The sequence below is a fragment of the Verrucomicrobiia bacterium genome (assembly GCA_035765895.1).
Taxonomy (GTDB): domain Bacteria; phylum Verrucomicrobiota; class Verrucomicrobiia; order Limisphaerales; family DSYF01; genus DSYF01.
The window spans coordinates 1-57,671 of record DASTWL010000009.1; the positions used below are offsets into that span (position 1 = coordinate 1).

At 62.0% G+C, this 57,671-nt stretch carries 49 protein-coding genes and 1 pseudogene; 31 read left to right on the forward strand and 19 right to left on the reverse strand.

The features are described 5' to 3' along the window. The 9 genes and pseudogenes from VFV96_01665 to deoC (VFV96_01705) all read left to right on the forward strand — a co-directional run. Positions 1-1,173: YfhO family protein (locus VFV96_01665; protein HEU5069099.1), on the forward strand; the 1,173-nt coding region annotated here is incomplete at its 5' end. 199 nt (positions 1,174-1,372) lie between these two features. After that, positions 1,373-2,368: a malate dehydrogenase gene (locus VFV96_01670; protein HEU5069100.1), complete on the forward strand. Its 996-nt coding sequence runs from the start codon at positions 1,373-1,375 to the stop codon at positions 2,366-2,368. 293 nt (positions 2,369-2,661) lie between these two features. After that, positions 2,662-3,606, forward strand: a pseudogene (locus tag VFV96_01675) (serine/threonine-protein kinase). Positions 3,607-6,778: 3,172 nt separating this feature from the next. Continuing rightward, on the forward strand, positions 6,779-7,126 hold the full coding sequence (locus tag VFV96_01680) for a hypothetical protein (protein ID HEU5069101.1): 348 nt from the start codon (positions 6,779-6,781) through the stop codon (positions 7,124-7,126). 168 nt (positions 7,127-7,294) lie between these two features. Further along, a complete protein-coding gene (locus VFV96_01685; GenBank protein HEU5069102.1) occupies positions 7,295-7,984 on the forward strand; it encodes a sigma-70 family RNA polymerase sigma factor in 690 nt (229 codons plus the stop codon). A 189-nt stretch (positions 7,985-8,173) separates the two neighbouring features. Then, a complete protein-coding gene (locus VFV96_01690) occupies positions 8,174-11,056 on the forward strand; it encodes a protein kinase (protein ID HEU5069103.1) in 2,883 nt (960 codons plus the stop codon). A 113-nt stretch (positions 11,057-11,169) separates the two neighbouring features. Further along, on the forward strand, positions 11,170-11,913 hold the full coding sequence (locus tag VFV96_01695; GenBank protein ID HEU5069104.1) for a sigma-70 family RNA polymerase sigma factor: 744 nt from the start codon (positions 11,170-11,172) through the stop codon (positions 11,911-11,913). A gap of 67 nt (positions 11,914-11,980) precedes the next feature. Then, a complete protein-coding gene (locus tag VFV96_01700) occupies positions 11,981-12,628 on the forward strand; it encodes a DUF1559 domain-containing protein (GenBank protein ID HEU5069105.1) in 648 nt (215 codons plus the stop codon). A gap of 150 nt (positions 12,629-12,778) precedes the next feature. Further along, on the forward strand, positions 12,779-13,636 hold the full coding sequence (deoC, locus tag VFV96_01705; GenBank protein HEU5069106.1) for a deoxyribose-phosphate aldolase: 858 nt from the start codon (positions 12,779-12,781) through the stop codon (positions 13,634-13,636). 276 nt (positions 13,637-13,912) lie between these two features. Here the strand turns inward: deoC (VFV96_01705) and VFV96_01710 are convergent, their stop codons facing one another. Both VFV96_01710 and VFV96_01715 read right to left on the reverse strand, forming a co-directional pair. Then, positions 13,913-14,356: a hypothetical protein gene (locus VFV96_01710; GenBank protein ID HEU5069107.1), complete on the reverse strand. Its 444-nt coding sequence runs from the start codon at positions 14,354-14,356 to the stop codon at positions 13,913-13,915. Next, a complete protein-coding gene (locus VFV96_01715) occupies positions 14,353-16,209 on the reverse strand; it encodes a Z1 domain-containing protein (protein HEU5069108.1) in 1,857 nt (618 codons plus the stop codon). The genes VFV96_01710 and VFV96_01715 overlap by 4 nt, the downstream gene beginning before the upstream one ends. Positions 16,210-16,272: 63 nt before the next feature. On the opposite strand from VFV96_01715, the gene VFV96_01720 reads away from it, so the two are divergent. The 5 genes from VFV96_01720 (at position 16,273) to VFV96_01740 (ending at position 20,855) form a co-directional block, all read left to right on the forward strand. Then, on the forward strand, positions 16,273-17,529 hold the full coding sequence (locus VFV96_01720; protein HEU5069109.1) for a hypothetical protein: 1,257 nt from the start codon (positions 16,273-16,275) through the stop codon (positions 17,527-17,529). 828 nt (positions 17,530-18,357) lie between these two features. Continuing rightward, the gene (locus VFV96_01725) at positions 18,358-18,573 is read left to right on the forward strand and encodes a YdeI/OmpD-associated family protein (protein HEU5069110.1); all 216 of its coding nucleotides are present in this window, start codon (positions 18,358-18,360) and stop codon (positions 18,571-18,573) included. A gap of 10 nt (positions 18,574-18,583) precedes the next feature. Then, the gene (locus VFV96_01730; GenBank protein HEU5069111.1) at positions 18,584-20,137 is read left to right on the forward strand and encodes an aldehyde dehydrogenase family protein; all 1,554 of its coding nucleotides are present in this window, start codon (positions 18,584-18,586) and stop codon (positions 20,135-20,137) included. A gap of 15 nt (positions 20,138-20,152) precedes the next feature. After that, positions 20,153-20,353, forward strand: a complete 201-nt coding sequence (locus VFV96_01735) for a DUF3185 family protein (protein ID HEU5069112.1) — start codon at positions 20,153-20,155, stop codon at positions 20,351-20,353. 178 nt (positions 20,354-20,531) lie between these two features. Then, positions 20,532-20,855, forward strand: a complete 324-nt coding sequence (locus tag VFV96_01740; GenBank protein ID HEU5069113.1) for a hypothetical protein — start codon at positions 20,532-20,534, stop codon at positions 20,853-20,855. Here the strand turns inward: VFV96_01740 and VFV96_01745 are convergent. Both VFV96_01745 and VFV96_01750 read right to left on the reverse strand, forming a co-directional pair. Beyond that, positions 20,852-21,658, reverse strand: a complete 807-nt coding sequence (locus VFV96_01745) for a M12 family metallopeptidase (GenBank protein HEU5069114.1) — start codon at positions 21,656-21,658, stop codon at positions 20,852-20,854. The genes VFV96_01740 and VFV96_01745 overlap by 4 nt on opposite strands. Before the next feature lie 12 nt (positions 21,659-21,670). Further along, entirely contained in the window at positions 21,671-22,750 is a 1,080-nt protein-coding gene (locus VFV96_01750; protein HEU5069115.1) for a Gfo/Idh/MocA family oxidoreductase, read from the reverse strand. An 82-nt stretch (positions 22,751-22,832) separates the two neighbouring features. Between VFV96_01750 and VFV96_01755 the strand changes: the two genes are divergently transcribed. The 4 genes from VFV96_01755 to deoC (VFV96_01770) all read left to right on the forward strand — a co-directional run bounded on the left by VFV96_01755 (position 22,833) and on the right by deoC (VFV96_01770) (position 24,918). Beyond that, the gene (locus VFV96_01755) at positions 22,833-23,084 is read left to right on the forward strand and encodes a GlsB/YeaQ/YmgE family stress response membrane protein (protein ID HEU5069116.1); all 252 of its coding nucleotides are present in this window, start codon (positions 22,833-22,835) and stop codon (positions 23,082-23,084) included. Between the two features lie 12 nt (positions 23,085-23,096). Continuing rightward, positions 23,097-23,300, forward strand: coding sequence for a DUF3185 family protein (locus tag VFV96_01760; GenBank protein ID HEU5069117.1), 204 nt, complete (start codon positions 23,097-23,099; stop codon positions 23,298-23,300). After that, entirely contained in the window at positions 23,297-24,172 is an 876-nt protein-coding gene (locus VFV96_01765; protein ID HEU5069118.1) for an aldehyde dehydrogenase family protein, read from the forward strand. The genes VFV96_01760 and VFV96_01765 overlap by 4 nt, the downstream gene beginning before the upstream one ends. A gap of 68 nt (positions 24,173-24,240) precedes the next feature. Then, positions 24,241-24,918 carry a deoxyribose-phosphate aldolase gene (deoC, locus tag VFV96_01770; GenBank protein HEU5069119.1) on the forward strand — a complete coding sequence of 226 codons (678 nt, stop codon included), beginning with the start codon at positions 24,241-24,243 and terminating at the stop codon, positions 24,916-24,918. Here deoC (VFV96_01770) and VFV96_01775 read toward each other — a convergent pair. After that, the gene (locus VFV96_01775; protein HEU5069120.1) at positions 24,912-26,978 is read right to left on the reverse strand and encodes a cellulase family glycosylhydrolase; all 2,067 of its coding nucleotides are present in this window, start codon (positions 26,976-26,978) and stop codon (positions 24,912-24,914) included. The two genes, deoC (VFV96_01770) and VFV96_01775, sit on opposite strands and share 7 nt — an antisense overlap. 151 nt (positions 26,979-27,129) lie before the next feature. On the opposite strand from VFV96_01775, the gene VFV96_01780 reads away from it, so the two are divergent. The 3 genes from VFV96_01780 (at position 27,130) to VFV96_01790 (ending at position 29,762) form a co-directional block, all read left to right on the forward strand. Continuing rightward, positions 27,130-27,957, forward strand: coding sequence for a mechanosensitive ion channel family protein (locus VFV96_01780; GenBank protein ID HEU5069121.1), 828 nt, complete (start codon positions 27,130-27,132; stop codon positions 27,955-27,957). 17 nt (positions 27,958-27,974) lie between these two features. Continuing rightward, positions 27,975-28,619, forward strand: a complete 645-nt coding sequence (gene thiE, locus VFV96_01785; protein ID HEU5069122.1) for a thiamine phosphate synthase — start codon at positions 27,975-27,977, stop codon at positions 28,617-28,619. Positions 28,620-28,862: 243 nt separating this feature from the next. Then, positions 28,863-29,762 (forward strand): PfkB family carbohydrate kinase, encoded by a 900-nt coding sequence (locus tag VFV96_01790; GenBank protein HEU5069123.1) that lies wholly within the window; start codon positions 28,863-28,865, stop codon positions 29,760-29,762. Between the two features lie 12 nt (positions 29,763-29,774). On the opposite strand, the gene rnc is transcribed toward VFV96_01790, so the two are convergent. The 4 genes from rnc to VFV96_01810 all read right to left on the reverse strand — a co-directional run bounded on the left by rnc (position 29,775) and on the right by VFV96_01810 (position 32,646). Beyond that, a complete protein-coding gene (gene rnc, locus VFV96_01795; GenBank protein ID HEU5069124.1) occupies positions 29,775-30,488 on the reverse strand; it encodes a ribonuclease III in 714 nt (237 codons plus the stop codon). A 73-nt stretch (positions 30,489-30,561) separates the two neighbouring features. After that, entirely contained in the window at positions 30,562-31,188 is a 627-nt protein-coding gene (locus VFV96_01800; GenBank protein ID HEU5069125.1) for a hypothetical protein, read from the reverse strand. An 86-nt stretch (positions 31,189-31,274) separates the two neighbouring features. After that, positions 31,275-32,036 carry a type VI secretion system tube protein Hcp gene (locus VFV96_01805; GenBank protein ID HEU5069126.1) on the reverse strand — a complete coding sequence of 254 codons (762 nt, stop codon included), beginning with the start codon at positions 32,034-32,036 and terminating at the stop codon, positions 31,275-31,277. 43 nt (positions 32,037-32,079) lie between these two features. Beyond that, on the reverse strand, positions 32,080-32,646 hold the full coding sequence (locus VFV96_01810; protein ID HEU5069127.1) for a type VI secretion system tube protein Hcp: 567 nt from the start codon (positions 32,644-32,646) through the stop codon (positions 32,080-32,082). Between the two features lie 62 nt (positions 32,647-32,708). On the opposite strand from VFV96_01810, the gene dusB reads away from it, so the two are divergent. Beyond that, positions 32,709-33,848 (forward strand): tRNA dihydrouridine synthase DusB, encoded by a 1,140-nt coding sequence (gene dusB / locus VFV96_01815; protein ID HEU5069128.1) that lies wholly within the window; start codon positions 32,709-32,711, stop codon positions 33,846-33,848. A gap of 41 nt (positions 33,849-33,889) precedes the next feature. Here the strand turns inward: dusB and VFV96_01820 are convergent, their stop codons facing one another. The 4 genes from VFV96_01820 to VFV96_01835 form a co-directional block, all read right to left on the reverse strand. Further along, positions 33,890-34,870 carry an ATP-binding cassette domain-containing protein gene (locus VFV96_01820; GenBank protein ID HEU5069129.1) on the reverse strand — a complete coding sequence of 327 codons (981 nt, stop codon included), beginning with the start codon at positions 34,868-34,870 and terminating at the stop codon, positions 33,890-33,892. 48 nt (positions 34,871-34,918) lie between these two features. Beyond that, the gene (gene dnaA / locus VFV96_01825; GenBank protein HEU5069130.1) at positions 34,919-36,280 is read right to left on the reverse strand and encodes a chromosomal replication initiator protein DnaA; all 1,362 of its coding nucleotides are present in this window, start codon (positions 36,278-36,280) and stop codon (positions 34,919-34,921) included. A 427-nt stretch (positions 36,281-36,707) separates the two neighbouring features. Further along, entirely contained in the window at positions 36,708-38,120 is a 1,413-nt protein-coding gene (gene glnA / locus VFV96_01830; GenBank protein HEU5069131.1) for a type I glutamate--ammonia ligase, read from the reverse strand. Between the two features lie 630 nt (positions 38,121-38,750). Then, on the reverse strand, positions 38,751-39,755 hold the full coding sequence (locus VFV96_01835; protein HEU5069132.1) for an amidohydrolase family protein: 1,005 nt from the start codon (positions 39,753-39,755) through the stop codon (positions 38,751-38,753). A 124-nt stretch (positions 39,756-39,879) separates the two neighbouring features. Between VFV96_01835 and VFV96_01840 the strand changes: the two genes are divergently transcribed. Then, entirely contained in the window at positions 39,880-42,033 is a 2,154-nt protein-coding gene (locus tag VFV96_01840) for a prolyl oligopeptidase family serine peptidase (GenBank protein ID HEU5069133.1), read from the forward strand. A gap of 12 nt (positions 42,034-42,045) precedes the next feature. Here VFV96_01840 and VFV96_01845 read toward each other — a convergent pair whose 3' ends face one another. Next, a complete protein-coding gene (locus tag VFV96_01845) occupies positions 42,046-44,319 on the reverse strand; it encodes a Tex family protein (GenBank protein HEU5069134.1) in 2,274 nt (757 codons plus the stop codon). A gap of 127 nt (positions 44,320-44,446) precedes the next feature. Here VFV96_01845 and VFV96_01850 point away from each other — a divergent pair, with 127 nt between their 5' ends. From VFV96_01850 to VFV96_01880, 7 genes are all read left to right on the forward strand, one after another. After that, positions 44,447-45,109 carry an HAD-IA family hydrolase gene (locus VFV96_01850; protein ID HEU5069135.1) on the forward strand — a complete coding sequence of 221 codons (663 nt, stop codon included), beginning with the start codon at positions 44,447-44,449 and terminating at the stop codon, positions 45,107-45,109. A gap of 138 nt (positions 45,110-45,247) precedes the next feature. After that, a complete protein-coding gene (locus VFV96_01855) occupies positions 45,248-46,069 on the forward strand; it encodes a succinate dehydrogenase cytochrome b subunit (GenBank protein HEU5069136.1) in 822 nt (273 codons plus the stop codon). A gap of 1 nt (position 46,070) precedes the next feature. Continuing rightward, positions 46,071-48,032 carry a fumarate reductase/succinate dehydrogenase flavoprotein subunit gene (locus tag VFV96_01860; GenBank protein HEU5069137.1) on the forward strand — a complete coding sequence of 654 codons (1,962 nt, stop codon included), beginning with the start codon at positions 46,071-46,073 and terminating at the stop codon, positions 48,030-48,032. Between the two features lie 54 nt (positions 48,033-48,086). Next, positions 48,087-48,725 carry an ORF6N domain-containing protein gene (locus tag VFV96_01865; protein ID HEU5069138.1) on the forward strand — a complete coding sequence of 213 codons (639 nt, stop codon included), beginning with the start codon at positions 48,087-48,089 and terminating at the stop codon, positions 48,723-48,725. 28 nt (positions 48,726-48,753) lie between these two features. Continuing rightward, positions 48,754-49,530 (forward strand): succinate dehydrogenase/fumarate reductase iron-sulfur subunit, encoded by a 777-nt coding sequence (locus VFV96_01870; protein ID HEU5069139.1) that lies wholly within the window; start codon positions 48,754-48,756, stop codon positions 49,528-49,530. A 161-nt stretch (positions 49,531-49,691) separates the two neighbouring features. Continuing rightward, entirely contained in the window at positions 49,692-50,096 is a 405-nt protein-coding gene (locus VFV96_01875) for a BlaI/MecI/CopY family transcriptional regulator (GenBank protein HEU5069140.1), read from the forward strand. A gap of 83 nt (positions 50,097-50,179) precedes the next feature. Next, positions 50,180-52,633, forward strand: a complete 2,454-nt coding sequence (locus VFV96_01880; GenBank protein ID HEU5069141.1) for a M56 family metallopeptidase — start codon at positions 50,180-50,182, stop codon at positions 52,631-52,633. A gap of 24 nt (positions 52,634-52,657) precedes the next feature. Here the strand turns inward: VFV96_01880 and VFV96_01885 are convergent, their stop codons facing one another. The 5 genes from VFV96_01885 to proC are packed head-to-tail and all read right to left on the reverse strand — an operon-like array spanning position 52,658 to position 56,274. After that, positions 52,658-53,626 carry a bile acid:sodium symporter family protein gene (locus tag VFV96_01885; protein HEU5069142.1) on the reverse strand — a complete coding sequence of 323 codons (969 nt, stop codon included), beginning with the start codon at positions 53,624-53,626 and terminating at the stop codon, positions 52,658-52,660. A 9-nt stretch (positions 53,627-53,635) separates the two neighbouring features. Further along, positions 53,636-54,004, reverse strand: a complete 369-nt coding sequence (locus VFV96_01890) for a CoA-binding protein (GenBank protein ID HEU5069143.1) — start codon at positions 54,002-54,004, stop codon at positions 53,636-53,638. 6 nt (positions 54,005-54,010) lie between these two features. Next, on the reverse strand, positions 54,011-54,244 hold the full coding sequence (locus tag VFV96_01895) for a flagellar FlbD family protein (GenBank protein ID HEU5069144.1): 234 nt from the start codon (positions 54,242-54,244) through the stop codon (positions 54,011-54,013). 13 nt (positions 54,245-54,257) lie between these two features. Then, entirely contained in the window at positions 54,258-55,430 is a 1,173-nt protein-coding gene (locus VFV96_01900) for an AI-2E family transporter (GenBank protein ID HEU5069145.1), read from the reverse strand. 28 nt (positions 55,431-55,458) lie between these two features. Further along, entirely contained in the window at positions 55,459-56,274 is an 816-nt protein-coding gene (proC, locus tag VFV96_01905; GenBank protein ID HEU5069146.1) for a pyrroline-5-carboxylate reductase, read from the reverse strand. Positions 56,275-56,399: 125 nt separating this feature from the next. Here proC and VFV96_01910 point away from each other — a divergent pair, with 125 nt between their 5' ends. Then, entirely contained in the window at positions 56,400-57,191 is a 792-nt protein-coding gene (locus VFV96_01910) for a BtpA/SgcQ family protein (protein HEU5069147.1), read from the forward strand. Positions 57,192-57,671: the final 480 nt, after the last annotated feature.

A 57,671-nucleotide genomic window follows, 5' to 3' on the forward strand; every position in this document is an offset into this window, starting at 1 on the left:
GGCCAGGTCGGCTGGTTCTGGGTGCTGGTGTCGGTCGGGGTGGCCTTGATTTGGTTCGCGATGCGCGGCCGCTTGCTGGCCGCCGGTTTCAACTGGGGCGGCCTCCTGGTGTGCGGGCTGCTGGTGGTCGATCTGGGCCGGGCCAACCTGCCGTGGATCGTGTATTGGAACTATCCCGACAAGTATGCGGCCAACCCGGTCATCGATTTTCTACGAACCAAGCCATACGAGCATCGGGTGGCGGCGTTGCCGTTTCGGTCCCCGCCGCAACTATCCCTGCTTGACCAGATTTACCGCATCGAATGGATGCAGCAACATTTTCCCTACTACAACATTCAAAGCCTCGATATCGTGCAGATGCCGCGTGAACCGGTGGATTTGAAGGCTTTTGAATCCACCTTGCAGTTCCAGGGAACGGAGGAGTCGTTGCCCATGGTGACGCGGCGGTGGGAGTTGACCAATACCCGTTATCTTCTGGGGCCGGCAGGGTTTTTGGATGTTTTAAACAGCCAGCTCGATCCGGTGAAAAAACGGTTCCGCTATGCGTTGCGCTTCGACATTACGCCCAAGCCGGGGGTGTTGGAGCCGACCCAGGCTCAGGACTTCACCGCTGTGGCGAACACCAATGGTGTTTATGCCATTTTCGATTTTACCGGGGCGCTTCCGCGCGTGAAGCTTTATGCGGACTGGCAGGTGGTAACCAACGATCAAGCGGCCCTCGCGCGGCTGGCCAGCCCGAAGTTTGATCCGGAGCAAAGCGTTTTGGTTGACACCCCGCTCGACGCGGCGGGTTCCACCAATGGGACTGCTGGGCACGTCGATTTCGTGTCCTACGCCAACAAACACATTGTGCTGAAGGCCGATGCCAAAGGGCCGGCGGTCTTGCTTTTAAATGATCACTATGATCCGGGCTGGACCGTAAGAGTGGATGGCAGGCCCGTCACGATGTTGCGCTGCAATTATCTGATGCGTGGGGTGTATCTGTCCGGCGGTGAGCACACCGTTGATTTCTCGTTCCGTTTTCCCTCCATGACGCTTTACGTCACCGCGGCCGCCTTGGGACTGGGCATCATTCTGGTCGGCGTCTTAATCACGGCTGAACGACGCCGGAAGGTGGGACCCTCCGGTTCCCAATCCGCTTCGTCCGCCCCAAAAACTTCAAGTGCGGGCTGAAGCGGCACGCGCTCGCCCGGTCGCTGCCACTTGGTTCCGCCTTCGCCCTGCGTCAATCGGGCAATGCCGCATAACGTGCCCGCATTTCGTGTAGTATCCAAACTGTTGCTGCTCCGTTCCCCGTCCGAGGCTTGCACGGCTGGTGCGGCCGCCGCATAATCGCAGCTCCTTTGTCGGTTTCACCAACGCATTTGTAATTATGAGCAACGCACCCATTCGTGTCGCCATCACCGGCGCCGCCGGTCAGATTGGCTATTCCCTCCTGTTCCGCATCGCCTCCGGAGCGATGTTCGGTCCGAGTCAGCCGGTCATTCTGCACCTGATTGAAATCCCCGACGAGAAGGCCATGAGCGCGCTCCAGGGCGTTTGCATGGAGCTCGACGACTGCGCGTTCCCGCTGCTCAAGGGCATCGTGCCCACCTCCAGCCTCGACGAAGGCTTCAAGGGCGTGAACTGGGCGCTGTTGGTCGGCGCCGTGCCGCGCAAACAGGGCATTGAACTCAAGGACCTTCTCGGCATCAACGGCAAGATTTTTACCAGCCAGGGCCAGGCCATCGCGAAGAACGCCGCCAGCGACGTCCGCACGCTCGTGGTTGGCAATCCCTGCAATACCAACGCGCTCATTGCCAAGGCCAACGCCAAGGGCGTGCCGGAGAATCAGTTCTTCGCCATGACCATGCTCGACGAGAACCGCGCCAGGACCCAGCTTGCGAAGAAGGCGGGCGTCGATGTCACGGCCGTCAGCAACCTTGCCATCTGGGGCAATCACAGTGCGACGATGTATCCCGATTTCTTCAACGCCCGCATCGGCACGCGCCCGGTGCCGGATGTCATCGGCCACCGCGAATGGCTGGAGAAGGATTTCATCACCACCGTCCAGCAGCGCGGTGCGGCCATCATCAAGGCACGCGGTCTGAGCAGTGCGGCCAGCGCCGCCAACGCCGTCGTGGACACCGTCCGCAACCTCGTCACGCCGACCAAAACCGGCGACTGGTTCAGCGTGGCGGTCTGCTCCGACGGCAGCTATGGCATCGAGAAGGGGCTGATGTTCAGCTATCCCATCCGCAGCGACGGCAAAAACTGGAGCATCGTCCAGGACGTGCCGCTCAACGAATTCAGCAAGGCCAAAATCGCCGCCACCGAGGCCGAGTTGAAGGAGGAAAAGGGCATGGTGGCCGACCTGCTCGGCAAGTGAGCCCGCTGGTTTCAAGCGGAGGGCGGATGCGCTGAGCATCCGCCCTTTTTCTTTGCCCGGCCGGATGCTGGCGAACCGGGCACGGGACCGCGAAAACCCGGTAACGAATTCCCCGCTTTGCTTCTGGGAGAGGTATGGACACAGTGAAGCTCGATCCGAACATGGAGCAGCCGGGGAAATGTCCGCAGTGCGGCACACCGCTCGCGCCTGATGCGCTGGGCGGACTTTGCCCCGCGTGCCTGCTCAAGGCGGGTGTCGCTGACGAAACCATCACCGAAGGCAAACAACCGCCGTTTCGCCCGCCGTCGGCCGCCGAAATCGCCCCGCTGTTCCCGCAGCTGGAAATCCTCGAACTCATCGGCAAAGGCGGCATGGGCGCGGTTTACAAGGCGCGCCAGAAGCAGCTCGACCGCATCGTCGCGCTGAAGATTCTCCCGCCCGGCATCGGCGAGGACCCGGCGTTTGCCGAACGGTTCGCCCGCGAAGCCAAGGCCCTCGCGAAACTGAACCACCCCGGCATTGTGACGCTGTATGAGTTTGGCGCCGTGGGACAGGCTTCCAGCCTGTCCGGTGGGGCAACCGAAGCTGCCACCACGCCCGAATCCCCCGGGGCGGCCACGCCAAACCAGGCAGTCAAGATGCCTGTCCCACAATTCTTCTTCCTCATGGAATTTGTGGACGGCGTGAACCTGCGGCAGCTCATGCAACATGGACGCATTTCGCCGCACGAAGCGCTGGCCATTGTGCCGCAGATTTGCGACGCGCTGCAATACGCGCACGACCAGGGCATCGTCCACCGCGACATCAAGCCGGAGAACATCCTCATGGACCGCCGTGGCCGCGTGAAGGTGGCGGACTTCGGCCTGGCGAAAATTGTGGGTAACGAACCCCTCACCTGTCCTTCGGACACCCTCTCCCCATCGGATGGGGAGAGGGACGGGGTGAGGGGCTCCCCTGTTCTCACCGACGCCGGCAAGATCATGGGCACGCCGCAATACATGTCGCCCGAGCAGATTTACGCGCCGGGTGAAGTGGATCATCGGGCGGACATCTACGCGCTCGGCGTCGTGTTCTATCAGATGCTCACCGGCGAACTGCCGGGCAAGCGCATCGAACCGCCCTCAAAGAAAGTGCAGATTGACGTGCGCCTCGATGAAGTGGTGCTACGCGCGCTCGAGAGGAAGCCGGAGCGCCGCTACCAGCAGGCCAGCGTGCTCAAAACGCAGGTGGAGACGATTGCGGAAGGTAGCGCGGGCGTCCCGCCTGCCGAACCGGGCGTCGCGCCCGGTCCAATGTTCAACCAATTTGAATCCAGGCAGGCAACCCCACGCCCCAAGCCTCTGGTTGCCGCGCCCGCCATCGCCATGATGGTGGTGAGCGGCATCAATATCGCCGGTCTGCTCCTCGGTATCGGCGTGGCGGTGATTGTCGGCTTGTTGCCGGCAGTCTTTGGCATGGGCAACGTGCATTTCACCTTTCCGGGTTGGGGAAACAAATTGCCCTCGTTTTTGCCGGCCGGGATGGCCATTGGCGCCGCACTGCTCCTGGTGATCGCTTGGATGCTGGTTTGGCTGGCGGTGGGAGTTGTATCGTTCGTCGGCGCCCTGCGCATGTTCCAACTGCGCCGGCATGGCCTGGCCTTGACTGCTGCCATCATTTTCATCGTCGCGGGCGTGCTTGGGCTGGTGTTCAACGGGACCGCCTCGATATCGGGCCTTTGGTCGCTGCTTGAAATCGGTGTTGGCATCTGGGCACTGGTGGTCTTGCTGCGGTCTGAGGCAAAAGCGGACTTCGCGCGGCGCTCCGAGCAGTTCAACATTGGGCAAAGCGCGGCCCCGCCCACCGCCGAAGCAGCCCATCTGCAATCGGTCCGCAAACAGGTGGCGGCGCCGGCCATGGGACTGATGGTGACTTCCGGCATGAGCCTGCTGCTGTTGGGCGCGCTGTGGCTGATCCTGCTCTTCGGCGTGCATTGGCAATCTGCTGGCGGAACTGACTCCCTGAGCCTCGGCTTGCCGGGGATTCATTTCTCCAAATCCATGTCGCCCGGCACCGGCATGCGTCCCTGGGCGTTGATCATCGGCCAAGTGCTGCTGCCGCTGGCGATGTGTTCCGCGCTGATCACGTTTCTGGGCGGCTGGTGGATGCGGAAGCTGCGAGGTTACGGATTGGCGATGACGGGCGCGGTTCTCGGCATGCTCACGCCGCCAGGATTTGTTCTGGGTTTCATTTTTGGTGTGTGGGCGATCGTCGTGTTGGTGCGCCGTTCCGTGCGCGAGGCTTTCCACGCGGAGGATGTGCGGGCGCGGGCATCATTGCGGAAGGGTTCGGGTGTGGGCAAAGCACTTGGCATCGGCTGCGCCGGACTGTTCGGACTCGGGTTGTTCTTCTTGTGGTTGGCACCTGCCCATCGAGTCATGGCTGCGGGCCCCCAGCAGCCGGCGATGGTTGCGTTCCTTCCCCTGGCCTTGCTCGGCGGATTGCTCCTCCTGCTGGTGGCCGCGGTGGTCACGGGTTTGATTGTCTTTCTGCGGCGGAAGAATTCCTCCGGCACCGGCAAGGCGCTGGCGATTGGCTGTGGCGTCGTGGCGCTGGGCGGGACGCTCGTGCTCGCGCTGCTGGCCGGGTCGTTCTTCTTGCTTCGCGCCAAGCGCGTGGAGGTTGTCAGCCGGGAAATGGCGACCCGCCAGGAAGCCGAGCTGGCGGTGGCCAGGGCTCACGCTGAGCAACAAATGGCTGAAGCCAAAGCGCGGGCGGAAGCGCAACAGGCCGCAGCCAAGGCCAGCGCCGAGGCGCTTCAAGCACAGGCAAAGGCGCCCGCGAATTCTGGTTTCGGCCCCATCACGGAGCGCACCATCACGCTGGGCGAAGTGGGTGCGGCCGGTCTGACCTTCATCAACCTCGAACGCGCCGAGATCATGCCCGCCCCGTTTCCGGTCGCCGTCGCGGCGGGCGAGCCCGAACTTTTCAAGCACACCGCGCCGCTCGACGAATGGATTGCATCCTCCGGCGTCGATCTCGCCTTCCAATTGACGGACCGCAACTGGGGCTGCGTGCCGCTGGGGCTGCGCTTGATTTACCAGCCGCATGCCCCGGAGGACGCCACTTTTCTCGACAGCCTGACGTCCGCGGCGGCGCAGGCCATCCTCACGGACCCGCAGGTTCGCGGCGATGCGTATGCCTCGTTGGGCACGCAGGTGTCGGCCTATCCGGTCACGGCGAACTATGTTTTCAAGACACGCCGTGGCGTGGTGGGGCTCCTGCAAATCGCTGGTTTTACCAACGAGGTCAACGGCATCAAAATCCGCTTTCGGCTGATGTCAGCCGGCGATTCGTCACCGGCGCTCACCAACCGGGCGCCGGCGGCCGCCGATTTCATCCCGGCCAAGAGCATCTCGTTCATCAACTGCCCGGTGGCCCAGGTTTTGGCGGCTTACTCGGCCTTGACCGGGGCGACGCTCGATGTCGATCCCGCGGTGCAGCAGCTTTCCGCAACCATTTCCTATTTCAACGTCACTGATTTGTCGCGGGCCGAGGCGGTTCGTGAACTGGAACGGGCTCTGCACGACGAAGCCGGCATCGACGCCGTTCACCTGGGGCCGAAGCGGATCAAGTTGACGCTGGTGCCGCCTCCGCCTTCGGCGGCCGAAACCAGGGCGGCTGCGGCGGACCAATTTCAGTTTCGCTGGGTTGCCGCCGAGGGCGAAACCAATGTGCCGGCGGACCTGCTGCCGTCCCTGGATGGCCGGGCCGGCCAGCCGCCGTTGCGCGTGCGCCGCGAAGTTGTCCTGACCAGCGCGGACGTGGAGAGCGCCGGCCTGTCGCGGTTCCAATCCGACCAAAAGGAAATCGAGGTGTTTCTGAGCCCGCGCGGGCGCGAAAAGTTTGCCCGGGCCACGGCGCAAAACCTCGGGCGCCAGCTGGCCATCGTCTGGAACGGCCGCGTCATCAGCGCGCCCGTAGTGCGCTCCCAGATATCCGGCGGCTGGGTCACCATCACCGGCCGGTTCAGCAATGCCGAGGCCCAACAACTTCTGGACGTGCTCAATCACCGCGCGTCCCATGATGTCGCCTCGATCGCGGACGATTTGAAGGCCCGCTTGAGTGCGGCGGATCAAATCATGGCGTTCAGCGAACGGGACAAGGTGCTGGCCGTCATCGCCCACGACGCGGCGCGAATGGGGGAACCGGAGTTTGTGCGCCAGGCGCTGGGCAAAATCATGGCCTTCTCCACCCGCGACAACGCCGCCTTGGACGCGGCGCGCGAGCTGTTGAAAGCCGGCCGGCGGGCGGACGCCATTGCAATTGCCCAGACCATCACGGCCTTCTCCCTGCGGGACGATGCGCTGAAGGAAATGGCGCAGTGACCGCGCCGCGGTGACGGATTTCAGATCAACAACCATTGCGACTATGAACCAAACATTTTGTTACGGTCTCGCGCTTGGTCTGCTGGCGGCAGGTTGCTCGGGCTGCATCACCCACAAGTCCGTCGTCTATCACGACGTGGAACGCGTGAAGGTGGCGTTCGAGAGCGATGCCGCCGCCCGGCTCTTTTACGAGACGCTCAGCCAGAACCCGGGCGGCCGCCGTTACTCGGAGAGCACCACCACCGTTTCCATTCCCATCATCTTCGAAAACGAGCAGAAAACCGTGCCCGGCCCGAATGTGAAGTTCAACGATGCCGTGGCGGCCTGCGACACCAACAAGGACGGGGTCATCACCGAGACGGAAGCGCGCATTTTCGCAAACCAGCGTTGAAGGTTCGCTTCAAACTGGTGCGGTCGCAAAGAACGCAAAGAACGCAGGGATTGATTCTGACTGCGGACCTGTTTTCCTCTTTGTGATCTCAGCGGTCGAATGATGCCCCCCAAATCCCCTTCAAACAGTGTGCCGGGCGATATTTTCGCCACAACACATTGGTCCGTCGTGCTCGCCGCGGGCAGGGAGCGCACACAACAGGCTGATCGCGCGCTGGCGACGCTCTGTCAGTTGTATTGGCATCCGCTTTACACATACGTGCGGAAACGCGGTTATTCTCCTCACGACGCGGAAGACCTTACCCAGGAGTTCTTCGCCCGGATTCTGGCGCGCAACGACGTGGCTACGGTCAGCCGCGAGCGGGGGAAGTTTCGCTCGTATCTGCTGGCGGCGATCAATCATTTCCTGTCGGACGAATGGGACAAGGCCCGTGCCCAGAAGCGGGGCGGTGGGCGGGTCATCCATCTCGACAGTGCCGTGGCCGAGTCGCTCTATGCGCAGGAGCATGCGGACGGGCTGACGCCGGAACGGCTTTTCGATCAACGCTGGGCCATTACCGTGCTGGAGGAGGTCTATCGGCAGTTGCGTCAGGAATATCAGCGTGCCGGCAAAGCGGCTTTGTTTGAAACCCTGCGGTTTGCGCTTATGGGCGAACGTAGCGCCGTGCCGTATGCCCGCCTGGCTGTCCAAATGAATCTGACCGAGGCCGCAATAAAGGTAGCCGTTCATCGTCTGCGGAAACGCTATCGGCAGGTGCTGTCTGAATTGGTTGCGGGCACAGTGTCATCGCCGGATGAGGTCGATGAGGAAATGCGTTACCTGCTGCGCGCCTTGTCGGATGCGGCCAGCTGGTTGTAACCTTGGGTCAACTCTTCCTCTGTAACTATTGGAAGAAGAGTTATGGAAGCCACAAAACACTGTCCAAATTGCGGGAAGCCGCTGCCTGCCAGCGCGCTCGAAGGTCTCTGTCCGGCTTGCATGTTGCAGGTGGGGGTGGCCGCCGATTCCGTGCCGGAACCTGTTGTGGGCCCGGGCGGAACCGTGATTATGTCTTTGCCGGACGCTCCCCCGTTGCCGGCCCCTGAAATCGGCGGGCCATTCGGCCGTTACCAAATCATCCGTCGGCTGGGCCATGGTGGCATGGGGGTGGTGTATGAGGCGGAGGAGTCTGATTCCGGCCGGCGGGTCGCGCTCAAGGTGATTAATCAAAAACTCAGCTCACCTGCCGATCGCGCCCGTTTTCTCCGGGAAGGGCGATTGGCCGCCTCCATCAACCACCCGAATTGCGTTTACGTTTTCGGCACGGAGGAGATTAAAAACACTCCGGTCATCGCGATGGAATTCGTTTCCGGTGGCACGCTCCAGCAACGGCTTTCCCGGGAAGGTCCGTTCCCGGTGGGGCGCGCGGTGGACGCCATCCTGCAGGTGATTGAGGGGCTTGAGGCGGCGCAGGCGGTCGGGATTCTTCATCGGGACATCAAGCCCTCGAACTGTTTTGAGGATGCCAGTGGCAATGTGAAGATCGGCGATTTCGGCCTCTCCATTTCCACGTTGCCGCGGGAGGAAAGCAACCTTACTGACTCAGGTGCCGTCGTGGGCACGCCGGCGTTCGCTTCGCCGGAGCAGCTTCGTGGCGAGGATTTCAGTGCGCGTTCAGACATGTATGCGGTCGGGGTGACGCTATTCTATTTGCTCACCGGCAAGCTGCCCTTTGAGGGAAATACGATGCCGCAGCTCGTCGCCAACACTCTCGAGAAACGCCCGCCTTCACCCCGCGAATATCGCCCGGAAATTCCCATTGGGCTGGCGCGCGTGATTCTTCGTTGTCTCGATAAACACCCCACGGAACGATTCAAAAACTACGCGGAACTGCGTTTGGCGCTGGAACCCTTCTCCTCCGCGGCGCCCACTGCGGCGACGTTGGGCCTCCGATTTCTCGCGGGAGTTGCCGACTTGCTGTTGCTCAGCCTGCTCGGCATGACCGTGACCCTGCTGGGGTTTGGCGGGCCGTTTGAAATGATGAATCGATTTCTCAAATCGCCATCGAACATCTGGTGGTTCATGATCCCCTGGCTCATTTTCATGCTGCTTTACTATGCAATTTGCGAATCGCGCTGGGGCGCCACGGCCGGGAAGGCGCTATGCAGGTTGCGCGTGTTGCAGTCGGATCGTAATTATCCCGGGTTTGGCCGGGCGTTGTTGCGGGCGGTAATCTACACCTTGGTGCCGTTGCTGCCGTATTGGATCATTGCGGGTGCGGATCCGATGAAGTTCGCCACCCCTTCTGCCGGAACTTACCTGTTGAGCTTGTCCTATTACGTGCTCTTGGGGCTGCTGTTCTCCAGCGCCCGGCGGCGCAATGGTTTTGCCGCGGTGCAGGATCTCGTGACCGGGACGCGCGTCGTCTCGCGAACCGCACTGGAGCAGCGGCAATCCTTGGCGGTCAGTGACCTGCAGCCCGCAGGTCTGGAAACTTATCCTACCGTGGGGCCCTTCCATGTGCTCCAGTCGCTGGGCAGGGGCGGCGAGGTTGAATGGATCGAAGGATACGATCTGCGCTTGTTGCGCCGTGTGCTAATTCGGCGGGTTCCGGCGGGCACACCGCCTTTGCCGGCAGCGCTTCGTCACATTTCGCGCGTGGGGCGGTTGCGCTGGCTGGCCGGGCGTCGTGATGGCGAGGAGAATTGGGACGCCTTCGAGGGCGTTGGAGGGCAGGCGCTCTTGAATCTGGTCGATCAACCGCAACCATGGAGCCGGGTCAGATTCTGGTTGCATGATGTGGCCGAAGAATTGGGCGCGGCAGAGAAGGATGGCACCTTGCCGCCGGTGCTGGCCTTGGATCGGGTGTGGATCACCCGCGAAGGACGGGCGAAGTTGCTCGACTTCCCGGCTCCCGGAGCGTCACCGGCTGCGGAGAACGTGGGCCGGCCACGGCCGCCGATTGCCGAACCCGCCTCGGACACGCGGACATTCATCAATCAAATCGCGGCCATTGCGCTGGGCGGCTGGGCTGCAAAGGATCAGCCAGCTGCCATGGTATCGGCTCACATTCCACTGCATGTGCGGCGGTTCCTGGAAACCCTGCCCAGTCTGGCTGGCGCGGATGCCATTGCGGTGACGCTTGGACCGCTCCTGCGACGGGTGGCTGAAGTTACGCGATTGCGGCGGGCGCTGATCGTCGCCGGGTGTGTTGCATTCCCATTGCTTTCCAGCCTGGCCGGCATTTGGGGGATGTCGATGATGCAAAACTGGCAGCGGCAGAATCCCGATCTGATGGCCTTGATCCAGGTATTGAACACTTGGCGCGCAAAGAACATGCCCTTTGTGCCGAAGAACCAGCTCCCGAGTGACCAGCTCACCGGCATTTATATTGCCGCGCACTTTGGCGGAGTCATCACCAATGAACCCGTTTGGTCGGGCGCACTGGCCCGGATGCTCATCCAACCGGACGCCCGCGAGTTCGCCGAGAAGAGCCTGCAGCAATACGCCTCACCCCCGGCCGAGGAACTCCAGGAGGCGGAAAGACGCTTTGAACCGATCGTCAAGCAGGTCCAACCCGGCGGCATGCCATCGCCGGTCCTGATGTCGCCGTTCGTCCTCTGGATAACCCTGCTGATCTATGTTGCGGTTCCGGCGGTCATCGCGGCGCTGCTATTCCGTGGTGGCTTGGTGCTGCTGGCGTTGGGTGTGACGTATGTGCGTGTGGACGGGCGCAAGGCTTCACGCGGCCGCGTGTTCTGGCGCAGTGTCGTGGCGTGGAGCCCCGTGGTTGGGGCGGTGATGCTCGGCGGGGCGGCGATGACAATGAAATCCTTGCCGCTCACCTGGCTGGTCTTGGTGTTGATGATTGGTTTGACCGTCTGTTCACTGTTGTTGCCTGGTCGCGGTTTGCAGGATCGTCTGGCGGGAACGTGGCCGGTGCCGCGCTGACGCTGTTGGCCGGCCCTGCGGTCTGCCGTTCACGCTGGAACCAGATCGTAAATTTCTGGTAACGAACGGCCCGAATTGCTTCTGTGGCTTGTTGCGGCAGCACGCGACGAGGTTTGAGCACCGAAAACCGCACCAACTTGTCAGCGCCGGGCGACATCTTCGCCACGACGCGCTGGACGGTCGTGCTTGCGGCGGGGCGGGGGCGCACACCGCAGGCGGACCGCGCCCTGGAGGAGTTGTGCCGCGCCTACTGGTTTCCGTTGTATGCCTACGTGCGGCGCCGCGGTTATGCCAGGGAGGATGCGGAAGATTCCGTGCAGGCCTTTTTCGCGCGGTTCCTGGCCAGGAATTACCTCGAAGGCCTCAGTGCGGAGCGCGGACGATTTCGCGCGTTCCTGCTCGCGTCGCTGAAAAACTTTCTCGCCAACGAATGGAAAAAGTCCCGGCGCCTCAAGCGCGGCGGCGGCGAAACGGTGCTTTCGCTCGATTGGGAAACGGCGGACACCAAGTTCCAGGTGGCGGCCACCAATGAGCCGGGGCCGGACCAGGCGTTCGACCGCGAATGGGCGGTGGCGCTGCTGGCCCAGGTGATTGAGCGGCTGCGCGCCGAGTGTGTGGCGGAGGGCCGGGGAGGCCAGTTCGAGCAGCTCAAGGTGTTTCTCACCGCCGGCAAGGGCGCCGTGCCGCACGCCGCGGCCGCGAAGGCGCTCGGCCTGGAGGAAGGCGCGGTGCGCGTGGCGGTGCACCGCCTGCGCAAGCGCTACCGCGAACTGCTGCGCGACGAGATTGCCCACACGCTCGCGGATCCGGCCCAGGTTGATGAGGAAATGCGCGCCCTGTTCAGCGCCTTTGCGTGAGCGGTGGGCCTCCGGAAGGAGGGCGCTTTTTTGAATGTTGCCCCGGCTGTCAGCGTCAGTTTTGGACATGAATTTGCGGCGCGCGTTTACCCTGATCGAATTGCTGGTGGTGATTGCCATCATCGCGATTCTGGCGGCCATGCTCCTGCCGGCGCTGGCCTCGGCCAAGGAAAAGGCCCGCGCCACCCAGTGCAAATCCAACCTCCGGCAGATTGGCCTGGGCTACACCATGTATGCAGATGATGCCGACGGGCGTTATCCCATCTCCGGCGGCACCATCGCGTGGAACCAGGTGGACGCCACCACGCACGCGCCGGGCTGGATGCAGCAACTCGCCTCCGTGGTGCAGAACACGAACGTGTTTCACTGCCCCACGGATCACAAATGGCAGTTCAGCTACTTCAACGGGGCGCGTGCCGCCTTTGTCGTCGCGAACCAGCCCGCTGCGGTCAACAGCCGGTCGATTCAGTTCCCCACCGCTTACGTGCTCTCCGGCGACACGGCCTGGGACGTGCCCAGCACCGAGGACGCCGACAAGGATGACTACACGCAAAACTGCGTGGGCGGACCCGAGAATGGCATCAACTGGATCGAATGGCGGGTGCACAGCCGGGGCCAGAACCTGCTTTTTCCCGACGGCCATGTGAACTGGTATCGGCGTTACGTCACCAACGAGATGACGTTCCGTTACGATTCGCTGCACGGCTGGGAGTGAACGGGCGGTTCACGGGCGCCACTCGACAAGCTTTCCGCGCCTGCCTATGCTCCCGTCATGGCTGCGAATACGCTGTCCCGCCCCGCAAGTTCAGGTGCTCCATTTCGCGCTCCGCGTTCCGCCTTCCGCGTTCCGTCGGTTGACCAGGTCATGGCCGAGGAACGCGCGGCATCCTTTGCCAAGCGCAGCATCAAGACCGACGCCAAGCTGGCCGGCCTGAAGCTGGCCGTGGCGATGATGGACCTCACCACCCTCGAGGGCAAAGACACGCCGGGCAAGGTCGCCTACCTCTGCCGCAAGGCGCTCCAGCCGGCCGACGCGAAATATGGCGTGCCGTCCTGCGCCGCCGTTTGTGTGTATCCCAGCATGGTCAAATACGCGCGGAAATTTCTCGGCGCGGATTCGCCCGTGCACGTCGCGTCCGTGGCGACCGGCTTTCCCAGCGGCCAATACCCTTTGCGCACGCGGCTTGAAGAAGTCCGCCGCGCGGTGAACGACGGCGCCGACGAAATCGACATGGTCATTGACCGCGGCGCATTCCTCGCCGGGGAACACGCGCTGGTGTTTGACGAAATCGCCGCCGTGAAGGAAGCCTGCGGCGCGGCGCATTTGAAGGTCATTCTTGAAACCGGCGAACTCGTCACGCTCGACAACGTCCGCCTCGCGAGCCAGATCGCCATGGAGGCGGGCGGCGACTTCATCAAGACCAGCACGGGCAAGGTGAACCCCGCCGCCACGATGCCTGTCACGCTCGTGATGTTGGAGGCCATCCGCGATTACTTCTTCGCCACCGGCATCCGCATTGGCATGAAGCCCGCCGGCGGCATCCGCACCAGCAAACAGGCGCTCGCGTATCTCGTCATGGTGAAGGAAACGCTCGGCGACGACTGGCTGACGCCCGACCTGTTCCGTTTCGGCGCCAGCACGCTCGTCAACGACGTGTTGATGCAAATCGCGAAGCTGGCGGAGGGCAATTACCAGTCGGGGGATTATTTCTCGTTGCCGTGAAGTTTAACCACGGATGAACACCGATGCACACGGACCTCAGTTCCCCTCCAGGGAGGGGTCAGGGGTGGGTTGGCCGCGAAAGAACTCAAAGAACGCAAAGAGCCTCTGACGCTAATTTCGCCAATTGACGCGGAGCCGAATTGAAAGCCCTGAAGGGGCAACGGAAATTAGCCCGGGGTTGGTGCGCCGGTGGCCGTGTGCAAGCACCTACCCCGGGTCAGCGTCCCACAAATTAATACTCCCTCTCATCCTCGGCCGAGGCGAGGAGTCGAAGGATTAACCAGCAAACAATTTGCTTGGAAATTCGCTCTGACCAATTTTGAAATCCAGCTCTCCGTTTGAACCTTTGACAGAATACATCTCGCGCTTGTGACGCGCGGCGCTGATCCATTCGATTGGGTCGTGTAGGTTGTCGAGGATTTGTTTTAACTCGTCATAGCTCAAGCAAACGACGCCGTCGTCACTACAAACCAGGACGAGGAAAACTTTCTCGAATTGAGCTTTCAACAAATCAATCTCCTGCTGGTGCTCCGTCATGAACGTGAAGCGCCACGGGGTCATCCGCTTCGATGAATACTTGATGAAAATTCCAACCGTGTCGTTCACAACATAGGAGGAGTTGGAAGCGGATTGGAACGGGCGAATGGAAAGTGGGCGTTGGGTCGCGTGGAGAATCCGCGCAAACACAAGGCCGTGATAAAATTCAAAGTCCCGGATCATTTTTTCCCCGTTTTCAGGAAACGAATGCTCCCTTCGTATTTGTAGAACACGCGGGCTTTTCCAGTTTCGTTGTAAAACACGTTGATGTGATGAATCGCGTCAGGATACTTCGTGACCTCCATCTGATTCTTACCAATGAAGCCCTTTGTGCGCGTGATGGTCGCCTTGTCCGTTTCTCCATCTTTGTCGGTGTAGCCCGCGATTGAGATTGGCGGATGAACCGCAACCGATTTGTCGCCAGCAGGGCAGAAACTTTCGATGTAATTGATCAGATAGGCCGGCAAACAGCTTTTCCCGAGCAGTTCAGCGAGTGCTTTAACTTTCTGGATTGGTTTGGCGCTCTGATTGATTATTTCCGCAATGGTTTCCTTGTGTTTGTCAAAATCGAAAAGAGCAAAACTCATTTCACCTTTGTCCACCAAGACGTTCGCGTTGTCTATGCTCGCACTGGCGACGGCTGTGATGCGCTCGCCATCAAGCCAAACGGGAGATTGTTTGTTCAGTTTACGCGATTCGAGAGAGAGCCGGTGGAAGATGAAGCATTGTTGCCAGTCGAGATAAAGATGCTTCGGAATCGTGAGTTCAAAATAATTCAGGTAGTCGCCCCGCGAGCCAAACATCCGAGCACGTTGAATATATGTGTCTTGCTGGAGTTTGTGCTTCACATCCCGCGTGAAGAACATGGAGATCAAATTGTTGAACGTTACTCCACGCGACACGATGTTGCCGCCAATGACAACGGTGAATGGAGCGGTCGGGTCGGTGGCGGTTCGATTTTCAGCGGTGTTGACTTCCTTGTCGCTGTTCATCACCACGATGTTATTTCTGTCGCGATTGGAGATGACGTATTTGGTGAGGTCGTCCGCGTGGCTTGAATAACGCGCGTTGGCGATTTCCCAAATTCGCTTAAAATACCCGGCGTGATTCGTGTTCTTTTCGTCCTTTAGCGCCTCGAAGATTTTGACAATGTTTTTGTAGTCAACCGAATGGTCTGCCTTTTTCCCGCTCGTATGGATCAGGATCGAATAGTTTTTCTCGGCGTCGTTGATAATCTCATTCAGATATGCAGCGTTGACCATGAAGCTGAACAGCGCTTCCCGCAAATACTTTGGATCGTCGCCTGCATCTGGCAGGAACGTCAGCCGATAGGGCAGGTTCTCGGTCGAAACCGGAAAGAATAAATCCTGACCGGTGTAGTTCGAGTGGGGCGGAAAGTCTATCCAGTGTTCATTTTGGTTTTGGTGCGTCTTGTTCAGATCAAGACGGGCGGGCGTAGCGGTGACGCCGATATAAGTGCCTTGCTCGCCAATCAGTTCGCCAGTCAAAGCATTGATTTTGCTTTTCTCGTTCTGGTTCACCTTGGTATTCGGCGTGGCATAATCAGCCTCGTCATCAATGACGACACGGTTTGGGTGGGCTTCGATTTTCTCCAACAGTTTTTGCAGGTCGCTGGAATTCTTCTTGCAGAATATCACCCACTGGTGGTCTCCGATGGCAACTTCAGGCGGCAGTATTTCGCTAAACTTCTTCGGCAGCGGCGCCAGACCAGACCGCTGAAAGCGCTCCAAGTTCTGCCCGAGCAATTGAACGCTGTCATTGAGCAATACGATCACCAGTCGGAAGCCCACGTCCAGCAGCTTTGCCGTCAAAGCAATCATCATCTCAGTCTTGCCGCTTTGGGGCTCGCCGTAGATGACAAACGACCTTTGCCCGGCTTGGATGTTCGTCACGGCGTTCTCAACTACACCTTTGATGCGCTCCACTTCTTGGCCAGACGCAACCAGCTTTGCCAAGCGCCGCTCGTATCGATTGTCGTTCGTTGTTTCCTTCTTCAGTTCGTTGAGATTGAACATAGACAGTTACCTGTTGGACGGCCAAACGCTACTTGATTGGTGGAGAGGATTGGCAATTTCCGCGTGCATGTAAAATTGAAACTTGCTGCGGAAAAGCTCGACTGCCTTAATGCGCTGGAGATGATCGGACTTCGACCAATTCACCCTTTCCCAGCGCGAATGTCTCCGGAAATTGTGTGGGATGAATTACCAGCGCCTCCCAATCGCGTTCGGGTGCTCGATCCGATGATGGGTTCAGGGACGACACTCGTTGCAGCGCGGATGCGCGGCCACGAGGCGATTGGCTTCGACCGTGACCCGCTCGCTGTTCTTATTGCAGGCGCTTGGGCTTCAGACGTGGACGTGATTTTTGCGCAAAGGAAAGCCGAAGAAGTTTTGAATCGCGCAAAAGAACGCGCCCGCGGGATCAAGCAGCGCGACGCTTACCCGCGTGGGGCGTCGGACGAGACAAAGGAATTTGTCCGCTACTGGTTCGATACGACAAATCGAACGCAACTAGCGGCGTTGGCTGACAGCATTTCCGCCACTCACAATCCGCACATAAAACGACTGCTCTGGTGCGCGTTCTCGCGACTCATCATCACAAAACAGTCCGGCGTGTCGTTGGCAATGGATATTTCCCACAGTCGTCCGCACAAAACTCGCGATAAGGCACCCATCAATGCGTTTGACCATTTTGAGCGAGCGATGAGACAGATCACGAAAGCCGCTCCTTTTTCAGGCAGCGAACCCTCGCGCCCGCAGATTTCAGTAGAGAACGGAGATGCGAGACAGCTTCCGCTGGAGAACGAAAGTGTTGACGTGGTGGTCACGTCGCCGCCTTACCTAAACGCCATAGATTATCTTCGTGGGCACAAGTTCTCGCTGGTTTGGATGGGGCACGATGTGGCGGAAGTCCGCGAACTTCGCTCCACAAATGTCGGCGCTGAAGTTTCGGCTGAATCGTGCGACAACGACAAGGCGACCGAGACGATTATGCAACAGATGTGCGATGGCGAGCTTCGAGGCCGAAGTCACGGGATGCTTCGCCGGTATGTGCGAGATTTGCGTAAATGCATGAGCGAAAATTTCCGCGTGCTGCGTCCGGGTGGTAAAGCCGTTTATGTGGTCGGTAATTGCAACCTCCGTGATGCGTATGTTGAAAACTCAGCGTGTGTGAATGCTCTTGCCGAGGAAGTGGGGTTTGATGTCCGCTCAACTCGCAAGCGTCCGCTTCCAGAGAACCGTCGATACCTTCCTCCACCAGGCAAGCGAGGCGCGGGCGCTGCGTTGCACAAACGTATGCGTGAAGAGGTGATTCTAACTCTGGTCAAAAATTGATCGATTCCTCTCCCCGGCCCTATCCTCGTTTTCAATTTGTTTTCTCCCCGACGACCCTCATCCGGTCTGCGACGACCTTCTCCCGCTCCCGCGAGCGAAGGGCAGCGAGGAGAGGGGCAATTATTGGTGGGACGCATTCCCGGGGTAGGCGTTCCTCGCCCGTCCGGCTCGGACCGCCAACCCCGGGCTAATTGGACTCGCTTATTCCCATTCGCTCGGCCCTATGGGCCTTTGCTTTCAGCAAATTCCTTTCGCCGTTTCCCAAGCGACTCAAGTCCGTTGCTCCGTTGGGGCAAGTCAGTTGGGCCTTCGCGTGCATTCGCGAAATTCGCGTCAGAGGCTTTTTGGGTTCTTTGAGTTCTTTCGCGGCGACCCACCCCTGACCCCTCCCTGGAGGGGAACTGAGGTCCGTGTGCATCCGGGTTCATCCGTGGTTAAATCCTTTGACTTGTTTGCGGCCTTGTTACGCTGCCGCCACCGAATGAGCCAGCCCGCCCCCAACCCCTCCGAGTTGATCCTCTACCAGACTGAGGACGGGCGGACGCGTTTAGAGGTGCGGCTGGAGAACAAAACCGTTTGTCCCAAGGTCTGCCCTCACCCCGGCCCTCTCTTCCACGAGAGGAAGAATCGTCCGCCGCGTTGTGGCGAATCGAACGCGCCGGGTTTTCGTGCCGGTTCTCCTGCAAGCGGTCATGCGGTGGAGACAGCACGGGCGACGTCCGCATTGCACGAGACGGCCGCCAGCCATCCCCTCTCCCTGGGGGAGAGGGTCAGGGTGAGGGCGGGCGTCCAACCATTTCATCTGATTCACCGGCCCTGAGTCTGATCATGAAAACCCAATCCCGAACCCAGCCCATCCCGCCGGCCATGCAACGGGCCCTGGCGGCCAACGTAAAGGCCCGTGCGGCTTTTGCACGACTCCCGGCGTCCCATCAGCGCGAATACGTGCGTTGGATCACCGAGGCGAAGCGGCCGGAGACCGTCGCGCGCCGGCTGGAGAAGTTGATGCCCATGTTGCTTGCCAAAGCGGACGCGAACCGTTGAACTCTTGGCCATGAAGACCAAAGCCAGACCCGCCGCCCGCCGGGTTCCCGTCAAACGCGCCGGTGTGTCGGCCGTTGCGACCGCGCCCGCCGTCGTGCCGCTGAAAAGCCGCGCGCTCAATTTCGGCGGCAAGTGGGATTACGCGCCCGCGCCGGAGGATTTCAAATACATCCAGATTGCGCCGCGCCACGAACTGTTCATCAACGGCCAGTTCGTTGCGCCGCATTCAGGGAAGTATTTCGAGTCGATCAATCCGGCCACGGAACAGACGCTCACCGAGATCGCCGCTGCGGACGAGACGGATGTGAACCACGCGGTGTCGGCTGCGCGCCGCGCCTACGAAAATGTCTGGAGCAAGCTGCCCGCGCGGGAACGCGGCAAATACCTCTACCGCATCGCTCGCATCATCCAGGAGAAGTCCCGCGAACTCGCCGTGCTCGAAACGATGGACGGCGGCAAACCCATCAAGGAATCGCGCGACTTTGACCTGCCGATGGTTGCGGCGCATTTCTTCTATTACGCGGGCTGGGCCGACAAGCTTCAGTATGCGTTCCCCGGCAAGATGCCGCGGCCACTGGGCGTCGCGGGGCAGATCATCCCGTGGAATTTTCCGTTGTTGATGGCGGCGTGGAAGCTCGCACCGGCGCTCGCCTGCGGCAATACCGTCGTGCTCAAGCCCGCCGAGACGACTTCGCTCACGGCATTGCGGCTCGCGCAGATTTTGCTGGAAGCGGAACTCCCGCCGGGCGTGGTGAACATCGTCACTGGCGCGGGCGCGACGGGCGCGGCGCTGGTGAATCATCCCGACGTGGACAAGATTGCGTTCACCGGCAGCACGGAAGTTGGGAAGCGCATTGCGAAAGCCTGCGCGGGCACAAAAAAGAAACTTACCCTCGAACTCGGGGGCAAGGCGGCGAACATCCTGTTTGAGGACGCGCCGATTGATCAGGCCATCGAAGGCGTCATCAACGGCATCTACTTCAACCAGGGCCATGTTTGCTGCGCGGGCTCGCGCCTGTTCGTGCAGGAAGGAATTTATCCGACGGTCATCAAGAAGCTGCGCAATCGCATCCAGACGCTGCGCGTGGGCAATCCGCTCGACAAGAACACCGACATCGGCGCGATCAACTCACGCGCGCAGCTCGACAAGATTCGCGAGTTGGTGCAGAGCGGTGTCGAGGAGGGTTGCGAACTGGTTCAGTCAAGCTGTTCGCTGCCGGCGAAGGGCTATTGGTTTGCGCCGAGTTTTCTGACGAATGTGACGATGAGCCATCGGGTGGCGCAGGAGGAGATTTTTGGCCCCGTGCTGAGCGTGATGACGTTCCGCACGCCGGAGGAGGCCTTCGAGCGCGCGAACAACACGCCTTACGGCCTGAGCGCCGGCGTCTGGACCGACAAGGGCAGCAAGATATTCAAGCTCGTTAACAAGCTGCGCGCCGGCGTCGTGTGGGCGAATACCTACAACAAGTTCGACCCGACCAGCCCGTTCGGCGGTTACAAGGAAAGCGGCTTCGGCCGTGAAGGTGGATTGCACGGGCTGGCGGCATATTGCCGGTTGGATTGAGCCGGCGTCCCGACAATGAAAGTCATTTTCGGCGCGAGTTGCATGGTGGTGGGCGTGGTGCTGGTCATGTGGGGACGCAACATGGCCTATTCGTTGGGCGGGCATGTGCACTACGTGTTTACGGGCGCGCCCAGCAACAAGGCGTTGAATCTACTCGTGGGCGGCGGGCTGCTGATTGCGTTTGGCTTCTACCAGGCCTTTTGGAAGGCGCGGTGAAACGCGGGCGGTCCGGCCCGCCTTTTCCCTCCCGATAAAAAGTGCGACCCGCCGCAATTTGCGCGAGACGTGGTGTTGCGATTTTGGTTTAATGGGATGACTTTAACCGTGGATTCAGCCGGGGCGCCTGGAGTTGTGACGCGCGTCGCGGTTGAGCGCAAACAAGGGAAGCCAAGCTATGGAAGTTTATTTCGACAACATGACGGCGGAGAATGCCCGTTTGGACAAGCTCGCCCAGGAGATGGAAACGCTGGCCCAGAGCGCCGAGGAATTGGTGCAAAACGGCGGGGCCGCGCTGCCCGAAAAGGAGCGGCAGCGGCTGGCCGCCACGCTGGCCCAGTTGAAGTCCGCTGCCAGCCGCGTGAAAGAGCAGGCGATGAACGGCGTCCGCGCCACGGACCGGGTCATTCGGGCGCACCCTTACGAATCGGCGGGCATTGCGCTGGCGTTGGGGCTCCTCATCGGCGCCCTGGTCGGACGTTCCGGGCGCAGCAAGGACTAATGCTTCGGGCCGGCTGCGCGGCTGGACGTTCCGCGCGCGGACCCGGCAACGGTGTTCGTTCCATAAACCAGACGGACTCTGGTGGCGTCGAGCGCGCTGATTTGATTGTCTCCCCACTGACCGATGACGCGGTCGTAATTGGTTCCCACCGGATCCAGCACGGCGCACGGGCTGCTGCCGTCGCCGTCCTGGCAGGCGGATTCACATGTTGAAGCCCAGCAGGTGCGGTAGTGCATGATGGAGTAATAATCGTAGGGCGTGCTGCTCACGAGCCAGTTGGTTTGGGGCACCCAGTCGTAATCCCCCTCGCGGCCCGGCTTGATGTTCTCGTAATGCACGGTGACGTAACGGTCGCGATCCCAGCGTTGCTGCTCGTGGAAGAATCCAAGGACGTGGCCAAGTTCGTGGGCCGGCATCCATTCGCCCTGCCGCCACCAGAACGCCGTGATGTTGATGTCGGAACGCTGGCCGCGGGCGAAACCAACGTGGCTCGTGTTGTTGCCGGCATCCGTGCGGCCCGTGAAATAAACGTATTCGGCTTCCGTGGTGCGCGGGACAAAGCGAAGGCGGGCGCCGGTGTTGGCCCAGCGTTGCATCGCGCGCTGGACGGTCTCCCGCTGCGCCCCGGTGAGTTGCGAAACGTCATACGGAATGACGCCGCCGGGCCAGGGCTCCGGTTTGGTGGTGTGCTTTTGCTGGTGCGCCGGATCGGAATCGGCCCCGACGTGCAGCGCGAGCAACAGGCCCAGCAATCCGGGCAGCCGCTTCAGCCGGCGAGACTTTGAGTTGCGGTTGGCCTTCATGGCGGTTTCAGGTCAGGCCATGGCAACCCATTGGCCGCCCGCGCGGGCCGAGGCCAGGCAGGCATCCATGACCTGCTGGGTCTGGCGGGCCATGGCGGGCCAGTCGTTGTTGAGCGTGCCGCTGCGGACCTGCCGGGCGAAGTTGCGGAACATCAGCGCTTCCTGCGCCGCCGCGGTCGTGGCCGTGTCCAGATACAGGTCCACGTCGGACTTCAACGTGGGCTGATAATTCACCTCCCAGGCGACGGGATTCTCCGAGTTGGGCAGCACGAAGTCGGGCACGCGCAACGCGCCTTGCGCGCCGCTGACGTTGGCCCACTGCTGGCCGGCGGCGCGGAAGGAGCAGTGAAATCCGGCCGACACGTCATCGTCGAACCGCAATTCGCCGGAAAAATCCAACGGCACGCCGTCGGCGTTGGCGGCGAGGATACGGCCGGAAACCTGGCGCGGCCGCTGCCAGTGCACGACCCAGAGGCTGAAGCGCAGGCAATACCAGCCCAAATCGCCCAGACAACCCGCGGGCTCAAGGGCGGCTTGGGCGCGGATGTTGCGTTGCGCAAAATCTTCGGTGCCCAGAAAGCTGAACACGGACGTGATGCGCCGCACACGGCCGATGCGGGGGTCCGCATTCAGGAGGGGCCGCAACGCGTCGAGACGCGGGTTGTGCATGAACATCACGCCGTCCATGAACTGCACACCATTGCGCTGGCAGGCCGTGAGGATTTCCTCCAGCTCAGCCAGATTCACCGCGCCGGGTTTTTCGCTGATCACGTGTTTGCCCGCTTCTGCGGCGCGAATGGCCCATTCCTTGCGCAGGACGGTGGGGAGCGGCAGATACACGGCCTCGATGCGCGGGTCGGCGAGCAGGGCCGCGTAACTTTCGTGGGGTTCGGGCGACACGGTCATCGGGGCCGCCGCCTGACGTTCCGCGATGAACTCCCGTGTGCGGGCGGGCTGGCGCGTGGCCAGGGCGACCAACTGAACATTGCCGCTGAGCTGGATGGCCTGCCAGTTCTTCTTGCGCAGAATGCCCGCGGCGCCAAGGACTCCCAGTTGCAGTGGTTTGTGCGTCGTCATGAAGCGGTGCGCCATGATGGAGGCCCGCTCGGGCCCGAGTCAACGCGTCGGATTGGCGGATTGCCTTCCGGGCCGGGGATGGCGCACAATCGGGCTCATGGAAAACTGGCTCTGGTTCATTCTCATTGGTCTGGCCGCCGGCTTTCTCGCCGGTCTTGTCCTGAAGGGCCACGGCTTCGGACTGCTGGGCAATCTGGTGGTCGGCGTCATCGGAGCACTGCTCGGCGGGTTTCTGTTTGGGCTGGTGGGCTTGAGTTCCACGAACGCCCTCGGCAGACTCATCTCCGCCTTTGTGGGTTCGCTGGTTCTGCTGGTGGTCATCGGCTTCGTGAAACGCAGGGGCGCTTAACCCGGAGGAATCATGATGAAAAATGCGATTGCCGTGGGCCTGCTCGTGGGGGGCGTGCTGTTGATCGTTTGGGGCCACAACATGGCGCAGTCCATCGGCGGCCAGGTGCAGAACGTGTTCACCGGTTCGCCCGGCGACAAACCGATGTATCTCTACGTTGGCGGCGGCATCCTGTGCGCCATCGGCGTGGTGCAACTGCTGTGGAACCGGAAATGACCATGACCCGCCTCGACGTCAAAAAAACCTACAAGCTTTGCGTGGGCGGAAAATTCATCCGCAGCGAAAGCGGCAAGTCGCTGCCCGCCACCTCGGCGAACGGCGCGTTTCTCGACAATTACGCCTGGGCGTCGCGGAAGGATTTGCGCGATGCCGTGGGGGCCGCGCGCGCCGCGCACGAGGGCTGGGCCAAGTCGAGTGCGTATCTCAAGGGCCAGATTCTCTATCGCGCGGCCGAAATGATGCAGGGCCGCACGGCGGAGCTGGTTCACGAGCTGTCCCGCGCGCTGAATGTCCCGCACGAGGTTTCCGCCCGCGAGGTCACGGCCACGATTGACCGCCTGGTGCATTTCGCCGGCTGGACGGACAAATACCAGCAGGTCTTCGGCAGCGTGAATCCGGTGGCGACGTCGCATTTCAATTTCACCACGCCCGAGCCCACGGGCGTCGTGGCCGTGCTCGCGCCGGATGAACCCGCGCTGCTCGGGCTGGTTTCGGCGGTGGCGCCGGTGATTCTCAGCGGCAACACCGCCGTCGTGCTCGCGAGCGAAAAGCATCCGCTGCCCGCGCTGACGCTGGCGGAAATCATCGCCACGAGCGATTTGCCGGGCGGCGTAATCAACCTGCTGGCAGGCAAACGCGCCGAACTGGCGCCGCACGTTGCCAGTCACATGGATATCAACGCGGTGGTGGACGCCACGGGCGACGCCGCTTTGGGCGCCACACTGCAAGGCGGCACGGCGCTGAACCTCAAGCGCTACGCGGCCCGCGCACTCGCGCCTGAGGAATGGTTCACGGCCCGGGCCGAGGATCCGTATTGGATTCTCGACACGGTCGAAATGAAGACTGCGTGGCATCCCATCGGCATCTGATCCGTTGAACGCGACGTCTGGCGCGTGAGCCGAAACGACCGCGCGGCGCAGGCCAATTTTCCGTTCCCATGAATCCGAACCTGACTCCCGCTGAACTTGCCCGGCACATCGAACTCACGCCGTTGCGCGCGGATCTGACGGCCCGGCAGCTCGACCAGCTCTGCGCCGAAGCGCGCGAACATGCCTTTGCCGCGGTGTGCGTGAACACGTCGCGCCTCGAACTCGCCCGGCATCGGCTCGAAGAATCCACCGTTAAAGTCGCGGCGCTGGTGGCGTTTCCGCTCGGCGCGATGGACGCCGACGTCAAGCGTTACGAGACGGAAATGGCGGTGGATTTCGGCGCGCAGGAAATTGACGTGGCGCTGAACCTCGGCCGTTTCAAGGACGGTGATGACCCATACGTCCTGCGCGAACTTCGCGACATCGTCGAGGCGGCCGATGAACGCCCGGTCAAAGTCATCGTCGAGGCCGGCCTGCTGACGCCCGCGGAACGTGACCGGCTGTGCCCGCTCGTCCTCGACGCGGGCGTGGAATTCATCAAAACCACCAGCGGCTTTGGTGCAGGCGGCACAACGGTGGAGATCGTGAGCTTCTTTCGCGGTGCGCTCGGAGAAAAGTTCGGCATCGTGGCGAACTGTGCCGCCGGCGACTTTGCCACCGCGGCGGCCTTGCTTGCGGCCGGCGCGACGCGGATTGGCATCGCTTCGGGATTGAAGATCGTCCCGCCGACGCCCGCCGCTCAATAAATCACCACCGGCGCGGTCACGTAGATTTCACCGGCGGTTTTATGCCGGCTGATGTTGTCGAGGAGGAACACGGAATCCCACCGGACGGGAAAATGAATCCGGCCGTCGTTGGCGCCGCCCCAATGCGCCGCGGCGGGCGTGAGGGCCATCTCCACGTGACGCCAGCCTTGCCAGTGGATGGTGTCGCCGGTTGCCTGCCACGTCTGTCCAGCAACGTCCACGACGCGCAAACGCGGGCTTGCCCCGCCGCCGTCGCCGCAAATCCAGAACCCAAACGCGCGCGGTTCGCCGGGGATGACGCGCCCGGTTTCTCCGGTTGGGACAACGCGAAAAAACTTCCACCCGTCGTCACAGGCGTAGGTGATGCGCCACGTCGCGGGCGTGCGCCCGTCCAGCGGTTGTGGCGCGTTGGTGACGGCGAGCGTCGGCTGCGAAGCGACCTGGGCATCGCCGTCGGGGACGATGCGGCTGCCCGTCAAAAGGGTTTCCGGTGAAAAGCGAAAACGCCGGACGGGTTGTTCGAACAGCGTAACGCCGGCGTCTTCGAGACGGGCGCCCGCCGTGATTTCACCGGCGCTGTTCGCGTGGACGCGAAAGGCGAGATGCTTTTCCGCATCGTCCGCTTTGAAAACCACCGGCTGGCTGGCGCCTGCCGGGTCGCCCGCCGGTCCGACCAGTAATCTCACCAGCCCGGCGAAGGGGGCGTCATCCAGTTTTTCAATTTGCACGGCGAGCCAATCGGCGTCCACCGGAGCCAGGTATGCCCGCAGCGCCCGCGCCGCCGGGGCGGCGGCCAGTGCGGAGTTCGGGCCGTCGGCGATGAGATATTGCGGTGCATCCGCAATGGTGAATTGCAGGAAACCGTTGGTGGCGGTGAGCGCAGGTGCCTTGGCTCCGGTATGTTGAACCCGCGTGAAGGAGCCATTGGTCGCCGGCAGCGTGACGGGGTGCGATGTGGCCGATGTGGTCCAGACCGCCAGTCGCAGTGCGTCACCTTGGGCAAACAGCAGCGCGAAATCATCGGGATTGCCGAGCGCGAGCCGTCTCTTGAATTCATAGCCCCGCAACACCTGCGTCAGGGTTTGCGCCGCGAGATAAGCCGGTTTGGGTTCATACACCGGCGCGGGGTTCGCGCGGTAGGGAAAGCGGACGGTTCCGAAGTGATGTTCCGGATCGTGCGGGTTCGTGCCGTCGTCGTGCCAGTCATACCAGATCGAAAGCGGAATGTGCTGGGCGAGATTGTTGAGCCATTGGCGCGGGAGCATTTTGCCCTGCTGGTCGGCGCCAAAATGAGCCCAGGCGGCGGAGTAACCCCATTCGCCCGAGAGAATGGGAATCGCCTTGCCCGCCGGCGCGTAATGCTGGATGAGTTGGCGCAGGCGGTGGTAATCGGCCGTGGCGCTCTCTGGCGCCGACTGGCGGTAGGGATGCACCGACACGGCATCCCACCATTGGAGCAGTCCGGCGCGAAAGCACGCTTCGAGAAAGGGCAGGTCCACCCCGGACGTGGCGGGGCCGATAATGGCCTCCCTTGGTGCGGCGGTCCGGATGGCGTGCGACGTCGCCAGCGCCAGCGCGGTGTATTCTTCGACGTTCGCGTGCGGTTTCCAGAAGCCGCCGTTCGGTTCGTTCCAAATTTCCCAGAGGATGCCGTGCCCGGCGAAGTGTCTGGCGGCTGCGGCGGCCCAACGTGCGAAGGCGGTGCGGCCGGCCTCGGTGCGCACTTCGCCGCCGGTTTCGTAGAGCGGGTTGCCATAATCGAGGATGAACAGCGCACGCAGCTTGTGCTGGTCCAACGCGGTGAGCAGCCGGTCGTAGGCGGCAAAATCGTAGTGGTCGCGTTCGCGTTCCGTGGCAGCCCAGCTGAAATCCATCCGCACCCAGCGAAAGCCGGCATCGGCGAGCATTTCCATTTCGCCGGGCCGCGGATCGGTGAAGTGGATGTTGACGCCCAAACCTTCCGGCACCGTGGCCGCGGGCAGGGCAGGGTGCGGCTGGGCGGCGCCGGCGGCCGCGTTGAGCAGCAGCGGCACGATGAGCAGGGACAGGCGGCGGTTCATGACATCGTTATAGCGGCGCCGGGCAACGGAGGAAGCCATTTCGCGGTCATCGGCGGCGCCCGCGAATGCGGCTTGTGCGCGCGGGCCGGTTTCCTATGCTGCGCTGGCCGGCTGAATCGACCACCGGCACAACCTCAATCCGGATTGTGTTATGACCAATGAACTAGCCGTGCTGCAACAGGCCAAGGAGAAGATTGTTCAGATGAGCATCGAGTTTGGGCCGAAGGTCGTTACGGCCATCCTCATTCTCGTGGCGGGCTTTTTTGTGGCGCGCTGGGTGGTTGGCGTCGTGAGCCGGTGGTTGAGCAGACTCGAAATGGAACCACCGGTGCGCGACCTGCTCCTGCGGGTGCTGTGGGTGGTTGTGATGGGATTGTTCGCCGTCATGGCATTGCAGAATCTCGGCGTCCAACTGCTGCCGCTCATTGCCGGACTCGGCGTCGCCGGGGCGGGCATCGCGCTGGCCATGCAAGGCGTGCTCGGCAACCTGGCCGCCGGGCTGACCATCATTTTCACCAAGCCGTTCCGCGTCGGCGAATACGTTTCGATTGTGGGCGTCGAGGGACGCGTCGAGGCGATTCAACTTTTTTCGACCAAGCTCAGTCACACGGACCTGTCGCTGGTGGTGATTCCCAACCGCAAGATCGTGGGCGAGATCATGCACAACTACGGCAGGATCCGGCAGCTCAACGTGACCGTGGGCGTGGCTTACAACACCGACCTCAACGCGGCGCTCGCCGTCGTGGCCGATGTGCTGCAACAGAACCCGCGCGTGCTCAAGGAACCGGCGCCCGTGATCCGCGTCGTGACCCTTGCCGACTCATCGATCAACATCCAGGTTGGTCCGTGGGTGAATGTGCCGGATTACATTGCCGCCGGGGGCGAGGTGAACAAGGCCATCGTCGAGGCATTCCGGATGCGCAGCATCGCGATTCCCTTCCCGCAACGCGAAGTGCGGCTGTTGAATCCGGCCGCCTGAACCGTCCGCTTGCGCCCATGAAACCGCTTGCCGACTGCCGGCTTTACACGTTTGTGGACACGGCCTACCTGCACGGGCGCGATCCGGCAGGGGTGGCGCAGCAGCTGTGCGACGGCGGCTCGGACGTCATCCAGTTGCGCGCCAAGAATGCGCCGCCCGCAGATGTGCGCCGCATAGCCGGAGCCATTCATTCCATCACGCAACGGGCCGGCGTCTGGTTCGTCGTGAATGATCACCTCGACGTGGCGCGTGAAGTCGGGGCGGAGATTTGTCATCTGGGGCAGGAGGATTTTTTCGACACGGGGCACCGGCATGTGGATGAAATCCGGGGTCCGCAATCCACAACCCGGATTGGGCTTTCGACGCACGCCCCGGTGCAATGTGAACGCGCCGTGGCCGCGGGCGCGGATTACGTGGCCATCGGTCCGGTGTATCCGACGGGAACCAAACCCACCGCCAAACCGGTGACGCTCCATTACGTGCGCTGGGCGGCTCGGCATGTGAACATTCCGTGGTTCGCCATTGGCGGCATCAATCTCAGCACTCTGGATGCCGTGCTGGCGGCGGGGGCGCGGCGCGTTTGTGTGGTCTCGGCGATTCTCAACGCACCAGATATTGCGGCGGAGTGCCGGAAGTTTCGGGCGAGGATGGGCGACACATGATGCACATTCCGTGAAAAGGAATTTTCAAATCCTGATCTTTGTTATTTTGACGCTGGTTGTTACAGCAGTGCTGTTCTGGCTAGTTTGGGAGCCTACGAACGAGGACCCCGACACTACCGGCAAATACAAGCGCCAGACGATTAGTCCTTAGTTTTGACGCCCCGCACGCAACACCTTTCGCTTTCCAGTCGCCCCGTCTTTTTTTAGCTTCGCGCCTTTGCAACTCGATTTGGATTATTACTCATGAGCGTATTGATTGTTGGTTCGACGGCCCTGGATTCGATCAAAACCCCGAAGGCATCCAATCCACGGCTGCTGGGCGGCTCCGCCAGCCACGCGGCGGTGGCGGCGAGCTTTTTCAGCGACGTCAGTCTGGTGGGCGTGGTGGGCGAGGATTTTCCCCGCAAATACACGACGCTCTACAAGCGACACGGCCTGGACCTGGCGGGTTTGCAGGTGAAACCCGGCAAGACGTTTCACTGGGCGGGCGAATACGAGCTGAACATGAACCGGCGGCGGACGCTGGCCACGGAGCTGGGCGTTTTTGAAACCTTTTCGCCCGACCTGCCGGACGAATACCGCACCGCGCCGTTTGTGCTGCTCGCGAACATCGCGCCGGCCCTGCAACATCATGTGCTCAACCAAATGCGCCGTCCGCGATTCATCGCCGCGGACACGATGGATCTCTGGCTGAACATCGCGCTGTCGGACCTGCTGCGGCTGCTCAAGCGGGTGGACCTGTTCGTCCTGAACGACAGCGAGGCCCAGCAGCTGGTGAAGGAGGACAATGTCGTGGCGGCGTTGCCGAAATTGCACAAGCTCGGGCCGAAATACGTCATCATCAAAAAAGGCGAGCACGGCTCGATTCTCTCCGGGCCCGGCGGCCTCTTCATTGCCCCGGCCTATCCGCTGAAGAAAGTGGTGGATCCCACCGGGGCGGGGGACTCGTTTGTCGGGGGCTTGATGGGCTATCTGGCCGGCTCCAAGGGGCCGATCGAAACAAACCTGCGGCGCGCCATGGTTTATGGCAGCGTCACCGCCTCGTTCTGCTGCGAAGGGTTCGGGCTGACGCGGACCACGCGCACGACGCGGGCAGACATCGAGAAGCGGGTGAAGGAGCTGGTCCGCCTGGCGAGCGTCTGAGCCGTGCGCGGCTCAAGCGGCGGCGCCGCCTGATTTTTGCTGTGCGACCAGCAGGCGAAACGCTGTCAGGGCGGCGGCGCTCTCCGCTTCCTTCTTGCTCTTGCCCGTGCCACGGGCCAGTTCCCGGCCGCCGTGCAGCACGGTGCATTCAAAGACGCGGTCGTGATCGGGTCCGCTGGCGGAGACGAGCTGGTATTGCGGCGCCTCGGCGGACGTGGCTTGCAGGAGTTCTTGCAACTCGCCCTTCGGGTTGTCGATGACCGGCAGCGACGCGAGATCCGACACGTAGGCCGCAAACTCGGCCAGCACAAAGGCGCGGGCGGCTTCAATCCCGCCATCCAGAAACAGGGCGCCCACGACGGCCTCGAAGGCGTCGGCCATGGCCGAGGCCCGGTGGCGTCCGCCCGTTTGCTCCTCGCCGCGGCTCAACCGGATGTGCTCATGCAGGCCGAGGGCGCGGCCGTGTTGGGCCAGCTGGCGGCGGTTGACCAGGGTGGCGCGGGCCTTGGTAAGCGGGCCTTCGCCGTAATTCGGAAATTTCTCGTAGAGCGAGTGGGTCAGAATAAGCTGCAACACCGCGTCGCCCAAAAACTCCAGCCGTTGGTTGGTCTGAATATGCGAACCGGCTTCGTGCGCGACGCTGGGATGGGTGAGCGCCAGGGCGAGCAATTCCACGCTCCGAAACGTGTAGCCGAGCCGGGTCTGGAGTGCGCTCAGATCAGACATGCGTCGCTATTGGAAAACATTCAACCGCCTCCATGCAACCCCGAACATCCCGTCAGGGCGCGGCCGGCGGAGTTCACGCCGTTCTGGATTCATCAGCCGGTGTGGAGTTTTCCGCCACGACGGTTTCCGGGCCGACCTGTGGTAGCGTGCGCGGCTCCGGCTCAACCGTCTGGCTGCCGGTGTCGGTGGGGGGCGTGAAGCCATATTCCAGCAGGTGGGCCACATCCCGCTGCACCTGCTCGAGCTGGTTCAATTGCAGATCAGGGTCGGCAATGGTGAACACGTCACCGGTTTTCGGGTGTTCGTAAACAAAGATGCGCTGTCCCTCACGCTTGAACTGCTCTTTGATTTTCAACAGGCGCTTGCGTTCCAGCATCACGGCGAGGATGTAGGCGGCGGGTGCGTGGGCTGGATCGTTCTGCGCGATGAGCTTGCGCAGGAGGCTTTCGGCATTTTCCTTGGGCACCACTTCCGTGGGCGGGGGCGGCGCCTCGTAAGTGCCCTGCCAGTGCGAGATGAATCCCTTGCGTTCCCGGACGTCCGTGCCGAAGTCGCGCTGCCAGCAGGCCTCGCACAGATCGTGGCGGCGGAACTCGGCATGCTCCTCAAACAGCACGGTGTGATAATTCTGCTTGTCGGCAAACGGTTGGGCGCACGCCGTGCAGGCGTGGGCGCGGGACTGGATGTTCCACTCGTTCATGAATTCAGATCAGGCCACTGGACCGGCTTTGATTATCGCGAAGGGCGCAGGGGCGGCAACCCTCAATTCTGCGGGCCATGTCCGCGTCAAGGCAGTTGCTCCACCGTGAAGAACAACGCTGGATACGTGGCCGGCATCGTGTAGGCCAGCGGACCGGTGTTCGCGGCCGTCACGTCGGTGACGATGGCAAAGGGCGCCGTGAGGCTGGTGGCGGCGTAGAGCCTGTATTTCTCGCCGGCCACGGCGTTCCACGACAGTTCCACGCCAGTCGTTTTGCGAATGCCGGTCACCGCGAACACGGCCGGCAGATTCTGGCTGCCGCCGCTGTTGCTGGCGAAATTCCAGAAGCCGTTGAAATACTCCCGCGGCAAACCACTGCCCGGCCGGACCTGCACGTAGCGCCAGCTTGTGACCTCGGTGAGCAGCGACACCTGCTCAATCGGCCGGCGGTTCCCGCCTCCGGCGCCCTGTTCGCTGATTTGGGTGACGAGCAGGTTGGTCAGGTTCAAACGCAACAGGCTGGCGCCGGTGCCGTTGGTGTTCGCCAGATCGAGAACCCCATACTTGATCCGGGTGCCGGCGGCGCAATTCGTGGCCAGCGTGATCGAGGACGCATCCAGGAATTTTATGAGTTGCAGCGGCCACTGTTCGGCCCGGGCGGCTCCGCTCAACGGCGAATTCGTGGCGTGGAGGCCCGAGGAGGTGATCTGGATGCCGTCAATCCAGCCGGTATGATTTGTCTCCGACGCCTCGCCCGTCACGCGGTCCAGTTGCAGGAAGCCCGCCCAATCCGCACGGGCAGCGTGGGGCACGGTCGCTGTGGCCAGCCCCGACAGCAGCCCTGCCATACGGAGCCATTTGCGCCAGAAACGATTCACGCTTCGCATCCGTTTAATTGACCGTGCCTGTGGCCTGATCGAAGGAGCCAATCACGGGCGCACCGACGGCCTGTCCGTTGCTGACGCGCTGGTAAGTCCATTCGATCTTCTGGAAGGCGATCGAGATGCTTTCGGTGGGCCGGTTGTCGCCGCCGGCCGAACCACTGGTTTGCACGCTGGTGATGAGCGCCTCGGTGAGCTTGACCTTGTAGAATTCCACCTGTCCTCCCGATTGATCCCGCAAGGTCAACGTCACGGTGGAGAAATGGGTGCCTTGGGCACAGGCGAGTGCGAGCGGGACCGAGGCCGCGTCCACGGTCTTCATGATGTTCAGGTCGGAAAAGCTGACCTTGCCCGCGGAGATGCCGCCCGCGCCGCCGCTGCCGATGGTCGCCGGATTGGACATGCCAAACGAAAAACTCAACACAGGGATTTCATTGGTGTGTGCCGGGTCCGTGGATTCGCCCGTGATGCCCGAAATTTTCAGAAACGCGTCGTAGGCGGCCTGGGACCGGCTGACGGTCAGCAACAGTCCCGCCACGGCCACGAGCAGCGCATGCCGAAATGAAATGGTCTTCATGAGCTTTCGTTTAACAGCGGGCGTTGAATTGTAAAGCCTTTGTCCGACCGGACATTCCGTCCGTGCATCCGGGCGGAAACACGGTATGCTTCGCCGCCATGCAGTTCGGACCGCTCCAACTGACATCCAACCTGTTCCTCTCGCCGCTGGCGGGTTACACCAACCTGCCGTTCCGGCTCGTTGTGCGCGAGGTCGGCGGCGTGGGGTTGTGCACCACGGACCTCGTCAACGCCCGCTCGCTCCTGGAGAAACGGGCGAAGGCGTTCAAATTGATCGAGACCAACGCGGCGGATCATCCGCTGGCCGTGCAATTGTTCGGCTCCGTTCCCGAAGAAATGCGGGATGCCGCGCAGGTGCTCGAAGCCCGCGGCGTCAATGCCATCGACATCAACATGGGCTGCCCGGTGAAGAAGGTGGTCAAGGTGGGCGGCGGGTCGGCGATGATGACCGAGCTGGACAAGACCGCGGCCCTCGTCAAAGGCATGGTCAATGCGGTGAAAATTCCCGTGACGGCGAAAATGCGCCTGGGCTGGGACGATGACAACATCACCGCACCGGATCTGGCCCGCGCCTTGGAGGACGTGGGCGTGGCGGCGATTTTTATTCATGGTCGCACGCGGCAGCAAGGTTTCAGCGGCACCGTCAACCTCGCGGGCATCCGCGCCGTGGCGCAGGCGGTGAAGCGGATTCCCGTCATCGGCAACGGCGACGTGACGACGCCTGTGGCCGCAAAGCACATGCTCGAGGAAACCGGCTGCGCCGGGGTGAGCGTCGGCCGTGGCGCCTTTTACGATCCGTGGATTTTCAAGCGGACGAAGCACCTGCTCGCCACCGGCGAACTGCTGCCCGAACCGCCGTTTGCCGAGCGCGTGCGCGTGCTGCGGCGGCATTTCGACCTGATGGTGGACGTGTTTGGCGAGGAACTGGGCTGCCGGATGTTCCGCAAGATTGCGCCGTGGTATGCCAAACGTTTTGGTCCGGCCGCCGAATTCAACAAGCGCGTGGTGCTGATTTCCACCCGCACTGATTTTGAGGTGACGCTGGCCCATTACCTGAACTGGCGCGCGCAATTCGTGGACGAACAGGGCGAACTCCTCCCGCGCTTCCGCCAGGCACCGATGGTGGCGTCCTTCATGCAGGAGCCGGGCGAAGCGCCGCGCCAGGCCATACCGGTGCCCAAGGGACCGGTCGAGGTGTGGTGATGTAATGCGTGATGCGTGAAAGCCGGGGCACGCGTCACGTTTCACTGCCGCGCGAAGATGCGCCGGATGACGTCCTCAATCGGCACTTCCTCAATGTCGAGATCCTGCACGGGCAGTTCATCAAGCAGCGCCTTGCACACCGGCACGACGCGGTCGCGTTTCACCTTGAGCTTGATGCTGCTGGCGTTTTGTTCGACGACTTCGCCGAACCTGGCCAGCGATTCCGGCGCGCAATCGGCGGCGCCGGCGCAGTGAACGGTCAGCAGTTTGAAATCCGCAAAGCGGTCCACAATTTCCTCCAGCTTGCCATCGAAGAAAATCACGCCGTGATCAATGATGATCACGCGTTCGCAAAGCTCCTGGATGTCGGCCATGTAATGGCTGGTCAACAGGATGGTGGTGCGGTGCCGGGCGTTGTAGTCCCGCAGAAACTCGCGCACCGTTTTCTGGGAAACGACGTCGAGGCCGATGGTCGGCTCGTCGAGGAACAACACCTTGGGCTGGTGCAGCAGCGAGGCGATCAATTCCATCTTCATGCGCTCGCCCAGCGAGAGTTCGCGCACCTGGACGTTGAGCTTTTCCGCCACGCCGAGCAGTTCGGTCATTTCGCCGACGATGCGGTCGCGTTCGCGATCGGAGATGCCGTAGATTTTGGCGTTGAGATCGAGGGATTCGCGTGCGGGCAGATCCCACCAGAGCTGGTTTTTCTGGCCGAGCAACAGGGCGAACTGGCGGCGGTAATCATCGTGCCGCTGCCAGGGGACGTGCCCCAGAACGCTGGCGGTGCCGCTGGTGGGATAGAGCAGGCCGGCCAGCATTTTCAATGTGGTGGTCTTGCCCGCGCCGTTCGGGCCGAGAAAGCCGACGAGTTCGCCGGGTTCGATGCGGAAGCTGACGTCCTTGACGGCAAAAAGCTGTTCGTATTGGCGGCGGAACAACCCCTTCACCGCGCCGGCGAAGCCGGGCTGCTTCTTGTAGGTGCGGAAGGATTTGGTCAGGCCGTTGACTTCGATGACCGGCATGACGGCAGTGTCAAAATCAAACGGTCAATGTCGAGCGCGGAACCCGCTTCAGCGCATCAACTGCTTTTCGAGGTAATGGACAACCTGTCGGACGCCGGAGTCCACTTCCATGCGGTCCTTCACCAGCCGGCAGGCATGCAGCACGGTGCCGTGGTCGCGGCCGCCAAAGGCTTCACCGATGGCACTGAGGGAGTTTTCCGTCAGCTGGCGCGAAAGATACATCGCGATCTGCCGCGGAAAGGCGATGTTTTCCGGGCGGCGCTTGCTGGTCATGTCGGCCAGCCGGATGTCAAAGTGCTCGGCCACCTTCTTCTGAATGCTTTCGATGTTGATGGTGAAGCGGCCTTCCTCGTGCAGCACTTCGCGAAGCAATCCTTCCACGACTTCCGGATTGAGCTTCTGGCCCGTCAGCGAGGCAAACGAGGCGACGCGGATCAACGCGCCTTCGAGGCGGCGGATGTTGCTCCGGATGCGGTGCGCCAGAAAATCAAGGATGTCATCCTGCAGTTTGACGCCCAGCACGTCGGCCTTTTTCTTCAAGATGGCGAGGCGCATTTCGACGTCCGGCGGCTGCAGATCGGTGACCAGCCCCCATTCGAAGCGGGACACCAGCCGGTGTTCGAGCCCCTGGATTTCGCTGGCCGGCCGGTCGCACGTGAGGACGATTTGCTTGTGCGCCTCGTGCAGCGCGTTGAACGTGTGGAAGAATTCCTCCTGAATCCGCTCCTTGCCGGCCAGGAACTGGATGTCGTCGATGAGCAGCACGTCCGTCTGGCGGTATTTTTTGCGGAACTTCACCAGCTGGTTGTTTTGCAGCGCGTCAATGAATTCATTCGTGAATTTTTCCGAGGAGACGTAGGCGACTTTCGCGTTTTTCTTGGCGCCGACCACGTGCTGGCCAATGGCGTGCAGCAGGTGCGTTTTGCCGAGCCCGACGCCGCCATACAGGAACAGCGGGTTGTAGGCCTTGCCGGGGGACTGGGCGACGGCCAGCGCGGCGGCGTAGGCGAAGTTGTTGTTGTTGCCGACGACGAATGAATCAAAGGTGTTCTTGGGATTGAAGGCGAGATCCCCGTTGAGGCCGGACTTTTCCGCTGCGGTGTCGGTCCGGGCTTTGGCGGGCGCGGCAATGGCGTGAGCATGGGCGGGCGGCGGCGGGGTGTTGGACACCTTGAACTTCACGTCCAGCCGTTTGCCGCAGGCCACCGCCAGCACGTCCTGCAGCAGCCCCATGTAGTTGTCCTTGAGCCAGACCTCGCAGAAATCGTTGGCGACCTCGAGTTCAATGGCGTTGGCATCGACCGAGACGGCCCGCAACGGCGCGAACCAAAGATTGAAAATGTCGGCGCTCAACATGGCCTTCAACTGAGCCTGCGCCGCGCCCCATACCTTGTCTGCTGAAACCTGCATTTGCCTCCCTTAAGCCTTGTTTTCGACCGTTTTATTCACCTTGCCACTTTACACGGATGTAACACGTCATTCGGTTTGTCGTTTTACCATCAAATCGCACCCGGGCCAGAAAAAAGCTTTCGGCGGCATCGGGATTCTTGCGGTCGCTTTCACGGCTTGGTTGTAAGTCATTCAAAAACAATGTTTTAGATTCTTGAAAAAACAGGCGGCCGGCTGGTTGAAACGAGACGGCCGCGCGCTGGGAACTCAGTTCTGATCTCCAATGAGTATCTAGGAGAAGGACACGGGGGAGACGAGGACAACATATTTTTTGTTGTTCACGAGTTATTCACACCGTGCGTTCATCAATAAATCCGGCCCTGAAATGATATTTTGAAACGTCAAAGCGCCCCGTTGCCGGGGCGCCTGTCGTGGAAACATTGGGGGCTCACACGTCGTAATACATGGAGAACTCGTAGGGATGCGGCCGCAGGCGCAGCGCGTCGTGCTCCTTGCGCTTGCTGCTGATCCACATCTCCAAAAAGTCGCGCGTGAACACATCGCCCTTGAGCAAAAAGTCGTGATCGCGTTCCAGGTGATCCAGAGCCTCGCCGAGGCTGCCCGCGACGTTGGGCACCTGCTTCAGTTCTTCGGGAGGCAGCTCGTAGATGTTTTTGTCCAGCGGTTCGCCCGGTTCGATTTTATTGACGATGCCGTCCAGGCCCGCCATGAGCAGCGCCGCGAAGGCGAGGTAGGGATTCGCGGCCGGATCGGGCGGGCGATATTCGATGCGCTTCGCCTTCGGGCTGTCGCTATACATCGGGATGCGCACGGCGGCGGAGCGGTTGCGGGCGGAGTAGGCGAGGTTCACGGGTGCCTCGAAGCCGGGCACGAGGCGTTTGTAGCTGTTCGTCGTAGGGTTGCACAGTGCGCACAGGGCCTTGGCGTGTTTGAGCAGGCCGCCAATGTAATAGAGCGCCATCCGGCTGAGGCCGCCGTATTCATTGCCGGCGAAGAGCGGTTTGCCCTTTTTCCACAATGACTGGTGCGTGTGCATGCCGGAACCGTTGTCGCCGAAGAGGGGTTTGGGCATGAAGCACGCCGTCTTGCCATGCCGCTTGGCGACGTTTTTGACGACGTATTTGTAAACCATCATCGCGTCGGCGGCGCGCACGAGGGTGTCGAAGCGGTAGTCAATTTCCGCCTGACCGGCGGTGGCGACTTCGTGGTGCTGGCGCTCAATTTTGACGCCGAGTTCCTCCATGATCAGGCACATTTCGGTCCGGATGTCCTGCTGCGTGTCGGCGGGGGCGACGGGGAAATACCCTTCCTTGTGGCGGATTTTGTAACCAAGGTTCGGCATCTCGTCCCGTCCGGTATTCCACACCGCTTCGTCGCTCTCCACGGAGTAAAATGACCCGTTGCTGCGCGAGTCATATTGCACGTTGTCGAAAATGAAGAATTCCGCCTCGGGCCCCATGAATGACTGGTCGGCCAGACCAGTGGAGAGAAGGTATTTCTCGGCCTTCTGCGCTATGCCGCGTGGATCGCGTGAATAGGGTTCCTTGGTGCCCGTTTCCGCGATGGTGGAGGTCAGGCTCAGCGTCGGCACGGAGCAAAACGGATCGATGAATGCCGTGGCCGGGTCTGGCAGGGCCAGCATGTCGCTCGCTTCAATGCTCTTCCACCCGCGAATGGACGAGCCGTCAAAACCCAGTCCCTCCGCGAAGACCTCCTCGGTCAATTCCGCGATGGGACAGGAGAAGTGCTGCCAGGTGCCAAAGGTGTCCACGAACTTGATATCCACCATTTTTGCGCCGTGTTGCTTGGCCATTTCGATGACTGATTTGGGGGTGCTCATAATGTGGTTGCTCCATTTATTCGTGGTTGCGGCAAAAGCCGGAGGTTTGCCTGCGGGTTGTTTCGGGCCCGGACCGCCGTGTCCGTGGGGAAAATAAAGGCCATGCCTCAACGACTTTTCCTGTCCCGGCCGGCGTGATTTCGCCCAGCTTGCAAGGCTCGCGGAGGGCTGCGTTCATTTTCATCGGACGGTGGATGCGGTGATACTAGTCCGGCCGGGAAGCGAGTAAACAGGAATGTGCAGACCGCGAATGTGCCGGCGCATCCGGGCTTGTCCTTGCCGCGCTCCGGTGGCGGCCATTGCCCGGCAGACCAATTTAAGTGGGGGCCGGCTCATTCGGTGCGGCGACGGGTCCTTATAGCTTATCCATGTTAGATGTTTCGATAATACCTTTCTTGCGGACTTGACGGCAATAAGTGGCTATGATTTGTTACGTGCGTATTCAGCAGGGAAAATATGAGGCCAGCAAGAAGCTGGGTGTTCTTTGAAGATTTTTAAGATTTCGGCGCCGTATTAATAGTTCAGGTCGGCGTCGATGTTCTCCGAAATCCTGCTGTTGAACTAATCGAAAATTCCCCGGGCCTTTCAGCCACCCTCTGGCTGTCTGGCCCGGTTTTTGTTTTTACGGATTCAACTTTGCCGGGTCTGCCGCAGCAGCGACCAGCCGCGCGTGAACACCTCCGGCGGGAAACCCATGGCGACTTTGAGCTGGTAATCCCGCTCCAGGACGTTGGGCTGGCGCCGGGATTGCCGCCACGCCCGCCAGTCAACGAAGCCACGCAGCCACGCCCACAGCCCTTCCACGGGCACCGGGTAATCGCTGCCGTGCACCATCCGCCCGACCACTTCCGGCTTCAGACAGGTGCGCACGTGTCGTCCGCGCAAGGGCACGTTGAAGGCGCTGATGTCGCCGTAGAGCCGTGGGTGATGGTTGAACATTTCCAACAGGGTGAAAAAATACTCCGGATCGGTCAGGCCGCTTTTCGTGGCGCAATGCGCGGCAATGACCGTGACCCCGCATTCCAAGGGCAGGCGCAGCACGGCGGGATTCGCCAGGTCCGGCCGCACCACGGGCACTGTGTGTTCGCCGCCCGTGTGGGCCAGCAGTGGCAGGCCGGCGGCCGCCATGCGTTCCCAAAACTTGGTGAAGCGGCGGTCGTTGCAATCGATGTTGTGGCAATTGGGCAGGCATTTCATCGCCGCCGCACCTTGGGCGAGGCAGCGCTCCAGTTCGTCGAGCGCGTCGGGCCGGGCGGGGTGAATGGACACGGCGGGCAGAAATTCGGGGTGCTCGCGCGCCAGCTGCAGCACGTAGTCGTTGGGCACATAAAACGAACCCACGTCCGGCAGTTTGCGGCCGCGTTCGTCGTAAACCTCGTCATGCGCCAGAATGAGCGCTCCGCCCAAGGATGATTGGCGGATCTGGGCCAGCAGATGCTCGACGTAGAGCGCGTCGAAATTCCGGTCGAAGGCGTCGGCTGGCAGGCCGGCGTGCCGCAGCATCAGGGCCGCCAGAGGCCGATGCCAGCCGCGAACGCGCAGCCAGCAGCCGGTGCCGCTGGCGCCCGTGCCGACGATGTGGACGTGAAAATCCAGCGGCTTGATTGACGGGGGCGGCGCGGCGGGCGTTTGCATGGCGACAGGTTGCCGACGCCATGCAGGGCGGGACAACCGAATTTTCCTGGTCGCCGTGGTGGTCGCCGGGCATCCTCGGTGTTCCTCATTTGACCGCCGTCCGGCCAGCCGGCATCGTGGGCGCATGTTCACTTGGAAACGCAGTGTGATCGTCGCGGCCGCCACCGCTTTTGCCGCGGGTTGCGCCACCTACTCCCGGACTGTGAAGTTGCATTATCCTGTCACGCCCACCACCAACGTCGTGGACAATTACCACGGCACGCTCGTCGCGGATCCCTATCGCTGGCTGGAGGATGACAACTCGCCGCAAACCAAGGCGTGGGTCGAGGCCGAGAACAAGGTGACGTTCGCCTATCTGAACGCGATTCCGGGCCGCGCCGCCCTCAAGGCGCGGCTGACCAGTCTGTGGAATTACGAGCGCTACGGCGTGCCCTTCAAGGCCGGTGACCGGTATTTCTACTCGCGCAACGACGGCCTGCAAAATCAGAGCGTGCTCTACACCGTGGATTCCCTGAACGGCGAACCGCGGGTGCTGCTCGATCCGAACACGTTGTCCAAGGACGGCACGGTGGCGCTGGCCGGAATCGCCATCAGCGAGGACGGCAATCGGATGGCCTACGGCCTGGCCACGGCGGGTTCGGATTGGAATGAATGGAAAGTCCGTGACGTGCGCACCGGGCAGGATCTGCCCGACCATCTGCAATGGGTGAAGTTCAGCGGCGCGTCCTGGCTCAAGGACGGCAGCGGGTTTTTCTACAGCCGTTACGATGCGCCCAAGCCCGGCGCGGCGCTGACCGGCGTGAACAAATTTCAAAAGCTCTATCTTCACAAGCTCGGCACGGACCAGTCGGCGGATGAACTCGTTTACGAGCGCAAGGACCAACCCGACTGGGGTTTTGGCGGCGATGTCACGGAAGATGGGCGCTACCTCATCATCACCGTGAGCGAAGGCACCGATCCGAAGAACCGCGTGCTTTACCGGGACCTCACCCGGCCGGGCGCGCCGGTGGTCGAGCTGCTGATGGATTTCGACGCCAGCTACAACTTCGTCGGCAACGACGGTCCGGTGTTCTGGTTCAAGACCGATCTCAATGCGCCGCGCGGCCGGGTCATCGCCGTGGATGTGACGCAGCCGGCGCGCGCGAACTGGCGCGAAGTCATCCCACAAAGCGCGGAAACCCTGCAAGGCGTCAGCGTCCTGAACAATCAATTTGTGGCCGAATACCTCAAGGACGCGCATACGGCGGTGAAGGTATTCCGGCTCGACGGCACCTTCGCCCATGACGTGGCCCTGCCCGGACTGGGCACAGCGGGCGGTTTCGGAGGCAAACGGAATTATACCGAGACGTTTTACAGCTTCACCAGCTTTACCGCGCCGGGAACGATTTACCGCTACGACCTGACGACGGGCGAGAGCACCGTGTTCCGCCAGCCCAGGGTGGATTTCGACGCCGATGCCTACGAGACGAGGCAGGTCTTTTACACCAGCAAGGACGGCACCCGCGTGCCGATGTTCATTGTCAGCAAGCGCGGCCTCCGGCTCGACGGCCAGAATCCCACGCTCCTTTACGGCTACGGCGGGTTCGACATCAGCCTGACGCCCGGCTTCAGCGTCAGCCGCATTGCGTGGCTGGAAATGGGCGGCGTTTATGCACTGGCAAACTTGCGGGGCGGCGGCGAATACGGCGAAGAATGGCACCAGGCCGGGACGAAACTGCACAAGCAAAACGTCTTCGACGACTTCATCGGTGCCGCGGAATGGTTAATTGCCAACCACTACACGTCACCGAAGAAGCTCGCGATTCAGGGCGGCAGCAACGGCGGCCTGCTCATCGGCGCCTGCATGACGCAGCGGCCGGATCTCTTTGGCGTGGCGCTGCCGGCGGTCGGCGTGATGGACATGCTGCGCTTCCATAAATTCACCATCGGCTGGGCGTGGGCGTCGGATTACGGTTCCTCCGACGATCCGGGGCAGTTCAAGGCGCTTTACGCCTACTCGCCGTATCACAACTTGAAGCCCGGGGTGAAATACCCCGCGACATTGATCACCACGGCGGATCACGACGATCGCGTGGTGCCGGCGCACAGCTTCAAGTTCGCCGCGCGCTTGCAGGCCGATCAGGCAGGCCATCAGCCGGTGCTGATCCGCATCGAAACCAAGGCCGGGCACGGCGCAGGCAAACCCACCACCAAACTGATTGAAGAAACCACCGACATCCTGAGCTTCCTCGCGAAGAATCTCGGGATGGGCGAACCGTTCGCCGGACGCCAGCCGTAAGCAGCGCCCCGCTCAGTTGCGCCCGGTCTTGCCCCGGTTCAGCGCTTCGGTGAACCAATCCACCGGCTGCGGCTTGGCCGGCTTGGCGGGCGGGCGCGGGCCGCTGGAACCGCCGCCCGCGATGCGCCCGGCCGGCGCACCGATTTGCGGTGCGGCCTTCATGGAAAGCCCGATGCGTTTGCGCGGCAGGTCCACTTCCATCACGGTTACCATGACCTTTTGATGCACCTTCACGACTTCGGCCGGATCCTTCACAAACCGGTCCGCGAGCTGGCTCACGTGGACGAGGCCGTCCTGATGCACGCCGATATCCACAAACGCGCCGAACGCCGTCACGTTGGTTACGATGCCCGGCAGCTTCATGCCCGGCTTCAAATCCTCCATTTTCTCGATGCCGCTCTGGAACGAGAAGACTTCAAACTGCTGGCGCGGGTCGCGGCCCGGCTTGGCCAGCTCGGCGAGAATGTCATTCAACGTCGGCAGCCCGACGGTTTCCGAGACGTAGCGTTCCGGCTTGATTTTCTGCCGCAGCGCCGCGTCCCGCAGCAAGTCGCCGACCGAGCAGTTCAAGTCCTGCGCCATGCGATCCACGATGGCGTAGCTCTCCGGGTGGACGGCGCTGGCGTCGAGCGGATGTTCGCCGTCGCGAATGCGCAGAAAGCCCGCGGCCTGCTCGAACGCCTTGGGCCCGAGGCGCGGCACCTGCTTCAATTCGGCGCGTGACTTGAACGGGCCGTTTTCGTTGCGATGTGACACGATGTTCGCCGCCAGCACGGGGCCGAGCCCGGAAACATAGCCGAGCAACTGCTTGCTCGCCGTGTTCAACTCCACGCCAACGCCGTTCACGCAGCTCATCACCACGTCGTCGAGACTGCGCTTGAGCGCGGCCTGGTCCACGTCGTGTTGATACTGGCCGACGCCGATGGATTTGGGGTCGAGTTTCACCAGTTCCGCCAGCGGGTCCATGAGCCGCCGGCCAATGGAAACGGCGCCGCGCACCGTGACGTCGTGAGTCGGGAATTCCTCGCGGGCCACTTCGGACGCCGAGTAGATCGAGGCGCCGCTTTCGTTCACCATGACGATGGGAATGTTCGCGGGCAGCTTGAGCGCGCGAACGAATGTCTCCGTCTCGCGGCTGGCGGTGCCGTTGCCGATGGCCACCGCTTCGAGCTGATATTGCCGCACGAGGCGCAGCACGACTTCCGCGGCTTCGCGCACCTCGCCGGCGGAGGCGGCGGTTGGATAAATGACCTCGTGGTGCAGCAACTTTCCCTGCCGGTCGAGACAGACGACCTTGCAGCCCGTGCGAAATCCCGGATCGATGGCCAGCACGTTCCTGCGCCCGAGCGGTGGCGCGAGGAGCAGTTCACGCAGGTTTTCCGCGAAGACCCGGATGGCCTCGGCGTCGGCGCGTTTCTTGGATTCAAGGCGCATTTCGACCTCGATGGCCGGGCCGAGCAGGCGTTTGTAGCCGTCCTCGACGGCGAGGCGCACCTGTTCGGCGGCCGGGCTGCGGCCGCGGACGAACAGTGGTTCCAGCAGCGGCAACACGGCCTCTTCGGGCGGCGTGATGCGCATCATCAAAAATCCCTCCGTTTCGCCGCGCCGGATGGCGAGCAGGCGGTGGCTGGGAATCTTGGCGAGCGCCTCGCTCCAGTCGAAGTAATCCTTGAACTTCGCCGCCGCCTCCAGCTGGTCGGGCACGACCTTGGAGCGGACGACGGCCTGGTTCCAAAACAATTCACGCAGTTTGGCGCGTGCCTGGGCGTCGTCGCTGATGCGTTCGGCAAGAATGTCACGCGCGCCCGCGAGCGCCACCTCGGCCGTAGCGACGCCTTTTTCTGCATTCACATACGCCTGCGCTTCGTGCTCGGGGTCCAGCGCGGGCGCTTGTGCGAACAGCAAATCCGCCAGCGGTTCGAGGCCCTGTTCCTTGGCGATGGTCGCGCGCGTGCGACGCTTCGGGCGGTAGGGCTGGTAAATGTCCTCCAGGGCCGTCACGCTGTCCGCGCCCGCCACGGCGGCCTGCAATTCCGGCGTCAGCAGGTTGCGTTCCTCGAGCGATTTCAGAATTGTCGTGCGGCGTTGATCCAGTTCGGCCAGCGCGAGGAGACGTTCGCGGATGCTGGTGATGGCCACTTCGTCCAGTGAGCCGGTCGCTTCCTTGCGGTAGCGGGCGATGAACGGCACCGTGGCGCCTTCGGCAAACAGTCTGGCCGTGGCGGCCACCTGCCGTGGTTGAACTTGCAATTCGCCGGCGATTTTTTGGATGTGCGCTTCGTTCATGAACAACGGGCTGCTTCAAATAGCGAAGCCCGCGGCGCCTGTAAAACGAAATGGCAGCGGACCTCGGAAAACATCCGCGTGGCGTTGACGGCGACGCTTGTTCCCCGCCAACTTGGCTCCGCAACGCATGCCCATTCGCGCCATCACCTTTGACGTTGGCGGCACGCTCATCGAGCCGTGGCCGTCGGTGGGCCACGTGTATGCGGAGGTGGCGGAGCGGTTTGGCGTGAACGGCGTGGCGCCGGACCGGCTGACGGAGAATTTCATCCGCGCCTGGAAAGCGCGGTCAGGCTTTGACTATTCGCGCGAGAGCTGGTTCGCGCTCGTCCGTGAAACATTCGCTGAACAGGCCGCGCGTTTGCCCGCGGCATTTTTTCCGGCGGTTTTCGACCGTTTCGCCGACGCCGACACGTGGCGTCTTTACGATGATGTTTTGCCGGCGCTGGAGGCGTTGGCGCGGCGTGGCGTGAAACTGGGAGTGATTTCCAACTGGGACGATCGCCTGCGACCGCTGCTGGCGGCGCTCGATCTCACCCGCTTCTTCACGAGCATCGTCGTCTCGTGCGAACTCGGCTCGACCAAGCCCGACGCGCGCCTGTTTCGGCGGGCCGCCGCGGAATTGGGGGTGGCGCCCGGGGAACTGCTGCACGTGGGTGACAGCGCGATCATGGACGTGGCGGGTGCTCAGAGTGCGGGTGCCGTCGGTTGCCGGGTGCGACGCCGGGCGGCGGCCGCGGCGGCCCACGAGGTCGGTGCTCTGACGGATCTGATCGGCCGATTGGGGGATTAGGGCCGATAACGACGGCACCATATTGCCTTATACCGCGAACGCTGCGTTGACGCTGATTCGCCAGCGTGGCTAAATTTCGAGGTTGTCAGAAGGGGCGTTTGCTTTGCCAAGCCTTCCGAAGACGTAAATCCACCACGCATGAACATCGTAGCCAGATTATTTGGTTCGACGCTGGGCAAAAAATACATCATGGCCGTCACCGGGGCGGCGATGGTGCTTTTTGTCACGGCACACATGATCGGGAACCTGCAACTGTTCCTCGGCCCCGAGGCGCTCAACCGCTACGCGCACTTTTTGCAGAGCAACATCGAACTGCTCTGGCCCGCGCGTCTGGGCCTGCTGGCCATGGTCGCACTGCACGTCTGGGCCGCGTTGACCTTGAGCCTCGAAAACAAGGCCGCGCGGCCGGTTGAATACGGCCACGGCAAAAGCCCGTTCGGCTCCACCCTGGCCTCGCGCACGATGCTCGGCGGCGGCGCGGTCATCGCGTTGTTCATCGTGTTTCATCTGCTGCACTACACGGTCTGCGCCAAGGCGGTGAACTTTACCGGGATCGATTTCACGCAACTGCACGACGCCGAGGGACGCCACGACGTGTATGCAATGGTCGTTTACGGCTTCGGCGTCTGGTATGTGGCGGCGTTTTACATTTTCGCCGTCGGCTGTCTGGCCGTGCATCTGAGTCACGGCATCGGCGCGATGTTCCAGTCGCTCGGCTGGCGCAACCACGCCTGGTGGCCGGTGATCAGCCAGGCTGCCAAAATCTGGGCCGTGGTGCTGTTTCTCGGCTACGCGGTCGTGCCGGGCGCGGTGCTGGCGGGTTACGGCAAAAGCTACGTGAATGGACTGACGCCGCTGGCGTGCTGCCTGCCGGCGTCCGTAGCCGCCCCAGCCGGGCAACCGTCCGACACCCCGGCGGCCACCAACGCGCCGGCCGCTACTTCCGAGGAGGCGAAATAACATGGCCACGCTGAATTCCAACACCCCGTCCGGCCCGCTCGCGCAAAAGTGGGAAAAACACAAGTTCGCCACCAAGCTCATCAACCCGGCGAACAAGCGGAAATACAAGGTCATCGTCGTGGGTGCCGGCCTTGGTGGCGCATCCGCTGCCGCCACGCTGGCCGAACTCGGCTACGACGTGCACAACTTTGTGTTCCACGATTCGCCCCGGCGCGCCCACTCGGTCGCGGCGCAGGGCGGCATCAACGCGGCGAAGAATTACCAGAGCGACGGCGACTCGGTGTATCGCCTGTTTTACGACACCATCAAGGGCGGTGACTTCCGTTCGCGTGAAGCCAACGTGCACCGGCTCGCCGAAGTGTCGGTCAACATCATTGACCAGTGCGTCGCGCAGGGCGTGCCGTTTGCCCGCGAATACGGCGGCCTGCTCGACAACCGCTCCTTCGGCGGCGCGCAGGTTTCCCGCACGTTCTACGCGCGCGGCCAGACCGGCCAGCAATTGCTGCTCGGCGCGTATTCGGCGTTGAACAAGATGATCGCCGCTGGTGGCGTGAAGTCTTACACGCATTCCGAAATGCTCGACCTCGTCGTGGTGGACGGCCACGCGAAGGGCATCATCGTTCGCAACCTCCAAACCGGCGAAATCACGCGGCACAACGCCGACGCGGTCGTGCTGGCGACGGGCGGTTATGGCAACGTGTTCAACCTCGCCACCTACGCGCGCGGCTCGAACGCGACTGCGATCTGGCGCGCCTACAAGCGCGGCGCGTGCTTCGGCAACCCGTGCTACACGCAGATTCACCCGACGTGCATCCCCGTCAGCGGCGATTACCAGTCGAAGCTCACGCTGATGAGCGAGTCGCTCCGCAACGACGGCCGCATCTGGGTGCCCAAGCGCAAGGAAGACTGCCAGAAGAACCCGGCGGACATTCCCGAGACGGACCGCGATTACTATCTCGAACGCATGTATGCGGCGTTTGGCAACCTCGCGCCCCGCGACATCGCGAGCCGCGCGGCCAAGCTGGTGTGCGACGAAGGCCGCGGCGTCGGTCAGACCGGGCTGGGCGTGTATCTCGACTTCGCCGATTCGATCAAGCGTCTCGGCGAGGACAAGGTCCGCGAGCGTTATGGCAACCTGTTCGCGATGTATCACGAAATTACCAACGAGGACGCCTATAAAACGCCGATGCGCATCTATCCGGCGGTGCACTACACGATGGGCGGCCTGTGGGTGGATTACAACTTGATGAGCAATCTGCCCGGCCTGTTCGTGCTCGGTGAGGCGAACTTCTCCGACCACGGCGCCAACCGGCTCGGCGCCAGCGCGCTGATGCAGGGCTTGAGCGACGGTTATTTCGTCTTGCCCGCGACCATCTCCGGTTATCTTGCGACGCAAAGCCCGGGCAAGCGTCCGGCGACGGACGATGGTTTCTTCAAGGAAGCCGAGGAGAACGTCCGCAACATCACCAAACGCCTGCTGGGCAACAAAGGCCGGCGCACGCCCGACAGCTTCCACAAACAGCTCGGCAAACTCATGTGGGAATATTGCGGCATGGCCCGCAACAAGGCCGGACTCGAAAAGGGCATCAAGTTGATCGCCGAACTGCGTGCAGAGTATTGGCAGGACGTCAAGGTGGCCGGCGAAGAAGGCGAATGGAACCAGTCCCTCGAAAAGGCCGGGCGTGTGGCCGATTTCCTCGAACTGGGCGAACTTATGTGCCGCGACGCGTTGCACCGCGAGGAAAGCTGCGGCGGCCATTTCCGCGAGGAATATCAATACACCCAGGCCGATCCCGAAGTGAAGCAAGGTCTCGTCAACCCCGGCGACGTGAAGCGCCGCGACGATCAGTTCGCCTACGTGGCCGGCTGGGAATACGCCGGTTCACCCGACAAGGCGCCGATTCTGAACAAGGAACCGCTCGTGTATGAGGAGGTTCACATGAGCACGCGGAGCTATAAATGATGTAGAACTTGAGGTCACAATTTGTGACTTCAAGTTTGCTGATGTTAAACACCCATGAGCGAAGCCAACCTCATCCCCGCCGGGCGCATTGAGCGCCGGATTCTGCTCCTGCGCGGGCAGAAGGTGATGTTGGATTTCGAGTTGGCTGAACTTTATGGCGTCGAAACACGCACATTGAACCAGGCGGTCCAGCGCAATAAAGAGCGGTTCCCCGAGGATTTCATGTTTCAGCTCTCCGACCAGGAAGTTGCAACAGTTTTGAAATCACAGATTGTGATTTCAAACGCCGAAACCCCCGAAATTCCCAAACAAAAGCCACGGAACTTGAAATCACAATTTGTGATTTCAAGTTTGGGCCACGGCGGACGGCGCAAGCCATACTTTGCCTTCACCGAACAGGGCGTCGCCATGCTTTCGAGCGTCCTGCGCAGCCCGCGCGCGGTGCTGGTCAACATCGCCATCATGCGGACGTTCGTTCAGCTCCGGCAAATGCTGGCGTCGAGCGCGGAGATGTCCGGCAAGCTCGCGGCGTTGGAGGCGAAGTATGACAAGCAGTTCAAGGTGGTGTTCGACGCCATCCGCGAACTGATGAGTGACAAGGAAGCGTCGAAACCGAAGCGTGAAATCGGCTTTCACACCGCGATGCCCCGATCTGGCAAGGTCAATGGCCGGGTAAAGGCACGCAAATCGTAAATCAAAAATCGTAAATCACAAATTTCCTATGAAGGTTAAGTTGAAAGTCTGGCGGCAGAAGAACCGGAACACGCCCGGTCAGTTCAAAACCTACGAGACGCCCGAGCTGAACGAAAACATGTCGTTCCTGGAGATGCTCGATGTGGTTAATGAGGAACTAGCCAACAAGGGCGAGGAGCCGATTGCGTTCGACCACGACTGCCGTGAAGGCATCTGCGGCACCTGCTCGCTGGTCATTGACGGCAAACCACACGGACCGCACAAGGGCGTGGCGACCTGTCAGACTTACATGCGCAGCTTCAGGGACGGCGACGTCATCTGCGTCGAGCCGTTCCGCGCGAAGGCGTTTCCGCTCATCATGGATCTCGTCGTGGACCGCAAGGCCTTTGACCGCATCCAGCACGCGGGCGGCTTCATCAGCGTCCGCACCGGCGCTGCGCCGGACGCGAACTCGATTCCCGTGCCGAAGGAAAATGCCGACCTTGCCATGGATGCGGCGCAATGCATCGGCTGCGGCGCTTGTGTGGCCGCGTGCAAGAACGCCAGCGCGATGCTGTTCGTCGCCGCGAAGGTTTCCCACCTTGGTTTGATGCCCCAAGGCCAGCCCGAGCGTTACAAGCGCGTCAAGGCGATGGTCGAGCAGATGGACAGGGAAGGCTTTGGCGCCTGCACGGTGACCGGCAGTTGCGAAGCCGTGTGCCCGAAGGAAATCAGCCTCGACTTCATCGCCCGCATGAACCGCGATTACGGCGTTGCCCTGCTCAAGGGCGATCCCAAGGCAATCGCTGGCGGTGGCGCTGGCTGATTTCATTTTCCAATCAACTTTCACGGCCCGTCACCGGCGACTGACTGGTGCCGGGCTTTCCGTTTTTACGGCTGAGGTCAGGCATCTCTACATCTGTAAAGATTCTGCTTGTCATCTTTACAGTTGTAGAGATAGGCTCCCTGCATTGACGCAAAAATGCCATGCCCCAAGCACCCGTTGAACTCACCGAGGCTGAATGGGCGGTGATCAAAGCCGTCTGGGAAACTGAACCCTGCACCGCTCCTGCCATTCAGGAAAGGCTTCACCCACAGACGGCCTGGACCTATTCCACCGTGCGCACGCTCATGGACCGCATGGTTGGCAAGGGGCTGCTGACGGCGGTCAAGGAACGGCACGTCACACTTTACCGTTCCGCTGTGACGCGCGCCCAGGCGCAAAGGGGAGAACTGCTCTACGCCCTGAAGCACGCGTTCAACGGTGCGCTGGCTCCGATGGTTCAGTGCCTGCTCGAAACCGGGGATGTTTCACGGGACGAACTCGACAAGCTCAAACAACTCATTGCCGAGCACGAAAAGACGCGCGGCAAAACCGGAAAGAAATCATGAATACCCTGTTGCAATGGCTGACTGCACCCGGCTGGGTGCTGGTGGTGAAGGCCTTGTTGCACTCGTTGTGGGAGGGCGCACTGGTGGCGCTGGTGCTGGCGATTGTGTTGCGGCGGGTGGGCAACCCGGCGGTTCGTTATCGGTTGGCGCTGGCGGGAATGGTTGTCGTTGTCGGGGCGACCTTGGTGACATGGGGGATATTAAACTCGCCTCGATCGTCCCAACTCGGCGCCGCCCCAGCAGGGGCTGCCGACGCGCCCGTTATCGGGAGCGCGGGGCCGGTTAAAACCATTGTGGTGGTTGCGGTGCAGACTTCGCCGCCACCCTCACTCCAATGGACCACGTGGCTGGCGCTGGCTTGGGTGGTGGGCGCGAGCGTGATGCTGGGCCGGGCGAGTGTAAAGGTGGCAGGTGCAGAACAGTTGCGTCGCGCCAGCCGACCGCTCCAGGACGAAGTTGTCGACGCCCTCATTCGCGAGGTTAAGGCCGCAGTGAACCTGACCCGGCGGGTCCGTGTGGCGGTGACCGACCGCCTCACTTCGCCGGCAGTGGTGGGGGTGCTGGAGCCGACGCTGATTCTGCCGCTGGCGTTGATTACCACGTTTTCACCGGAACAACTGCGCTTCATCCTGCTGCACGAACTGGCGCACATCCGGCGCGGCGATTATCTGACGAACCTGTTCCAGTTGTTTGCCGAGGCGCTGTTCTTCTTCAATCCGGCCGTCTGGTGGCTCAGTCACCAAGTCCGCCGCGAACGCGAAGCCTGTTGTGACGCCCTCGCCATCGAACTCAGCGGCGCGCCGGCCGATTACGCGCGCACGCTGGTCAGCGTGGCGGAAACCATGTTGAACCCGGTGCTGGTGGCCGCGCCCGCGTTCGGAAATGAGCGCGAGCCGTCGTCGCTGGCAGACCGGGTGCATCGGGCCATGGTGCCCGGCTATCGACCTTCATTGCGTCTCACGTGGCGGGCGATGCTCACGGCACTCGTGCTGGGTGTTGGATTGTTGGGACTGCTCGCGATGGGGGCGCGAGAGACAGTGGCCGCCACCACTTCATTGCTCGGCACGAATCAACTCACGGAAGCGACGGGATCCGATACGGCGCAGCGACCTGAACGAGCTACAGATTCACAGCCCCTCCGAGCACACACAGACCGGCAGAACATCTTTGGGAAATTGAAAAATATCCGGTTGCCGCGGGTGGAATTTGACGGTGTGTCCTTGGCCAAGGTGATCCGCTTCTTGAATGAGACGACCCGGCAAAGCGATCCGGCTGGGCAAGGCGTGAAGTTCACCTTGGCGGAAGGGGCAAAACCAGCCGCCGGCGCCAGGGTGGATCCCGCCACGGGGCTTCCGCTTGAACAGCCGGGCGGCGGCGCCATTGATCCGACCACGGGTCTGCCCTCAACGTCCGGCATGGCCGGCGGTTCATCGCCGGGCTCGGCAGTTATCACGGTCACGCCTGCCCGAAATGACATTTCTTTGCAGGCCGCGCTGGACGCAATCGTGCGCGGATCGTCGGTGCCGATCAAATACTCGATTCTGGAGGATGGCGTGTGCTTTTCGGCTGCCGCGGCCAAGGGCGCACCGCAGCTTTACGTCCGCACCTTCAAGGTGGACACAAATGCGCTCGCGCTGGCGCTGGGACGCGTCGGACCGGAGGCAAAGGTGAATCCGTCCGTTGCGTTGCATGAACTTTTCAGCAAGCTCGGCGTCGATTTCCAGCCCCCGAAAACATTGTTTTACAACGAACGTCAGGGGCTGGTCATCGTTCGGGCGACGCAGGCGGACCTCGACATCATTGAGCAGGTCGCTCAATTGCTGAATCAGACGCCGCCGCAGGTGAACATCCGGGCCAGGTTTGTGGAGGTGCCGGAAGATGTGTGGGCCAGACGCGGGCTTGGATTTCTCGCCACAAGTAATCGGGTTGCTTCATTTACCGCTGTCATACTGCCAAAGCAGGCTGTGGAATTATTGGAACTATTGGACCGGGAAAATGGAGTCAGAAATCTTTCGTCTCCCTCCATAACCACATTGAGTGGCCGGCAGGCACAACTTGCGATGGGCACTTTTGGAATTGCCGCAGCCCGTATCAATCCAATGGCTTTGACGCCGCCCGGCATTCTGATCACGAACGGAAACGATTTGTCGCTTTATCTGACTGATACGAACTCGATTAAAGACGGCCTGACGCTTGATGTCATTCCGTCGGTCAGCGCGGATGGGCAAACCATTGAACTGGCAACCACCACAACTTTTAATTCATTTATTGGTTACGATGAGCCGACCAACTTCGTCACCATCTACACCAATGGCATAGCTGGAAAGCTTGGCGTTCCGCTGCCGAACCAACTGAAAAATCAGATCAAATCAACTGCTGTCGTTGCAGATGGCCAGACAATGGTGCTTGGCGGCGCCTTATCGGCAGAAGACCACACGGCAAGTAAAGTTAAACGGACGGGAAAAATGCAGCTGCTCGTCTTTGTCACCCCCACCATTATTGACCCGGCGGGCAATCGGGTTCACCCGGACAAATAGGCGTTTTCGTCATTCGCCTGATGCTTAGCGGAGGGCCGGGGTGTCGGCCGTGATTGCGACACGCTGGCGCGGGGGAAAAATCCGCCACACGCCGGCGAGCAGGCTGCCGATGACGGAGTGAAACACCGCTGAGATGGCGCACGGGGTTGCGGTGGCGGGCAGGGACGCGAAACTCGACTTGGCGAGCACGGCGCCAAGCCCGGAATTCTGCATGCCAACTTCGATGGCGACCGTGCGCCGGATGGTTTCCTCGTAACCGAACACCCACGCGAAGCCCCAGCCCAGCGCAAAGCCCAGGGCGTGCAGGAGAAAGACGGCCAGCAGCAGGCGGCCGCCCGATTCATGGATGTTGCCCGCCTGCTGGCCAATGATGCTGGCACAAATCAGCGTGATGAAGATCACGCTGACCAGTGGCGCCGCCGGCAATCCGAAACGCACCACGCGCGGGGCGAATTGATTGAGCGCCAGCCCGAGGAGCAGCGGCGCCAGGACCACCTTGACCGTGTCGAGCAGCAGGCCCAGTGCATCCACGTGCACGTAGGCGCTGGCCAGCAGCTTGGTGAGCAATGGCGTCATCACGACGGCGGCGAAGGTTGAGCACATGGTCATCAGCACCGACAGCGGCAGATTGGCGCGCGCCAGGTAGGTCACCACGTTGGAGGCGGTGCCGCCGGGACAGCACGCCACGAGAATCAGGCCGACGGCGAGCGGTGTCTCCAGCTTGAGCAGGTGCGCCAGGCTCCAGCCGAGGAAGGGCATGATGAGGTATTGCGCGAAGAACCGGGTGGCCACGGCGCGGGGCAGGGTCAGCACGCGGCGAAAGTCGGCCACCTTCAGCGTCACGCCCATGCCAAGCATGATCATGGCGAGGCCCCACGGAATCCACTGCTTGTCAAACCAGGTGAAGAGCGCGGGGCGAAACAGCGCCGCGATGCAGGCGAGCAAAACCCAGAGTGGAAAACAATTCGTGAAAAGAGTGAGGACGCGCGTCATGTCGCTTCGTCACATCTCCTCGGGCGACATGCCGATGCCCACGATGCTGCACGCCTGGATGACGTTCAAACCGAGGCGTTCGGCTTCGGCCAGCACGGCGTCCGATTCCGTTCCCGGATTGAGCCAGAATTCATCGCAGCCCTTCGCGGCAATCGCCGGCAGCACTTTCAACAACACCGGCGGCGGGAGATACACGCTGATCAGGTTCGGTCGCCCCGGGACATCGGCGATGCTGGCGAACGCCGGCAGTCCCTCGATTTGCGCCTCTTTCGGGTTCACCGGATACACGGCGTAACCCTGCTGCACGAAGGCGCGCACGGCCTTGTTGCCGAACTTCGCGCGGTCGGCGGAGGCGCCAATGATGGCGATGGACTTCATGGGCGGCTAATCGCGGTTGGCCGCCACGCCGCTTTCGAGGATGCCGTTGGCAATCCGCGCCGCTGCCAGCTGCTCGATCATCGTGGCGATGTCCTCCGGGCTTTCCTCGACGGAAAACAACAGGCCGCCGCTCAAATGCACCGTGGTCGTCCGCGACTCGGTTTCGATGTAGTTGATGTGTTCGCTGTTCAGCAGGATTTCCCCGCCCTTGTTGATGCGATTGAGTTTGATGAGTGGCATAAGCGAATTTGGCTCAGTTGACCGGATTTTTCCAGACGTAGCGGAACATCAGCACGCGCAGGGCCGCGGCCAGCGGAATGGCCAGCACCCCGCCCAGCAGGCCGCCCAGCAGCGTCGTCCCGGCCATTACCGCGATGATGATGGCCAGCGGGTGGAGCCGCATGCGGTCCCCCATGATTTTCGGCTGGATGACGAAACCTTCCAGGGTCTGCACGATGGCGAAGACGGCAAGCACGAGCAGCGGATGCAGCAGGTCGCCATATTGCACGAACGCAAGCACCAGCGCGCTGCTGACGACGACGAACGCGCCGATGAACGGGATCATCGTCAGAAACACGGCGACGAAGCCGATCAAAAAGGCGTAGCTCAAACCGATGGCCAGGAAACCGATCGTGTAAAGCACCGCGTCGCACAACGCCACCAGCACCTGGCCGCGGAAGAACGCAATCAACTGGTCGTTGATGGCGCGAATGACGAACGTGACCTCGTCCTTCAGGCTGGAATCCCGCAAGGGCAAGTAGGTGGTCCAGTTGGCCACGATGCCGCGCTTCTCCAGCAGGAAATAGAACGCGTAAACCGGGATCAACGCGAGGCCGGCGAAAATGCCAAAGAGCGAAAGCGCCTTGCCGAACTGATTGCCCAGCCACGCGCCGATGCTGGGCAGCGCCGAGGTCAGCACCTTTGACACGGAGGCCAGCGTGTTTTTATCCCACGCCGGCGGTGTGGGTTCGCCGGATGGTTCGCCGTCGGCCGGCTTGGGCAGCAGCATCGGCAGCAGGCGTTTCACCAGCGGGGGTGGATCGTGGGCAAATTTTTCGAGGCGTTCCTGCAACTGGCCGCTCATCTCGTGGGCTTTGCCGGCGAGCTGGGTGGTTTCCACCACCACCCGCGGCGCCACGCTGGCCAGCACGCCAAGGAGCAGTCCCGCCGCCACAAAGAACACCAGCACGATGGCGCGGGTGCGGGGAATCCGCCGGTGCTCCAGCCAGTCCACGACCGGATCAAGCAGGTAAGCCAGAACGCCCGCCACGGCCAGCGGCCACAACACCGGCGCGAGCAGGCCCAACGCCTGGCCCAGTCCCCACACGGCCCCGACGATCACGCCCACCAACGCCGCCAGCGCCAGCGCGGACAACGCGAGCCATGCCAGTCGCCGCTGGCCTTCGGAGGGAATCGGAGCGCTCATGGTTTTGGGTGCGGGAATCCGCCCGGGTTCAACCTTGGCCCAGGCGTCTGGCCTTTTCCGTGGCGGCGCGCACCGCGTTCATGACGGCGCCGCGCAAATTGCCTTTCTCCAGTTCGTGAATGCCCTCGATGGTGGTTCCGCCGGGGCTGGCGACGGCGTCCTTGAGCACGCCCGGATGTTCGCCGGTTTCCAACACCATTCGGGCCGCGCCGAGCACGGTCTGCGCCGCCAGCCGGGTGGCCAGTTCGCGCGGCAGACCGGAGGCCACGCCGCCGTCGCTCAAGGCTTCGATGAACTGGTAAACATACGCCGGGCCGCTGCCGCTCAGGCCGGTCACCGCATCGAGGAGCGATTCCTTCAACTCCGCCGCCACGCCCACGGCGGACATCAGCCGCTGGGCGAGGACGGCATCCGCAGCCGTGGCGGCCTGGCCGCGCGCGAACGCGGATGCCGAGGCGCCGACCAGGGCCGGCGTGTTGGGCATGACGCGGATCACGCGGGCCTGCGCGGGCAGGGCGGCTTCCAGCTTGTGCAACGGCACGCCGGCGGCGATGGAAATCAACAAATGCCGGCGGGTAAACAACGGGTGAATCTCCCCAAGCACTTCGGCGGCCTGTTGCGGCTTGACGGCAAGAATGAGGACGGACGCGGCGCGCAGCACGTCGGCATTGTGAGGGCAGATTTTGGCGCCCGTGGCGGCGCCAAAGGCCTTGCGGGCGGCCGGCATCACATCGCTGGCGAACACCTGGCCTGGCCGCACCAGTCCGGCCCTGATGAATCCCTGCGCCAGCGCGGTCGCCATGCGGCCGGCGCCGAGAAAACCGATGGTCAATTTGGCTGCCATGGTGCCTATGTAGCACGCACCCGCGGTGCGCGGAAGGCAAAACGGCGCGAACCGCGCTTGTTTTGGCACTGGCTTTCACGGAACGCCTGTGCTTTTTTCAGGACGGAACCCATTAACAACCACGAATGAAAACCATCTTCGACCTCCACCCCAAACTCTTCATTGGTGTCGTTCATCTCAAGCCGCTTCCCGGTTCGCCCCGCTGGCATGGAACCATTGAAAATGTCATCAACAACGCCGTCGTGGATGCCACCGCGTATGACCGCGGCGGTGCGCACGCGCTGTTCATCGAGAACTTCGGCGATGCACCGTTTGCCAAGGGACAGGTCGGACCGGAAACCATCGCCACGATGGCAGTTGTGGCCCGGGCCATCCGCGAGCACACCAAGCTGCCGATCGGGTTCAATGTGCTGCGTAACGATGCCCGCGCCGCGCTCGCGCTTTGCGCCGCCACCGGCGGCAGCTTCATCCGTGTGAATGTCCATTCGGGCGCGATGATCACGGACCAGGGCATTATCGAGGGCGATGCGTATCATACGCTGCGCTACCGCCAGCAGATTTGTCCGCACGTGCAGATCCTGGCCGACGTGCACGTGAAGCACGCGGAACCGCTGGGGGAAGCAGGCATCGGGGACACGGCGCGTGAAACCATCGAGCGTGGCCTGGCCGACGCCGTGATTGTCTCCGGGATTGGCACCGGTTTTGCCACGGACTTCGGGGACGTGGAACTTACGCGTCGTGCCCTGCCGCACGGCCGCATCCTGATCGGCAGCGGCGTGAACACCCACAACTGCGCGGAATACCTGCGGCACGCCGACGGTTTCATCGTCGGCAGCTCCCTCAAGTTCAACGGACGCCTCTCGGCGCACGTCGATCAGAAGCGCGTGGCGGCCCTGGCCAAGATCGTGGGGCGCTGAACGCCGCGCGGCTCAGGCGGCGATGGCAGATGGGCGGTTGAGGCGGTTTAGCAACTGTTGCAACCCCGCCTGTTGCGTTTTGAGGACGCGCTTAAACTCGGCCCGGTCCGTGTGGAGGATTTCCAATTCCAAATCGCGGACCCGTCGCTCCAGCGTTTGTGTCAGGAGCCGCTGCTCCTCACTTGTTAATTCCAACTGGCACATGGTTGCCTTTCCCGGTGGCGCTGTTTTGGCCGGCCGGTCCGGACCCCTTGCCCGGCCCCATTCCGGCCACACCAATCTACGCCGGTTTCGCCCGAAACCAAACCGGGCCGGCTGCTCAATCGAAATCCGAACAGCTCATGAAGTAATGACAGCGGGGGCAGCGCAGTTTGCACTTTTCGTTGTGCAGTTCGTGACCGCACCGTGGACACCAGCGCCAGTATTCGCCGTTTTGATCGGCGCCGGCCGGGCAGGCGTCCGGCCCTTCGCGGGCCGGCT

Excerpts from the sequence above, each read along its gene's own strand:
- VFV96_01715 (HEU5069108.1), bottom strand. The coding sequence starts at position 16,209 with ATGTTCAATCTCAACGAACTGAAGAAGGAAACAACGAACGACAATCGA.
- VFV96_01745 (HEU5069114.1), bottom strand. The coding sequence starts at position 21,658 with ATGAAGGCCAACCGCAACTCAAAGTCTCGCCGGCTGAAGCGGCTGCCC.
- VFV96_01855 (HEU5069136.1), top strand. The coding sequence starts at position 45,248 with ATGAACATCGTAGCCAGATTATTTGGTTCGACGCTGGGCAAAAAATAC.
- VFV96_01900 (HEU5069145.1), bottom strand. The coding sequence starts at position 55,430 with ATGAGCGCTCCGATTCCCTCCGAAGGCCAGCGGCGACTGGCATGGCTC.
- VFV96_01670 (HEU5069100.1), top strand. The coding sequence starts at position 1,373 with ATGAGCAACGCACCCATTCGTGTCGCCATCACCGGCGCCGCCGGTCAG.
- VFV96_01755 (HEU5069116.1), top strand. The coding sequence starts at position 22,833 with ATGGAAAACTGGCTCTGGTTCATTCTCATTGGTCTGGCCGCCGGCTTT.
- VFV96_01820 (HEU5069129.1), bottom strand. The coding sequence starts at position 34,870 with ATGCCGGTCATCGAAGTCAACGGCCTGACCAAATCCTTCCGCACCTAC.
- VFV96_01780 (HEU5069121.1), top strand. The coding sequence starts at position 27,130 with ATGACCAATGAACTAGCCGTGCTGCAACAGGCCAAGGAGAAGATTGTT.
- VFV96_01870 (HEU5069139.1), top strand. The coding sequence starts at position 48,754 with ATGAAGGTTAAGTTGAAAGTCTGGCGGCAGAAGAACCGGAACACGCCC.
- VFV96_01790 (HEU5069123.1), top strand. The coding sequence starts at position 28,863 with ATGAGCGTATTGATTGTTGGTTCGACGGCCCTGGATTCGATCAAAACC.
- VFV96_01740 (HEU5069113.1), top strand. The coding sequence starts at position 20,532 with ATGGAAGTTTATTTCGACAACATGACGGCGGAGAATGCCCGTTTGGAC.
- VFV96_01865 (HEU5069138.1), top strand. The coding sequence starts at position 48,087 with ATGAGCGAAGCCAACCTCATCCCCGCCGGGCGCATTGAGCGCCGGATT.
- VFV96_01845 (HEU5069134.1), bottom strand. The coding sequence starts at position 44,319 with ATGAACGAAGCGCACATCCAAAAAATCGCCGGCGAATTGCAAGTTCAA.
- VFV96_01730 (HEU5069111.1), top strand. The coding sequence starts at position 18,584 with ATGAAGACCAAAGCCAGACCCGCCGCCCGCCGGGTTCCCGTCAAACGC.
- VFV96_01840 (HEU5069133.1), top strand. The coding sequence starts at position 39,880 with ATGTTCACTTGGAAACGCAGTGTGATCGTCGCGGCCGCCACCGCTTTT.
- VFV96_01765 (HEU5069118.1), top strand. The coding sequence starts at position 23,297 with ATGACCATGACCCGCCTCGACGTCAAAAAAACCTACAAGCTTTGCGTG.
- proC (HEU5069146.1), bottom strand. The coding sequence starts at position 56,274 with ATGGCAGCCAAATTGACCATCGGTTTTCTCGGCGCCGGCCGCATGGCG.
- VFV96_01885 (HEU5069142.1), bottom strand. The coding sequence starts at position 53,626 with ATGACGCGCGTCCTCACTCTTTTCACGAATTGTTTTCCACTCTGGGTT.
- VFV96_01910 (HEU5069147.1), top strand. The coding sequence starts at position 56,400 with ATGAAAACCATCTTCGACCTCCACCCCAAACTCTTCATTGGTGTCGTT.
- deoC (HEU5069119.1), top strand. The coding sequence starts at position 24,241 with ATGAATCCGAACCTGACTCCCGCTGAACTTGCCCGGCACATCGAACTC.
- VFV96_01850 (HEU5069135.1), top strand. The coding sequence starts at position 44,447 with ATGCCCATTCGCGCCATCACCTTTGACGTTGGCGGCACGCTCATCGAG.
- rnc (HEU5069124.1), bottom strand. The coding sequence starts at position 30,488 with ATGTCTGATCTGAGCGCACTCCAGACCCGGCTCGGCTACACGTTTCGG.
- thiE (HEU5069122.1), top strand. The coding sequence starts at position 27,975 with ATGAAACCGCTTGCCGACTGCCGGCTTTACACGTTTGTGGACACGGCC.
- VFV96_01890 (HEU5069143.1), bottom strand. The coding sequence starts at position 54,004 with ATGAAGTCCATCGCCATCATTGGCGCCTCCGCCGACCGCGCGAAGTTC.
- VFV96_01800 (HEU5069125.1), bottom strand. The coding sequence starts at position 31,188 with ATGAACGAGTGGAACATCCAGTCCCGCGCCCACGCCTGCACGGCGTGC.
- VFV96_01895 (HEU5069144.1), bottom strand. The coding sequence starts at position 54,244 with ATGCCACTCATCAAACTCAATCGCATCAACAAGGGCGGGGAAATCCTG.
- VFV96_01875 (HEU5069140.1), top strand. The coding sequence starts at position 49,692 with ATGCCCCAAGCACCCGTTGAACTCACCGAGGCTGAATGGGCGGTGATC.
- VFV96_01725 (HEU5069110.1), top strand. The coding sequence starts at position 18,358 with ATGAAAACCCAATCCCGAACCCAGCCCATCCCGCCGGCCATGCAACGG.
- VFV96_01710 (HEU5069107.1), bottom strand. The coding sequence starts at position 14,356 with ATGATCCGGGACTTTGAATTTTATCACGGCCTTGTGTTTGCGCGGATT.
- VFV96_01680 (HEU5069101.1), top strand. The coding sequence starts at position 6,779 with ATGAACCAAACATTTTGTTACGGTCTCGCGCTTGGTCTGCTGGCGGCA.
- dnaA (HEU5069130.1), bottom strand. The coding sequence starts at position 36,280 with ATGCAGGTTTCAGCAGACAAGGTATGGGGCGCGGCGCAGGCTCAGTTG.
- VFV96_01860 (HEU5069137.1), top strand. The coding sequence starts at position 46,071 with ATGGCCACGCTGAATTCCAACACCCCGTCCGGCCCGCTCGCGCAAAAG.
- VFV96_01810 (HEU5069127.1), bottom strand. The coding sequence starts at position 32,646 with ATGAAGACCATTTCATTTCGGCATGCGCTGCTCGTGGCCGTGGCGGGA.
- VFV96_01735 (HEU5069112.1), top strand. The coding sequence starts at position 20,153 with ATGAAAGTCATTTTCGGCGCGAGTTGCATGGTGGTGGGCGTGGTGCTG.
- VFV96_01835 (HEU5069132.1), bottom strand. The coding sequence starts at position 39,755 with ATGCAAACGCCCGCCGCGCCGCCCCCGTCAATCAAGCCGCTGGATTTT.
- VFV96_01690 (HEU5069103.1), top strand. The coding sequence starts at position 8,174 with ATGTCTTTGCCGGACGCTCCCCCGTTGCCGGCCCCTGAAATCGGCGGG.
- deoC (HEU5069106.1), top strand. The coding sequence starts at position 12,779 with ATGGCCGAGGAACGCGCGGCATCCTTTGCCAAGCGCAGCATCAAGACC.
- VFV96_01750 (HEU5069115.1), bottom strand. The coding sequence starts at position 22,750 with ATGGCGCACCGCTTCATGACGACGCACAAACCACTGCAACTGGGAGTC.
- VFV96_01700 (HEU5069105.1), top strand. The coding sequence starts at position 11,981 with ATGAATTTGCGGCGCGCGTTTACCCTGATCGAATTGCTGGTGGTGATT.
- VFV96_01760 (HEU5069117.1), top strand. The coding sequence starts at position 23,097 with ATGATGAAAAATGCGATTGCCGTGGGCCTGCTCGTGGGGGGCGTGCTG.
- VFV96_01805 (HEU5069126.1), bottom strand. The coding sequence starts at position 32,036 with ATGGCAGGGCTGCTGTCGGGGCTGGCCACAGCGACCGTGCCCCACGCT.
- VFV96_01775 (HEU5069120.1), bottom strand. The coding sequence starts at position 26,978 with ATGAACCGCCGCCTGTCCCTGCTCATCGTGCCGCTGCTGCTCAACGCG.
- glnA (HEU5069131.1), bottom strand. The coding sequence starts at position 38,120 with ATGAGCACCCCCAAATCAGTCATCGAAATGGCCAAGCAACACGGCGCA.